Source organism: Streptomyces griseicoloratus, assembly GCF_014534645.1.
Taxonomy (GTDB): Bacteria; Actinomycetota; Actinomycetes; order Streptomycetales; family Streptomycetaceae; genus Streptomyces; species Streptomyces griseicoloratus.
Genome location: NZ_JACVQF010000189.1, coordinates 56,530 through 113,142, shown reverse-complemented (window position 1 = coordinate 113,142; position 56,613 = coordinate 56,530). Strand labels below are relative to the sequence as shown.

The 56,613-nt window shown below is 71.8% G+C and carries 51 protein-coding genes (1 of these 51 only partly in view); 24 read left to right on the top strand and 27 right to left on the bottom strand.

Annotated features, from left to right (window positions below):
- The 5 genes from glmU to H0H10_RS15810 form a co-directional block, all read left to right on the top strand.
- Positions 1-721: the 3' end of a bifunctional UDP-N-acetylglucosamine diphosphorylase/glucosamine-1-phosphate N-acetyltransferase GlmU gene (gene glmU, locus H0H10_RS15830; protein WP_188181594.1), read on the top strand. It extends 728 nt beyond the left edge of the window; 721 of the gene's 1,449 nt are visible here — the last part of the coding sequence; the start codon falls outside the window, past its left edge; its stop codon occupies positions 719-721.
- A gap of 134 nt (positions 722-855) precedes the next feature.
- Positions 856-1,830, top strand: coding sequence for a ribose-phosphate diphosphokinase (locus H0H10_RS15825; protein ID WP_188181593.1), 975 nt, complete (start codon positions 856-858; stop codon positions 1,828-1,830).
- Positions 1,831-2,031: 201 nt separating this feature from the next.
- On the top strand, positions 2,032-2,628 hold the full coding sequence (locus tag H0H10_RS15820) for a 50S ribosomal protein L25/general stress protein Ctc (RefSeq protein WP_188181592.1): 597 nt from the start codon (positions 2,032-2,034) through the stop codon (positions 2,626-2,628).
- An 81-nt stretch (positions 2,629-2,709) separates the two neighbouring features.
- Complete coding sequence (pth, locus tag H0H10_RS15815; protein ID WP_188181591.1) at positions 2,710-3,312, top strand: aminoacyl-tRNA hydrolase; 603 nt, start codon at positions 2,710-2,712, stop codon at positions 3,310-3,312.
- A gap of 65 nt (positions 3,313-3,377) precedes the next feature.
- Complete coding sequence (locus tag H0H10_RS15810; RefSeq protein ID WP_188181590.1) at positions 3,378-3,890, top strand: hypothetical protein; 513 nt, start codon at positions 3,378-3,380, stop codon at positions 3,888-3,890.
- Between the two features lie 78 nt (positions 3,891-3,968).
- Here H0H10_RS15810 and ppc read toward each other — a convergent pair whose 3' ends face one another.
- Complete coding sequence (gene ppc, locus H0H10_RS15805; protein ID WP_188181589.1) at positions 3,969-6,704, bottom strand: phosphoenolpyruvate carboxylase; 2,736 nt, start codon at positions 6,702-6,704, stop codon at positions 3,969-3,971.
- A 288-nt stretch (positions 6,705-6,992) separates the two neighbouring features.
- Between ppc and H0H10_RS15800 the strand changes: the two genes are divergently transcribed.
- Together H0H10_RS15800 and H0H10_RS15795 are read left to right on the top strand one after the other, a co-directional pair.
- Positions 6,993-8,003, top strand: a complete 1,011-nt coding sequence (locus tag H0H10_RS15800) for an acyl-CoA desaturase (RefSeq protein ID WP_188181588.1) — start codon at positions 6,993-6,995, stop codon at positions 8,001-8,003.
- The gene (locus H0H10_RS15795; protein ID WP_188181587.1) at positions 8,000-8,674 is read left to right on the top strand and encodes a TetR/AcrR family transcriptional regulator; all 675 of its coding nucleotides are present in this window, start codon (positions 8,000-8,002) and stop codon (positions 8,672-8,674) included. Before H0H10_RS15800 ends, H0H10_RS15795 begins: the two co-directional genes overlap by 4 nt.
- A gap of 14 nt (positions 8,675-8,688) precedes the next feature.
- Here the strand turns inward: H0H10_RS15795 and H0H10_RS15790 are convergent, their stop codons facing one another.
- Positions 8,689-9,504: a trans-aconitate 2-methyltransferase gene (locus H0H10_RS15790; RefSeq protein WP_188181586.1), complete on the bottom strand. Its 816-nt coding sequence runs from the start codon at positions 9,502-9,504 to the stop codon at positions 8,689-8,691.
- Between the two features lie 121 nt (positions 9,505-9,625).
- On the opposite strand from H0H10_RS15790, the gene tamR reads away from it, so the two are divergent.
- A complete protein-coding gene (tamR, locus tag H0H10_RS15785; protein WP_188181585.1) occupies positions 9,626-10,123 on the top strand; it encodes a MarR family transcriptional regulator TamR in 498 nt (165 codons plus the stop codon).
- A gap of 243 nt (positions 10,124-10,366) precedes the next feature.
- Here tamR and H0H10_RS15780 read toward each other — a convergent pair whose 3' ends face one another.
- Complete coding sequence (locus tag H0H10_RS15780; protein WP_188181584.1) at positions 10,367-11,140, bottom strand: LuxR C-terminal-related transcriptional regulator; 774 nt, start codon at positions 11,138-11,140, stop codon at positions 10,367-10,369.
- 294 nt (positions 11,141-11,434) lie between these two features.
- Here H0H10_RS15780 and H0H10_RS15775 point away from each other — a divergent pair, with 294 nt between their 5' ends.
- A complete protein-coding gene (locus H0H10_RS15775; protein ID WP_188181583.1) occupies positions 11,435-11,893 on the top strand; it encodes a GNAT family N-acetyltransferase in 459 nt (152 codons plus the stop codon).
- A gap of 33 nt (positions 11,894-11,926) precedes the next feature.
- Here the strand turns inward: H0H10_RS15775 and H0H10_RS15770 are convergent, their stop codons facing one another.
- A complete protein-coding gene (locus H0H10_RS15770) occupies positions 11,927-13,099 on the bottom strand; it encodes an FAD-dependent monooxygenase (RefSeq protein ID WP_188181582.1) in 1,173 nt (390 codons plus the stop codon).
- Between the two features lie 136 nt (positions 13,100-13,235).
- On the opposite strand from H0H10_RS15770, the gene H0H10_RS15765 reads away from it, so the two are divergent.
- Positions 13,236-13,808: a TetR/AcrR family transcriptional regulator gene (locus tag H0H10_RS15765; RefSeq protein ID WP_188181581.1), complete on the top strand. Its 573-nt coding sequence runs from the start codon at positions 13,236-13,238 to the stop codon at positions 13,806-13,808.
- A gap of 6 nt (positions 13,809-13,814) precedes the next feature.
- Here the strand turns inward: H0H10_RS15765 and galK are convergent, their stop codons facing one another.
- From galK to galT, 3 genes are read right to left on the bottom strand one after another with little or no spacing between them, the layout of a single operon-like run.
- Positions 13,815-14,978 carry a galactokinase gene (galK, locus tag H0H10_RS15760; protein WP_188181580.1) on the bottom strand — a complete coding sequence of 388 codons (1,164 nt, stop codon included), beginning with the start codon at positions 14,976-14,978 and terminating at the stop codon, positions 13,815-13,817.
- A gap of 28 nt (positions 14,979-15,006) precedes the next feature.
- A complete protein-coding gene (galE, locus tag H0H10_RS15755) occupies positions 15,007-15,969 on the bottom strand; it encodes a UDP-glucose 4-epimerase GalE (protein ID WP_188181579.1) in 963 nt (320 codons plus the stop codon).
- On the bottom strand, positions 15,966-17,027 hold the full coding sequence (gene galT, locus H0H10_RS15750; protein ID WP_188181578.1) for a galactose-1-phosphate uridylyltransferase: 1,062 nt from the start codon (positions 17,025-17,027) through the stop codon (positions 15,966-15,968). Before galT ends, galE begins: the two co-directional genes overlap by 4 nt.
- Before the next feature lie 173 nt (positions 17,028-17,200).
- Between galT and H0H10_RS15745 the strand changes: the two genes are divergently transcribed.
- Positions 17,201-18,880, top strand: a complete 1,680-nt coding sequence (locus H0H10_RS15745) for a sodium:solute symporter family protein (RefSeq protein ID WP_188181577.1) — start codon at positions 17,201-17,203, stop codon at positions 18,878-18,880.
- Between the two features lie 21 nt (positions 18,881-18,901).
- Positions 18,902-19,207, top strand: coding sequence for a hypothetical protein (locus H0H10_RS15740; protein ID WP_188181576.1), 306 nt, complete (start codon positions 18,902-18,904; stop codon positions 19,205-19,207).
- A gap of 411 nt (positions 19,208-19,618) precedes the next feature.
- Here the strand turns inward: H0H10_RS15740 and H0H10_RS15735 are convergent, their stop codons facing one another.
- From H0H10_RS15735 to H0H10_RS15720, 4 genes are all read right to left on the bottom strand, one after another.
- A complete protein-coding gene (locus tag H0H10_RS15735) occupies positions 19,619-20,308 on the bottom strand; it encodes a response regulator transcription factor (RefSeq protein ID WP_188181575.1) in 690 nt (229 codons plus the stop codon).
- 222 nt (positions 20,309-20,530) lie between these two features.
- The gene (locus H0H10_RS15730; RefSeq protein ID WP_188181574.1) at positions 20,531-22,441 is read right to left on the bottom strand and encodes an outer membrane protein assembly factor BamB family protein; all 1,911 of its coding nucleotides are present in this window, start codon (positions 22,439-22,441) and stop codon (positions 20,531-20,533) included.
- A gap of 61 nt (positions 22,442-22,502) precedes the next feature.
- The gene (locus tag H0H10_RS15725; RefSeq protein WP_188181573.1) at positions 22,503-24,257 is read right to left on the bottom strand and encodes an outer membrane protein assembly factor BamB family protein; all 1,755 of its coding nucleotides are present in this window, start codon (positions 24,255-24,257) and stop codon (positions 22,503-22,505) included.
- A gap of 235 nt (positions 24,258-24,492) precedes the next feature.
- Positions 24,493-26,301 (bottom strand): ABC-F family ATP-binding cassette domain-containing protein, encoded by a 1,809-nt coding sequence (locus H0H10_RS15720; protein WP_188181572.1) that lies wholly within the window; start codon positions 26,299-26,301, stop codon positions 24,493-24,495.
- 156 nt (positions 26,302-26,457) lie between these two features.
- On the opposite strand from H0H10_RS15720, the gene H0H10_RS15715 reads away from it, so the two are divergent.
- Entirely contained in the window at positions 26,458-27,054 is a 597-nt protein-coding gene (locus H0H10_RS15715) for a Uma2 family endonuclease (protein ID WP_188181571.1), read from the top strand.
- A gap of 9 nt (positions 27,055-27,063) precedes the next feature.
- Here H0H10_RS15715 and H0H10_RS15710 read toward each other — a convergent pair whose 3' ends face one another.
- From H0H10_RS15710 to rsmI, 5 genes are all read right to left on the bottom strand, one after another.
- The gene (locus tag H0H10_RS15710) at positions 27,064-27,960 is read right to left on the bottom strand and encodes a 4-(cytidine 5'-diphospho)-2-C-methyl-D-erythritol kinase (RefSeq protein ID WP_188181570.1); all 897 of its coding nucleotides are present in this window, start codon (positions 27,958-27,960) and stop codon (positions 27,064-27,066) included.
- Positions 27,961-27,967: 7 nt separating this feature from the next.
- A complete protein-coding gene (gene rsmA / locus H0H10_RS15705; protein WP_188181569.1) occupies positions 27,968-28,828 on the bottom strand; it encodes a 16S rRNA (adenine(1518)-N(6)/adenine(1519)-N(6))-dimethyltransferase RsmA in 861 nt (286 codons plus the stop codon).
- A gap of 166 nt (positions 28,829-28,994) precedes the next feature.
- A complete protein-coding gene (locus H0H10_RS15700; protein ID WP_188181568.1) occupies positions 28,995-29,876 on the bottom strand; it encodes a TatD family hydrolase in 882 nt (293 codons plus the stop codon).
- Between the two features lie 40 nt (positions 29,877-29,916).
- Positions 29,917-30,288, bottom strand: coding sequence for a hypothetical protein (locus tag H0H10_RS15695; protein WP_188181567.1), 372 nt, complete (start codon positions 30,286-30,288; stop codon positions 29,917-29,919).
- A 166-nt stretch (positions 30,289-30,454) separates the two neighbouring features.
- Positions 30,455-31,303: a 16S rRNA (cytidine(1402)-2'-O)-methyltransferase gene (rsmI, locus tag H0H10_RS15690; RefSeq protein WP_188181566.1), complete on the bottom strand. Its 849-nt coding sequence runs from the start codon at positions 31,301-31,303 to the stop codon at positions 30,455-30,457.
- 96 nt (positions 31,304-31,399) lie between these two features.
- Between rsmI and H0H10_RS15685 the strand changes: the two genes are divergently transcribed.
- Positions 31,400-33,142, top strand: coding sequence for a dolichyl-phosphate-mannose--protein mannosyltransferase (locus H0H10_RS15685; RefSeq protein ID WP_188181565.1), 1,743 nt, complete (start codon positions 31,400-31,402; stop codon positions 33,140-33,142).
- Between the two features lie 120 nt (positions 33,143-33,262).
- On the opposite strand, the gene H0H10_RS15680 is transcribed toward H0H10_RS15685, so the two are convergent.
- Positions 33,263-33,640 (bottom strand): hypothetical protein, encoded by a 378-nt coding sequence (locus H0H10_RS15680; protein ID WP_188181564.1) that lies wholly within the window; start codon positions 33,638-33,640, stop codon positions 33,263-33,265.
- 968 nt (positions 33,641-34,608) lie between these two features.
- Here H0H10_RS15680 and H0H10_RS15675 point away from each other — a divergent pair.
- Together H0H10_RS15675 and H0H10_RS15670 are read left to right on the top strand one after the other, a co-directional pair.
- A complete protein-coding gene (locus H0H10_RS15675) occupies positions 34,609-36,240 on the top strand; it encodes a penicillin-binding transpeptidase domain-containing protein (protein ID WP_188181563.1) in 1,632 nt (543 codons plus the stop codon).
- 108 nt (positions 36,241-36,348) lie between these two features.
- Positions 36,349-38,019, top strand: coding sequence for a penicillin-binding transpeptidase domain-containing protein (locus H0H10_RS15670; RefSeq protein WP_188181562.1), 1,671 nt, complete (start codon positions 36,349-36,351; stop codon positions 38,017-38,019).
- Between the two features lie 34 nt (positions 38,020-38,053).
- On the opposite strand, the gene H0H10_RS15665 is transcribed toward H0H10_RS15670, so the two are convergent.
- The gene (locus H0H10_RS15665; protein ID WP_188181561.1) at positions 38,054-38,422 is read right to left on the bottom strand and encodes an SsgA family sporulation/cell division regulator; all 369 of its coding nucleotides are present in this window, start codon (positions 38,420-38,422) and stop codon (positions 38,054-38,056) included.
- Between the two features lie 176 nt (positions 38,423-38,598).
- Here H0H10_RS15665 and H0H10_RS15660 point away from each other — a divergent pair, with 176 nt between their 5' ends.
- The 7 genes from H0H10_RS15660 to H0H10_RS15630 all read left to right on the top strand — a co-directional run bounded on the left by H0H10_RS15660 (position 38,599) and on the right by H0H10_RS15630 (position 44,328).
- Positions 38,599-39,651: an energy-coupling factor ABC transporter permease gene (locus H0H10_RS15660; RefSeq protein ID WP_188181560.1), complete on the top strand. Its 1,053-nt coding sequence runs from the start codon at positions 38,599-38,601 to the stop codon at positions 39,649-39,651.
- Between the two features lies 1 nt (position 39,652).
- Positions 39,653-40,414, top strand: a complete 762-nt coding sequence (gene cbiQ / locus H0H10_RS15655; protein ID WP_188181559.1) for a cobalt ECF transporter T component CbiQ — start codon at positions 39,653-39,655, stop codon at positions 40,412-40,414.
- Entirely contained in the window at positions 40,402-41,160 is a 759-nt protein-coding gene (locus H0H10_RS15650) for an energy-coupling factor ABC transporter ATP-binding protein (protein WP_188181558.1), read from the top strand. Before cbiQ ends, H0H10_RS15650 begins: the two co-directional genes overlap by 13 nt.
- A complete protein-coding gene (locus H0H10_RS15645) occupies positions 41,157-41,636 on the top strand; it encodes a MarR family winged helix-turn-helix transcriptional regulator (RefSeq protein WP_188181557.1) in 480 nt (159 codons plus the stop codon). The genes H0H10_RS15650 and H0H10_RS15645 overlap by 4 nt, the downstream gene beginning before the upstream one ends.
- A gap of 111 nt (positions 41,637-41,747) precedes the next feature.
- Entirely contained in the window at positions 41,748-42,461 is a 714-nt protein-coding gene (locus tag H0H10_RS15640; RefSeq protein WP_188181556.1) for a hypothetical protein, read from the top strand.
- 170 nt (positions 42,462-42,631) lie between these two features.
- Positions 42,632-43,078, top strand: coding sequence for an organic hydroperoxide resistance protein (locus H0H10_RS15635; protein WP_188181555.1), 447 nt, complete (start codon positions 42,632-42,634; stop codon positions 43,076-43,078).
- 74 nt (positions 43,079-43,152) lie between these two features.
- Positions 43,153-44,328, top strand: coding sequence for a serine hydrolase domain-containing protein (locus tag H0H10_RS15630; RefSeq protein ID WP_188181554.1), 1,176 nt, complete (start codon positions 43,153-43,155; stop codon positions 44,326-44,328).
- Between the two features lie 58 nt (positions 44,329-44,386).
- Here the strand turns inward: H0H10_RS15630 and H0H10_RS15625 are convergent, their stop codons facing one another.
- The 5 genes from H0H10_RS15625 to H0H10_RS15605 all read right to left on the bottom strand — a co-directional run bounded on the left by H0H10_RS15625 (position 44,387) and on the right by H0H10_RS15605 (position 49,144).
- Entirely contained in the window at positions 44,387-44,662 is a 276-nt protein-coding gene (locus tag H0H10_RS15625; protein ID WP_188181553.1) for a DUF1876 domain-containing protein, read from the bottom strand.
- A 70-nt stretch (positions 44,663-44,732) separates the two neighbouring features.
- Positions 44,733-45,578 carry an EamA family transporter gene (locus H0H10_RS15620; protein ID WP_188181552.1) on the bottom strand — a complete coding sequence of 282 codons (846 nt, stop codon included), beginning with the start codon at positions 45,576-45,578 and terminating at the stop codon, positions 44,733-44,735.
- The gene (locus tag H0H10_RS15615) at positions 45,575-46,078 is read right to left on the bottom strand and encodes a YbaK/EbsC family protein (RefSeq protein WP_188181551.1); all 504 of its coding nucleotides are present in this window, start codon (positions 46,076-46,078) and stop codon (positions 45,575-45,577) included. Before H0H10_RS15615 ends, H0H10_RS15620 begins: the two co-directional genes overlap by 4 nt.
- 150 nt (positions 46,079-46,228) lie before the next feature.
- Positions 46,229-48,445, bottom strand: a complete 2,217-nt coding sequence (locus tag H0H10_RS15610; protein WP_188181550.1) for an MMPL family transporter — start codon at positions 48,443-48,445, stop codon at positions 46,229-46,231.
- 99 nt (positions 48,446-48,544) lie between these two features.
- Positions 48,545-49,144, bottom strand: coding sequence for a TetR/AcrR family transcriptional regulator (locus H0H10_RS15605; protein ID WP_188181549.1), 600 nt, complete (start codon positions 49,142-49,144; stop codon positions 48,545-48,547).
- A gap of 149 nt (positions 49,145-49,293) precedes the next feature.
- On the opposite strand from H0H10_RS15605, the gene H0H10_RS15600 reads away from it, so the two are divergent.
- Positions 49,294-52,671, top strand: coding sequence for a S41 family peptidase (locus tag H0H10_RS15600; protein ID WP_188181548.1), 3,378 nt, complete (start codon positions 49,294-49,296; stop codon positions 52,669-52,671).
- Between the two features lie 126 nt (positions 52,672-52,797).
- Here the strand turns inward: H0H10_RS15600 and H0H10_RS15595 are convergent, their stop codons facing one another.
- The 4 genes from H0H10_RS15595 to H0H10_RS15580 all read right to left on the bottom strand — a co-directional run bounded on the left by H0H10_RS15595 (position 52,798) and on the right by H0H10_RS15580 (position 56,443).
- Entirely contained in the window at positions 52,798-52,974 is a 177-nt protein-coding gene (locus tag H0H10_RS15595) for a hypothetical protein (RefSeq protein ID WP_188181547.1), read from the bottom strand.
- A gap of 96 nt (positions 52,975-53,070) precedes the next feature.
- Positions 53,071-53,955, bottom strand: coding sequence for an SDR family oxidoreductase (locus H0H10_RS15590; RefSeq protein WP_188181546.1), 885 nt, complete (start codon positions 53,953-53,955; stop codon positions 53,071-53,073).
- Positions 53,952-54,887 carry an alpha/beta fold hydrolase gene (locus H0H10_RS15585; protein ID WP_188181545.1) on the bottom strand — a complete coding sequence of 312 codons (936 nt, stop codon included), beginning with the start codon at positions 54,885-54,887 and terminating at the stop codon, positions 53,952-53,954. The genes H0H10_RS15590 and H0H10_RS15585 overlap by 4 nt, the downstream gene beginning before the upstream one ends.
- Positions 54,884-56,443 (bottom strand): flavin-containing monooxygenase, encoded by a 1,560-nt coding sequence (locus H0H10_RS15580; RefSeq protein WP_223179940.1) that lies wholly within the window; start codon positions 56,441-56,443, stop codon positions 54,884-54,886. The genes H0H10_RS15585 and H0H10_RS15580 overlap by 4 nt, the downstream gene beginning before the upstream one ends.
- Positions 56,444-56,613: the final 170 nt, after the last annotated feature.

The following is a 56,613-nucleotide window of genomic DNA, read 5'->3' as shown; positions in this document are numbered from 1 at the left end:
GGCCCGCCGGATCCTGAACGACCGGCTGCTGACGCGGGCGATGCTGGCCGGCGTGACGGTGGTGGACCCCGCGACGACGTGGGTCGACGTGACCGTGACCTTCGAGCAGGACGTGCTGGTGCAGCCGGGGACGCAGTTGCTGGGTGCCACGCATCTGGCCGAGGGCTGCGAGGTCGGGCCGAACTCGCGGCTCACCGACACCCGCGTGGGTGCCGGGGCGCGCGTCGACAACACGGTGTCCGTCGGGGCCACGGTGGGCCCGCAGGCGAGTGTGGGGCCGTACGCGTATCTGCGGCCGGGTACGCGGCTCGGGCTGAAGGCGAAGGTCGGTACGTACGTCGAGACCAAGAACGCCTCCATCGGCGAGGGCACGAAGGTGCCGCACCTGTCGTACGTGGGTGACGCGACGATCGGCGAGTACTCGAACATCGGTGCCGCGAGTGTGTTCGTGAACTACGACGGCCAGGACAAGCACCACACGACGATCGGCTCCCACTGCCGTACGGGTTCGGACAACATGTTTGTGGCTCCTGTCACGGTCGGGGACGGCGCGTACACCGCCGCCGGCTCGGTGATCACGAAGGACGTGCCGCCCGGTTCGCTGGCCGTGGCCCGTGGTCAGCAGCGGAATATCGAGGGCTGGGTGGCTCGTAAGCGGCCCGGCAGCGCGGCGGCGAAGGCGGCCGAGGCGGCGTCCGGTGCGCCGGGCGGCGAGGACTGACCGGAAACCGGCGCGCCGAACACGGCGTACCGTGATAAGTGCACATCCGCACCCCACCAGCTGAGACGCCTCCCGCACCCAGCCGGGCAGAGCGTTGTGACGCTCAGCTGCGACACCTCTGAGGAGAAAGTGCTGTGACCGGGATCAAGACGACCGGCGAGAAGAAGATGATGTTCTTCTCCGGCCGCGCCCACCCCGAGCTTGCCGAGGAGGTCGCCCACGAGCTGGGTGTCGGGGTCGTCCCGACGAAGGCCTTCGATTTCGCCAACGGCGAGATCTATGTGCGTTACCAGGAGTCGGCGCGTGGTGCCGACTGCTTCCTGATCCAGAGCCACACGGCTCCGATCAACAAGTGGATCATGGAGCAGCTGATCATGATCGACGCGCTGAAGCGTGCGTCGGCCCGCTCCATCACGGTCATCGTGCCGTTCTACGGTTACGCGCGGCAGGACAAGAAGCACCGGGGACGTGAACCGATCTCGGCGCGTCTGATCGCGGATCTGATGAAGACGGCGGGTGCGGACCGGATTCTGGCCGTGGATCTGCACACGGACCAGATCCAGGGCTTCTTCGACGGTCCGGTGGACCACCTGTTCGCGCTGCCGCTGCTGGCGGACTACGTGGGCGCGAAGGTGGACCGGGAGAAGCTGACGGTGGTCTCTCCGGACGCGGGCCGGGTGCGGGTGGCGGACCGCTGGTGCGACCGTCTGGGTGCGCCGCTGGCGATCGTGCACAAGCGGCGTGACAAGGACGTCGCGAACCAGGTGACCGTGCACGAGGTCGTCGGTGATGTGAAGGGCCGGATCTGTGTGCTGGTCGACGACATGATCGACACGGGTGGCACGATCTGTGCGGCGGCGGACGCGCTGTTCGCGCACGGTGCGGAGGACGTCATCGTGACGGCGACGCACGGTGTGCTGTCGGGTCCGGCGGCGGACCGGCTGAAGAACTCGAAGGTGAGCGAGTTCGTGTTCACGAACACGCTGCCGACGCCGAACGAGCTGGAGCTGGACAAGATCACCGTGCTGTCGATCGCGCCGACGATCGCGCGTGCGGTGCGTGAGGTGTTCGAGGACGGTTCGGTGACGAGCCTGTTCGACGAGCAGTAAGGGTTCTGCGCATCCTGATCCTTCGCGGGTCCTGATCGTTTTGGGTACGGCCTCCCCCACCGAGTAGACTGCTGCAGTTGCTCGGCGAGGGAGGCCGTACTCGTTGGTGGGTACGGCGGTCCGTAATCGACGCGCTCTTCGTAGCAGGCCGTTCGTGGCCGGGTGACCACGTCCGTTTCCCGCTTTCTACGAGGAGTGATCATGTCCGAGGTGAAGATCTCCGCCGAGACGCGCACCGAGTTCGGCAAGGGTGCCGCGCGTCGTATCCGCCGTGACAACAAGGTTCCGGGTGTTCTGTACGGGCACGGTTCGGACCCGCTGCACCTGACGTTCCCGGGTCACGAGCTGCTGCTGGCGCTGCGTACGCCGAACGTGCTGATCGCGCTGGACATCGACGGCAAGTCGAACGAGCTGGCGATCCCGAAGGCCGTGCAGCGTGACCCGCTGAAGGGTTTCCTGGAGCACGTGGACCTGCTGCTGGTCAAGCGCGGCGAGAAGGTCCAGGTCGACATCCCGGTCGTCGCCGAGGGTGAGCTGGCCCCGGGTGGTTACCTGCTGGAGCACGTCCTGGACGCGCTGCCGGTCGAGGCCGAGGCCACGCACATCCCGGAGCAGGTGACGGTGTCGGTGGAGGGTCTGGAGGCCGGTGCCTCGATCCACGCCAAGGACATCACGCTGCCGAACGGCGTGTCGCTGGCGGTCGATGAGGACGCGGTGGTTCTCCAGGTGCTGGCCGCGCAGGCCGAGGAGGCCCCGGAGGGCGAGGCCGCCGAGGGTGAAGAGGCCGCCGAGGCCTGAGCCTCCGGCTGACCTGGCTGGTCATCGTTTCGTCGGCCGCTGTTCCCGCGCGGGGCAGCGGCCGACGCGTATGAAGGAGACATGGACGTGACGACGGACGCGGGTGCCCCGTGGCTGATCGCGGGTCTCGGCAATCCGGGGCCGGACTACGCGATGAACCGGCACAACGTGGGTTTCATGGTGGTCGATCTGCTGGCGGAGCGGATCGGGGCGCGGTTCAAGCGGCACGGCAAGGCGCAGGCGCAGGTGCTGGAGGGCCGGATCGGTCCGCCGGGGCCGGCGAACCGGCGGGTGGTGCTGGCGAAGCCGATGTCGTACATGAATGTGTCGGGTGGGCCGGTGACGGCGCTGCGGGACTTCTACAAGGTGCCCGTCGCGAACATCGTCGCGGTCCATGACGAGTTGGACATCGATTACGGCACGCTGCGGCTGAAGCTGGGCGGCGGCGACAACGGGCACAACGGCCTGAAGTCGATCACGAAGGCGCTGGGCTCGGACTACCACCGGGTGCGGTTCGGGATCGGGCGTCCTCCGGGCCGGATGCCGGTGGCGGATTTCGTGCTCAGGGATTTCTCGTCGGCGGAGCGCAAGGAACTGGACTACTTCGTGGACCGGGCGGCGGACGCGGTGGAGTGTCTGGTGATCGAGGGCTTGGAGCGGGCGCAGAGTTCGTACAACTCGTAATCGCCGGTCCGTACAACTCCTGACTTGTCCCTCACGTGAGTTGACCCGGCGCGTTGGTTTGGCCAATGATCCCGGCCATGCCTGCCTCAGCCGCTGCCGCCGTCCGTCCCCGTCGGGCCTCGCGTGTCGCGTTGCGGTTCGGGCGGGTGGCGGTGATGGGGACGGTCGCGGTGCTGATTCTGATCGCCGGTGTGTGGGCGTCGTGGGGGACGGCGCAGCACGTGATGCTGACGAAGGGCCGGGAGCGGGGCACGGTCGAGGTGACGCGGTGCGCCGACGGCAGGTGCACCGGTCCGTACTCGCCGGTGTCGGCGGGGTCGCAGGCGCGGGAGAGCGTCGTCATCGAGGATTCGGTCGCCGTGGCCGAGGGGCGGACGTACACGGTCGTGGTGAAGCCGGGCAGTGACGACGTGGTGCGGTCCGGTCCGGCGGGGGTGCTGTACGCGTGGGTTCCGCTGGGCGGGGCGTTGCTGCTGGCGTCGGTGGTGGTGGCGGGCGGGCTGCGGCTGACGCGGCTCGCGTGGCTGCTGGCCGGGTCGGGGGTGGCGTTGTTGTCGACGGCGTTCGCGGTGGTGTGAGGTCCGGCTCCGGGATGTGACGGTGCCCCCGTGCTCGTGGTGAGCGCGGGGGCACCGTCGTGTGGGTCGCGGGCGGGGTCAGCCGGTGTTGCGCAGGCCGGCGGCGACGCCGTTGACGGTGAGCAGGAGGGCCCGGGCGAGGAGCGGGTCGGGCTGTTCGCCCTTGGCCGCGGCTTCGCGCTGGCGGCCGAGGAGGGCGACCTGGAGGTAGGAGATGGGGTCGAGGTAGGCGTCGCGGATGGCGAAGGTCTGCTTCAGCACGGGCTGGGCGTCGAGCAGTTCCGTCTCGCCGGTGACGTTCAGGACTTCGGCGACGGTGAGTTCGTGCTCGGCCTTGATGGCGTCGAAGACGTGCTTGAGCTCGTCGGGGACGAGGGTGTCGACGTAGTGCTGGGCGATGCGCAGGTCGGTCTTGGCGAGGGTCATCTCGACGTTGGAGATGAAGTTGCGGAAGAAGTGCCACTGCTGGTGCATCTCTTCCAGGACGGTGTCGAGGCCGGCTTCGCGCAGGGCCTTGAGTCCGGAGCCGACGCCGTACCAGCCGGGGACGATCTGGCGGGACTGGGTCCAGCCGAACACCCACGGGATGGCGCGCAGGCCGTCGAGCGAGACGCCCGAGCCGGGGCGGCGGGAGGGCCGGGAGCCGAGGTGCAGATCGGCGAGCTGGTCGACGGGCGTGGAGGCGAGGAAGTAGGCCGGCAGGGCCGGGTCCTCGACGAGCTTGCGGTACGCGGTGTGGGCGGCGTCGGAGACGACGTCCATGGCGGCGTCCCAGCGGGCGAGGGCCTCGTCGGACTGGCGGGGGGCGGTGTGCAGGGCGGACGCCTGGAGGGTGGCGGCGACCGTGAGTTCCAGGTTCTCCCTGGCCAGGGCGGGGATGAGGTACTTGTCGGAGATGACCTCGCCCTGCTCCGTCACCTTGATCTCGCCCTCCAGGGTGCCCCAGGGCTGGGCGAGGATGGCGTCGTGGGTGGGGCCGCCGCCGCGGCCGACGGTGCCGCCGCGGCCGTGGAAGAGGCGCAGCCGGACGCCGTAGCGGTGGGCGACGTCGCGCAGGCGGCGCTGGGCGCGGTGGATCTCCCACTGGCTGGTGGTGATGCCGCCGAACTTGGAGGAGTCGGAGTAGCCGAGCATGACCTCCTGGACGTCGCCGCGCAGGGCGACCAGGCGCCGGTAGGACGGGTCGGAGAGGAGGTCCTCGAGGATGGTGTCCGCGGCCTTCAGCTCGTCCGTCGTCTCCAGCAGCGGGACGATGCCGATCTTGGCCCAGCCGGCGTGCAGGTCGATGAGGCCGGCCTCGCGGGCCAGGACGGTGGCGGCGAAGACGTCGTCGGCGCCCTGGCACATGGAGATGATGTAGGACTCGATGACCTCGGGTCCGAAGACCTCCAGGGCGCGGCGGACGGTCTGGAAGACGCCGAGGGTCTTCTCGCCGGCGGCGTCCACGGGCGCCGGGGTCGGCGCGAGGGGGCGGCGGGACCTGAGTTCCTTGGCGAGGAGCTTGGTGCGGTACTCGCGGGGCATGTCGGCGTAGCGCCAGGATTCCTCGCCGAGGCGGTCGAAGAGCTGGCCGAGGGCGTGGTGGTGGGCGTCGGCGTGTTCGCGGACGTCCATGGTGGCGAGCTGGAGGCCGAAGGCGGCGAGGGTGCGGATGGTGCGGGCGAGGCGGCCGTCGGCGAAGAGGCCGCCGCGGTGTTCGCGCAGGGAGGTCTGCAGCAGGCGCAGGTCGGCGAGGAGCTCGGCGGTGCCGAGGTAGTCGCGGCCGTCCTCGTGGGGGGTGCCCTTGGCGAGGCGCTGCTTGGTGTTCTCCAGCTTCTGCCGGATGCAGGTGGCCTTGAGGCGGTAGGGCTCCTCGGCGTTGAGGCGCTTGTAGCGGGGGCTGATCTCGGGGAGTCGTTCGAGGTCGGCCTGGAGGGAGGTGAGGAGTTCCTCGGTGGCGCCGGTGTAGCGGATGGAGTTGGACAGGAAGCTGCGGAGTTCGTCGATCATCTCCAGGGCGTCGTTGATGCCGTGCTCGTGCTGGAGGATGAGGACGTCCCAGGTGACCTGGGGTGTGACGTTGGGGTTGCCGTCGCGGTCGCCGCCGATCCAGGTGCCGAAGGTGAGGGGGCGGGTCTCGTCGGGGAGCTTGACGCCGGCGCGTTCCAGTTCCGCCGTCAGGTCCTCCAGGACGTCGCCGACGGCGCCGGCGTGGAGTTCGTCGAGGTAGTAGATGGCGTTGCGGGCCTCGTCGGCGGGCTCGGGGCGCACGACGCGGAGTTCGTCGGTCTGCCAGACGAGGTCGATGTTCTCGGCGAGGCGGGTGTCGAGGCGGCGCCGGTCGGACTCGATGACGGGGGTGTCGAGGAGGGCGGCGATGCGGCGCAGCTTGTTGAGGACGGAGCGGCGTGCGGCCTCGGTGGGGTGCGCGGTGAAGACGGGCCGGACGTTGAGGTTGCGGACCGTTTCGCGCAGGTGCTCGGGGTCGGCGTCCTTCAGGCGGTCCGCGGTGCGGGCGAGCAGTCCGCCCTCGGCGGCGCGCCGGGCGCGCAGTTCCCGGCCGCGGTGGACCTGCTCGGTGACGTTGGCCAGGTGGAAGTAGATGGAGAAGGCGCGGACCAGCTTGGCCGCGGTCTGCAGTTCGGTGCCGCGCAACAGCTCGGCAGCGGCCTCGCCGTCCTCTCGGGTGAGTCGGCGTACCTTTTCGACGAGTTCCAGCAGCTCGGGGCCTTCCTGCCGGACGAGGGTCTCCCCGAGGAGATCACCCAGCCGGCGGATGTCGGCGCGCAGCTCGCTGCTGGTCGTCGTGGTGGTCTGGTCGTCGGCACTGCTCACAGGTGCGGCTCCTTGCAGTGTTGAAGCTCGTCTGGGAGGGGACCCGGACGGCGTCTCGCGCGGCGGGCGCCGCATACGGGGCCGGACGTCCGGGAAGAAATCAGAGCGGACCGCGCTGTCCGACCGACTCCCAGGATAGGTGTCCAGGAGGACGCGCAGGCTCACGGGCTCTTGCCGCCGGGCGACGCACTGCCATACTTACGTCGCCGTAGGTTACGGAACCGTAGGAAGTTGTGCACGGTCCGCGACCCGGCGCCGGCCACGACCCTCGACCCCCAGAGGACGCGCATGACCACGAGTTCCGATGTGATTCCTGACGCTCCGAAGGCGCCCGACGGCGCTTCTGTGCCCTCCGCGACGCTGGGCGGTGAGCAGAAGCGTTCGATCGAGCAGATCACGCTGCTGCTGTTCATCACCGTCCCGTTCCTCGCGCTGGTGGCGGCGGTGCCGCTGGCGTGGGGATGGGGCGTGAGCTGGCTCGACCTCGGCCTGCTGGTGTTCTTCTACTTCCTGGGCTGCCACGGCATCACGATCGGTTTCCACCGTCACTTCACCCACGGCTCCTTCAAGGCGAAGCGGCCGCTGAAGATCGCGCTGGCGATCGCGGGATCGATGGCCGTCGAGGGGCCGCTGGTCCGCTGGGTCGCCGACCACCGCAAGCACCACAAGTTCTCCGACGACGAGGGCGACCCGCACTCGCCGTGGCGCTACGGCGAGACGGTCCCGGCGCTGATCAAGGGCCTGTGGTGGGCCCACATCGGCTGGATGTTCGACGAGGAGCAGACCCCGCAGGACAAGTACGCTCCGGATCTGATCAAGGACCGGACGATGCGTGCGATCTCCCGGCAGTTCGTTCTGTGGACGATCGTCTCCCTGGCCCTGCCGCCGCTGATCGGCGGTCTGGTCACGATGTCGTGGTGGGGAGCGTTCACCGCGTTCTTCTGGGGTTCGCTCGTCCGGGTGGCGCTGCTGCACCACGTGACGTGGTCGATCAACTCGATCTGCCATGCGGTGGGCAAGCGTCCGTTCCGGTCGCGTGACCGTTCGGGCAACGTGTGGTGGCTGGCGATCCTGTCCTGCGGTGAGTCCTGGCACAACCTCCACCACGCCGACCCGACGTCGGCGCGGCACGGTGTGATGCGCGGCCAGCTGGACTCCTCGGCGCGGCTGATCCGCTGGTTCGAGCAGCTCGGCTGGGCGTACGACGTGCGGTGGCCGTCACGCTCGCGTATCGATTCCCGCCGCAACCCGGGCGAAGGCGGCTCCCGGCGCCGGAGGGAAACCGTCGAGGCGGCATGATTGACGCCGTGGCGACCGACTCCAGCACCCCCAGCAACGACAAGCCGCGGCGTGCGCGCCGCACCCGGATGACCGGTGCCGAGCGCCGCCAGCAGCTGCTGGAGATCGGTCGCACCCTGTTCGCCGCGAAGGGTTTCGAGGGCACGTCGGTGGAGGAGATCGCGGCGAAGGCCGGGGTGTCCAAGCCGGTGGTGTACGAGCACTTCGGCGGCAAGGAGGGGCTGTACGCGGTGGTGGTGGACCGCGAGATGCGGCGGCTGCTGGACATGGTGACCAGTTCGCTGACCGCCGGCCATCCGCGTGAGCTGTGCGAGCAGGCCGCGTTCGCGCTGCTGGACTACATCGAGGAGTACACGGACGGTTTCCGCATCCTGGTCCGTGACTCCCCGATCCCGCAGTCGACGGGCTCGTTCGCCTCTCTCATCTCGGACATCGCCACCCAGGTGGAGGACATCCTGGGCCGCGAGTTCAAGAGCCGCGGTTTCGACCCGAAGCTGGCTCCGCTGTACGCCCAGGCGCTGGTCGGCATGGTGGCGCTGACCGGCCAGTGGTGGCTGGACGTCCGCAAGCCGAAGAAGGCGGAGGTGGCCGCGCATCTGGTGAACCTGGCGTGGCACGGGCTGGACGGGCTGGAGCAGAAGCCGCGGCTGATAGGGCACCGCAAGAGCTGACGGCGCGCCGGGAGTCATCCCCTCCCGCGGGCCACCGCGAAGACGCGGCGGAAGGGGAACGGCGTGCCGTGCGGTCCGGCAGGATAGGCGGCACGCAGGGCGGCCCGGTACTCGTCGAGGAAGGCGTCCCTGGCCTGCGGGTCGTCGTCGAGCGCGGTGAGCACGGGCCGCAGCCCGGTTCCCTTGACCCAGTCCAGGACCGGGTCCTCGCCGGTGAGCAGATGGACGTACGTCGTCTCCCACACGTCGGCGGTGCAGCCGGCGGCGGTCAGGTGGGCCAGGTAGGCCACGGGGGTGAGGACGGCGTCGTCGTGGCGCAGGGTGCCGGCGAGCCGCGAGCGCCAGCGCGGGGAGTGGGCGAGGTCGCGCATCAGGCGGTGGCTGGGGGCGTCGAAGTTGCCGGGGACCTGGAAGGCGAGGGTGCCGCCGGGGGCGAGTCCCGCGATCCAGCGGGCGAAGAGCTCGACGTGCCCGGGCACCCACTGGAGGGTGGCGTTGCTGACGATCAGGTCGTGCGGTCCGTCGGGCGTCCAGGTGCGGACGTCGGCGTGGACGAAGTCGAGGCGCCCGCCGCCGGGCGTGGGTCCGGCGTGCTCCCGGGCCCGTTCGAGCATGCGGGCGGAGTTGTCGTAGCCGGTGATGCGGGCGGTGGGCCAGCGGTCGGCGAGCAGGGTGGTGACGTTGCCGGGGCCGCAGCCGAGGTCGGCGATGCGGGGCGGGTCGCCGGGCAGGTCCGGGACGCGGGCGAGGAGGTCGGCGAAGGGGCGGGCGCGGTGGCCGGCGTGGCGGAGGTACTGCGCGGGGTCCCAGGCGGGTACAGCGGCGGGCATGGGGCCTCCCAGGGGTGTGGCCGTGCGGGGCGGGTACCCAGCCTCACCCCGCTTGTCTCTTGATGTCAAGACAGTTGACATCAAGAGACTTCATGTCGACACAACCACTACACTGATCGTCATGGAGGACGAGGTCGATCGGCTGGTCGCAGCGTGGCGCCGGGAGCGCCCGGACCTCGACGTGGAACCGCTCGAGGTGCTCAGCCGCGTGAGCAGACTCGCCCGGCACCTGGACCGCGCACGCCGGCTCGCCTTCTCCGAGCACCAGCTGGAGCCCTGGGAGTTCGACGTCCTGACGGCGCTGCGCCGCGCCGGCACCCCCTACCAGCTCTCGCCGGGACAGCTGCTGACCCAGACCCTGGTCACCTCCGGCACGATGACCAACCGTATCGACCGCCTGGCGAAGAAGGGCCTGGTGGAACGCCTGCCCGACCCGAGCGACCGCAGGGGCGTCCTGGTCCGGCTGACGGACGAGGGACGGGACCGCGCCGACCAGGCCCTGGCCGGGCTGCTGGACCAGGAGCGGGCGATCCTCGCCGAGCTGTCCCGCGCCCAGCGCAGCGAACTGGCGGCCCTGCTGCGCCAGCTGACCGCCCCGTTCGACAACATCCCGGGCTGAGCGCCACCCGGACGGGCGGGGCCGCGGACGCGCGGGTCGCGCGGGCGCCCGGCCGCGGCATCCTGCGCGGAGCGGTGACCTGGGCCCCCAGATGCGGCTCGGCCTTCTCGATGCGGCCGAGGACGGAGCCCACCAGCCCCGCGGAGGCCGGCGTCCGCGCCCGGATCGCGTCCGGCTCGGGCGAGGGTCGGCTGGTACGGCTGCATCCTCGTTCTCCGGCGTCGGCGGGCGGCCGCGGGCCGGTCAGGCGCTGTTACTCTCCTCCGGTCCGATCCGCCCGGCGGGCCCGAGGTCCACGGGTCCGACCCCGGCCCGCCGCGCCAGCGCCACGGCGGCGAGGGTGGAGTGGACGCCCAGCTTCCCCAGCACGTTCTGCATGTGGGTCCGCACGGTGTGCGGGGAGAGGTACAGCCGTTCGGCGACGGCCTTGCGCCCCAGCCCGGCGACCATGCACCGCAGCACCTCCCGCTCCCGCGGGGTCAGCGACTCGACCAGCCGCTCGCTCTCGGTGCGGTGCTTGCGGGCGGCCGTCAGCTCGCGCAGCACGCCCGTCAGCAGGGCCGGCGGCAGATGCGTCTCGTCGCGCAGCACGCCGCGGATGACGTTCAGCAGCCGGGACAGGGAACAGTCCTTGGCCACCCATCCCGAGGCACCCGCCTGCAGGGCCAGCGCCGCCCGCCGGGGGTCGTCCTTCTCGGCGAGGACGACGGTCCGCACCCCGGGCTGCGCCGACCGCACGCCCGCGACCAGCGAGATCCCGTCCACGAGGCCGTCCTCGTGGCCGTCGCGCACGGGCACGGCGGGCCGCACACCGGGCACGCTGCCGCCCAGGTCGGCGTCGACGAGCAGCACGTCGTACCGCCGCCCCTCGGCCGCGGCGCGGTCCAGGCAGCGCAGCGCCGCCGGTCCGCTGCCGGCCGCGGAGACGTCGACATCGGGCTCGGCGGCCAGGGCCGCGGCGAGCGACTCGGCGAAGATGCGGTGGTCGTCGACGACCAGGACTCGGATGCGAACCACGAAACCCCCTTCCCCAGGCTCCCAAGGAGCAGGGGATACCCATCGTCGGAAGACGACACCGGTGCGGGTACGACGCCCGAAACCCCCGTGCCCGGCTCTCGGCCCGGTACCCGGGGACGGGTCGCCGCAGCCGCTCGGCCGCCGCCGTGCAGTAACCGCTACCCCCGCCCCGGGCGCCGTACCCGGCTGTCTCGCCCCCTGATCGGCACCGGCCCCCACCGGTGCTGTCCATCAGGGTACGGCCGGGGGCCGGGAGCGGAAGGTTATTTGCAGAACTGACGGACCGGCACGTTTATGGTGAGCCGCATGTTTCGTCTTGTGACAGAAGTGGACAAGGCACGGCGCGATCTGCTGCGCACCCGCCTCCGGGAGACGAACACGGCCGCGTCCCCGGTCCTGCGTTCCCTGCGCGGCACCCCCCACGAACGCGAGTTCCCGTTGCACGTGTGGGTCCTGGACGAGACGGGCGATCTGGCCGGCGGGCTCGTCGGCCACACGTGGGCGACCTGGCTGCACGTGACCTACCTGTGGGTGGACGACCGGCACCGGGGCTCGGGCCTGGGCACGCATCTGCTCACCGCCGCCGAGCGCACGGCCCGGGACGAACGGGGCTGCGCGGCGGCCCGCGTGGAGACCTGGGACTTCCAGGCGCCGGGCTTCTACACGAAGCAGGGCTACGAGGTGGTGTGCGTGATCCCCGACTACCCGCCGGGGATCACGGAGTACACGCTGGTGAAACGACTGTTGGGCTGAGCGGTCGTACCTCTTCGGGCCGGCCGGGTTTCCTCAGGACCGGGCCGTGTCGAGCCGCGGGGGCGTCCACGCGTGGTGGCGCAGGACGGCGTGCTGGGCGATGCGGAACGGGGTCACCCTCATCGCGGCGTTGCGTACGGCGACGGCGAGCGGGTTGGTGAGCTGGTGCCCCATGCGGCCGGCCTGCCGGGCGGCGCGTGCTACGGCCTGGCTGCGGGGGCGGCGCTCGGCGTCGTAGCGGGCGAGGGCCGCCTCGGTCGTGGGCTCGGCGGCGAGCGCGGAGGCCAGGGCGACCGCGTCCTCCAGGGCCTGGCAGGCGCCCTGGCCGAGGTTCGGCGTCATGGCGTGGGCGGCGTCGCCGAGCAGGACGACGCGCCCGGCGGTGTAGGAGGGCAGGGGGACAGCGAGTTCGTTGACGTCGTGGTGCAGGACGTCCTCCGGCCGGGTCGCCTCCAGCAGGGCGGGGATGGGCTCGTGCCAGTCGCCGAACCGGCGGCGCACCGCGCCGAGGCTGTCCTCGTGCCGTACGCCCGGCGCGGTCCGCAGCACCGCGTGCCACTCGGCCCGCCCGTCGGCGAACGCGATGTGCCCGAACTCCGCGCCCCTGCCCCAGGTCAGCTCGAAGTCGGTGCGCAGGTCGACGGGGCGTTCGGTGATGGCGCGCAGCACCGTGGACCCGCTGTAGGCCGGCCCGGGATGGCCGGGGAAGAGGGAGGTGCGCAGGCGGCTGCCGACGCCGTCGGCGGCGACGACGAGGTCGGCGTCGAGGTGGTCGCCTCCCTTCAGGGCGACCCGTGGCCGCGCGGGATCGCCGCGGTCCACGGAGACCGCCTCGGCGCCGACGGCCAGTGACCCGGCCGGGAGGGCGTCGCGCAGTGCCCGGTGGAGCGCGGCGCGCGGGATGCCGACGATCGGCGTCCCCACCGCCCGCTCGACCCAGGCGCCGTCCATCCGCACCAGCCAGCGCCCGTCCGGGGTCCGCGTACCGCCGGTGTACTGGCCGCGGGAGGCCGCCCGCACGGCCGCGCCCACGCCCAGGGCGTCCAGCGCGTGGATGCCGTTGGCGGCGAGCGAGATCCCCGCGCCGGCGTCGGCGAGGACGGGTGCCCGCTCGACGACCGTCACGTCCCAGCCGACACGGCGCAGCCCTACGGCGGCGGCGAGCCCGCCGACACCCCCGCCGACCACGACAGCGTTGCGCCCCATGCCGCTTCCCCCTTCGGTCCAGCCGGTGTTTCTACAGCTGTAGAAAGATCAGGACGGGAGCGATCATAGGGCCCGAGTGGCAGGGGGGGTGCAGGGGGGTGACGGTCCGCGGAGGGGGCCCGGGTAGAAATGGGGGGTGGCTCCCGACCGACGCACCCTCCTCGCCGACGCCGCCCTCACCGTGCTCGCCGACGAGGGCATGCGCGGCCTGACCCATCGCGCCGTGGACCGCGCCGCGGATCTGCCCGACGGCACGACCTCGGCGTACTTCCGCACCCGGCGGGCGCTGCTCACCGCACTGGTCCGCCGTCTGGTCGAGCTGGACCAGACCGAGCTGCGCACGCTCGGCGAGGCGATGCCCGTGCCGCGCACCGCCCCGGAACTCACCGACCGCCTGAGCGAGTTCATCGAGCTGCGCCTGACCGGACCGGGCCGCCGCCGCACTCTGGCCCGTTACACCTGCGCGGTGGAGAGCCTCAACCACCCCGAGCTGCGGGAGATCCTGGCGCCCAGGGACAACGCCGCCCAGGCGACGGTGCGCGCCTTCCTGGCCGCCCGGGGCACCCCGGACGCGCCGGCGCGCACCCGGACGCTGCTGCACTGCGTGGACGGGCTGGTCTTCAACGCCCTGACGCAGGGCGGCGGTGTGCCGCGCGAGGACGTCGCCGGGCTGGTGGCCGGGGCGCTGCGGGGTGCCGCCACGCCCTGACCGGCGTCACCGCACCCGTCGCGCCCCCGCCGAGGGCACCGCCTCGAAGACCCGGGGCGCCGTGAAGCCGGCCGCCGCGAAGGCCTCCTCCACCGACTTGGTGATGGCCGGAACGTCGGATTCCTCGGCCAGCACGATCGCCGAGCCGCCGAAGCCGCCGCCCGTCATCCGGGCGCCCAGGGCGCCCGACGCCAGGGCCGTGTCCACGACCAGGTCCAGCTCCGGGCAGGAGATGCGGAAGTCGTCCCGCAGGGAGGCGTGGCCCTCGACCAGCACCGGCCCGATGGCGCGGGTGTCGCCCGACTCCAGCAGGGCGACGACCCGTTCGACGCGCTCGTCCTCCGTGACGACGTGACGCACGAGGCGGCGCACCTCCTCCTCGTCGCCCAGCCGCTCCAGCGCCGCGTCCAGGTCCGCGTACGGCACGTCCCGCAGGGCGTCCACGCCGAGCAGCGCCGCGCCCTTCTCGCAGCCCGCGCGGCGCTTGCCGTACTCACCCTCGCTGTGGGAGTGCTTGACCTGGGTGTCGACGACCAGCAGGCGCATGCCCTCGGCCGCGAGGTCGAAGGGGATCTGACGCTGGGACAGGTCACGGGTGTCGAGGAACAGGGCGTGGCCGGCCTCGCAGCAGGCGGCGGCCGTCTGGTCCATGATGCCGACGGGGGCGCCGACGTAGACGTTCTCCGCGCGCTGGCACAGGCGGGCCAGCTGCCAGCCGCGCAGGCCCAGCGAGAAGAGGTCGTTCAGGGCCAGGGCGATCACGACCTCCAGGGCCGCCGAGGACGACAGCCCCGCGCCCGACGGAACCGTCGAGGCGAGGTGGACGTCCGCGCCGGTCACCTCGTGACCGGCCTCGCGCAGCGCCCAGACCACGCCCGACGGGTACGCCGTCCAGGACCTGTCCGACTGCGGGGCCAGGTCCGCCACGCGCAGCTCCACGACGTCGGCGCCGATGTCCGCGGAGTGCAGGCGCAGGACGCCGTCCTCGCGCCGGGACACCGCCGCGACCGCGGTGTGCGGCAGGGCGAACGGCATGACGAAGCCGTCGTTGTAGTCGGTGTGTTCGCCGATGAGGTTCACCCTCCCCGGCGCCGCCCACACCCCTTCCGGCTCGGACCCGTACAACTGCGTGAACCGCTCGGCGACAGCCCCAGCGACAGCCTCGCTCATGCCCTGACCCCTGACTCTTCCGTACGTTCTACTTCGCGCGGTTCTGCGCGAACTCCCACGCGTCCGCGACGATCCCCGCGAGGTCCGCGCGGGACGGGTTCCAGCCAAGCTTCTCGCGGGCGGTGTCGGCGGAGGCCACCAGGACCGCCGGGTCGCCGCCCCGGCGCGGGGCGACCACTTCCGGGATCGGGTGGCCGGTGACCCGGCGGACCGTCTCGACGACCTCGCGGACGGAGAAGCCGTTGCCGTTGCCCAGGTTGCAGATGAGGTGCTCGCCCGGGGCCGCCGCGTCCAGGGCCAGCAGATGGGCCTCGGCCAGGTCGGCGACGTGGATGTAGTCGCGGACGCAGGTGCCGTCCGGGGTCGGGTAGTCGTCGCCGAAGACGGAGATGGCGTCCCGCCTGCCCTGCGCGACCTGGAGCACCAGCGGGATCAGGTGCGACTCGGGGTCGTGGCGCTCGCCGTACTCCCCGTAGGCACCGGCCACGTTGAAGTAGCGCAGGGACACGGCACCCAGCCCGTGGGCCGCCGCCTCACCGCTGATCATGTGGTCGACGGCGAGCTTGGAGGCGCCGTAGGGGTTGGTCGGGGCGGTCGGCGCCGACTCGACGATCGGGACCTGCTCGGGCTCCCCGTAGGTCGCCGCCGTGGAGGAGAACACGAGCTTGCGCACGCCCGCCGAGCGCATGGCCTGAAGCAGGGCCATGGTGCCGCCGACGTTGTTGTCCCAGTACTTCTCGGGCTTGACGACCGACTCGCCGACCTGCGAGAACGCGGCGAAGTGCAGCACCGCGTCGTACGAGGAGTCCAGCCATTTGGCGGCGTCGCGGATGTCGCCCTCGATGAAGGAAGCACCGGCCGGCACCCCCTCGCGGAAGCCCGTCGAGAGGTTGTCGAGGACGACGACCTCGTGGCCGGCCTCCAGCAGGTGCTGGGCCACCACGCTGCCGACATAGCCCGCGCCGCCGGTGACCAGGTACTTCCCACTCATGAACTCGCTACCTCTCGCAGTCGCTCGGCCGCGCGCTCCGGCGGCACGTCGTTGATGAACACGTTCATGCCGGACTCGGAACCCGCGAGGAACTTCAGCTTGCCTGACGTACGGCGAATGGTGAAAAGCTCGAGGTGGAGCGCGAAGTCGTCGCGGGTGACTCCGTCGAACTCCTCCAGCGCACCGAACGGCGCCTGGTGCCAGGCCGCGATGTACGGCGTCGGAGGCTCACCTTCACCGAAGATCCGGTCGAAGCGCCTCAAGAGTTCCAGATAGACCTTGGGGAACTCTGTGCGGGCCGCCTCGTCGAGTCCGAGCAGATCGGGCACGCGCCGCTTGGGGTAGAGGTGCACCTCGTACGGCCAGTGGGCGGCGTACGGCACGAAGGCGGCCCAGTGTTCACCCTCCAGGACGACCCGCTCGCCGGCCAGTTCCCGCTCCAGGACGGCGTCGAACAGGTTCTCCCCGCCGGTCGCCTCTTTGTGTGCGGCCACTTGGCGCAGCATCAGCGCGGTGCGCGGCGTGGTGAAGGGGTAGGCGTAGATCTGCCCGTGCGGATGACCGAGCGTCACGCCGATCTCGGGGCCGCGGTTCTCGAAGCAGAACACCTGTTCAACGGAGGGCAGATGCGACAGCTCCGACGTGCGGTCCGTCCAGGCGTCCAGCACCAGGCGGGCCTGCTCCTCGCCGAGGTCGGCGAAGGAGGCGGTGTGGTCGGGGGTGAAGCAGACGACCTCGCAGCGGCCGGAGTCGCCGGCCAGCGAGGGGAAACGATTCTCGAAGACCACCACGTCGTACGAGGAGTCCGGGATCTCGCTCAGCCGGTCGCCCTGCGAGGGGCACAGGGGGCACTCGTCGGCGGGCGGGTGGTAGGTGCGGCCCTGGCGGTGGGAGGCGACGGCGACCGAGTCGCCGAGCAGGGGGTCGCGGCGGATCTCGGAGGTGGTGACGGTCCGCTCCAGCGGCCGGCGGTCCACGGCGTCCCGCACGGTGCCGTCGCTCAGGTCGTAGTAGATGAGCTCGCGACCGTCGGCCAGCCGGGTCGAGGTCTTCTTCACTGCCGCACTCCTCTGCACCCAAGTCACTCAACACAATCAAACATAACACATCACAACCGACCAGCCCGCGGCGCATCACAATCAAACAAAGAACATCACCAAAACTGTTCAAATCCTGAACGCGGAGGCGTAGGTTCCGCTCCGGATCAGTTCGCGCAACGAAGCGAGTGCTCATGCAAACCCCCACATACCTAGCCGCGGAGCTTCGACTCCCCACCAACTGGCTCGACTACGTGATCCTCGGGATCTACTTCGTCGTGGTCCTGGGCATCGGCTTCGCCGCACGCCGTTCGGTCAAGACCAGCCTGGACTTCTTCCTGTCCGGCCGCTCCCTGCCCGCCTGGGTGACCGGTCTGGCCTTCATCGCCGCCAACCTGGGCGCCACCGAGATCCTGGGCATGGCCGCCAACAGCGCGCAGTACGGCGTCTACACGACCCACTGGTACTGGATCGGCGCCATCCCGGCGATGGTCTTCCTCGGCCTGGTGATGATGCCGTTCTACTACGGCTCACGGGTCCGCTCGGTCCCCGAGTTCCTCCTGCTCCGCTTCGACAAAGCGGCCCATCTGCTCAGTTCGATCCTGTTCGCCTTCGCCGCCATCCTGATCGCCGGCGTGAACCTCTACGCGCTCGCGATCGTCGTCGAGGCCCTGCTCGGCTGGCCGGAGTGGGTGGCCATCGTGGTCGCCGGCTTCTTCGTCCTGGCCTACATCACCCTCGGCGGCCTGTCCTCGGCGATCTACAACGAGGTCCTGCAGTTCTTCGTGATCCTGGCGGCCCTCATCCCGATCACCGTCCTGGGCCTGAAGAAGGTCGGCGGCTGGGGCGGCCTGTCGGACTCCCTCACCGAGACCCACGGCGCCGACTTCATGACGTCATGGGGCGGCACCGGCATCGGCAGCGACAACCCCCTCGGCGCCAACTGGCTCACGATCGTCCTCGGCCTCGGCTTCGTCCTCTCCTTCGGCTACTGGACGACCAACTTCGCCGAGGTGCAGCGCGCCCTGTCCGCGAAGAACCTCTCGGCGGCCCAGCGCACCCCGCTCATCGCCGCGTTCCCGAAGATCTTCATCGTCTTCCTGGTGATGATCCCGGGCCTGGTCGCCGCCGTCCTCGTACCGAAGATCGGCACCCCCGGCTCGGACCTGCAGTACAACGACGCCATCCCCTACCTCATGCAGCAGCTGCTGCCCAACGGTGTGCTCGGCATCGCGGTGACGGGCCTGCTGGCCGCCTTCATGGCGGGCATGGCGGCGAACGTGTCGTCCTTCAACACGGTCTTCACCAACGACATCTGGGCGAAGTACGTGGTAAAGGGCCGCGAGGACGGCTACTACGTGAGGTTCGGCCGCCTGATCACCGCGATCGGCGTCCTCGCCTCCATCGGGACGGCGTTCCTGGCGTCGTCCTTCTCGAACATCATGAGCTACCTCCAGACGCTGTTCTCCTTCTTCAACGTGCCGATGTTCGTGGTCTTCATCATCGGCATGTTCTGGAAGCGGGCGTCCATGAAGTCCGGCTTCTGGGGCCTGGTCGCGGGCACCACCGCCGCGATGGTCAACTACTTCGTCATCTACAAGCAGGGCCTCATCGACATCCCCTCCGACCAGGGCGCCAACTTCGTCTCGGCGATCGCGGGCTTCGTGGCCGGCGCGGTGGTCATGGTCGCCGTGTCCCTGTTCACCAAGCCCAAGCCGGCCGACGAACTCCAGGGCCTGGTCTACGGCACCGTCTCCCCCGGCATGGCCGAGCCGCCCGCCGCGGGCGACGACGCGTGGTACCGCAAGCCGGCGCTGCTGGGCTGGGGTGCGGTCGTGCTGGCCGCCGTCTGCTACATCCCGTTCTCGTTCTGATCGCGGGAGGATTGAGAGAGCATGTCCGATTCCTACTCCGACAAGGACGTCCAGCGGGAGGTCTCCGAGCTGGAGACCAAGTCCGCCACGGCCGCGCGTCTGTTCGACATCCGACGGATCATCGGTGGGCTGTTCGTGGTCTACGGCGTCATCGTGACGATCGCGGGCTTCGTGGCGTCCGACGACGACATCGACAAGGCACAGGGGGTGAACATCAACCTGTGGACCGGGCTGGGAATGCTGCTGCTGGGGTTGTTCTTCCTGGCCTGGCTGAAACTGCGCCCGACGGCTCCGCCGCCACCGCCGGTGGACGAGCCGCACGAGTGACGGTCGCCTGACCGGCGCGGGTGCGGGCCGGGCGCCAACAGGTTGCCGTCCCGGTCACACGGCGCGGCACCCGGCGTCGGCGCGGGCCGGGGGTGGGTCGCGCGGCCCGGCGCTACCGGGGTGCCGCTGCGCCCACCCGTGCCGCCCCAGCGGCACGACTGCCCGCAGCTACGACGGCGCGGTCGCCCGCGCCTGTACGGACTCGCAGTCGCCTACGGCGGGAAGGGGACGTGTCGGGGGGTGTCCGCCCGCAGCGGTTGGCGCGTCAACGCCAGCCAGCTGGTCACCAACCGATTCCGCGCCGTTCCGAGGACGGACACCCCCCGGCGCGGCCCCGACCCACAACCGAACAGACCGCGCTACGCGCACCCCCACCGAAGAAGCACAGGCCGCCGCAGGCACCCGCAGGTGTCACGGCTCAACCGCCGGTGGCACCCCCGCGCCCGCCCGCTCCAGCAACCCCGTCCGAGCCGCCAGCGCAGCCGCCTCCAGCCGGGACCCGACCCCCAGCTTCATCAGCACCCGCTGCACATGCGTCCGGGCCGTGGACGGCGCGATGCCCATGCCCGCCGCGATCAGCCGGGTGTCCTCGCCGTCGGCCACCCGCACCAGCACCTCCACCTCCCTCGGCGTGAGCATCTGCATCAGCCGCTGCCCCTCGTCATCGGGCTGCGCAGCCGGATTCAGCAGCTCACCGAAGGCCCCCTGCAACAACGCCGGCGCCACCGCCGCCTCCCCCGCCCGCGCCTTCATGATCGCCCGCTCGACACCCTCTATGCGCTCGTCGTGCCGGACATACCCCGAGGCCCCCGCCGCAAAGGCCGCCGCGATACCGCGCGGACTCGGCACCGGCCCCAGCACCAGCACCGCCACCTGCGGCCGCTCCCGCTTGATCCGCACCACCGGGTCGAAGATCCCCGCCTCGGCCGGCGTCGCCGTGCCCAGCAGACACACCTCCGGCGCCCTGCTGATCACCAGCTCCGCCGCGCCCGCGGCGGGCGCCGTCGCGGCCAGCACCCGGTGTCCCCGCAACTTCAGTGCCGAGGCCAGCGCCTCGGCGAGCAATCGGTGGTCGTCGACCACCATGAGCCGCACTCCCATCGAGCAACCCCCCAGTCACCCCGGTACCCCCGGCACGGACAGCGGCAGCCCCCTCCCGACTCCCCCCACCCGCCCTTCATTCCCCGGGAAGTTACACGCTTGTTCGACATTGCGCTGCCCCTACCGGTGATAACTGCCCCGGATCGCCGAAGTTCCTCGCAATACGGCCCCGTCCCTGCCGGGGACGGGGCCGTGAACGCCGCGGGACTCGAACAGAACCGATCAGCCGCTCGTACCGAACGCGACCGCCAGGTACTCCTTCTCGTCGGCGCTGCTCAGCTCACTCGCGTACACCTGCGACATGTACAGGTGCCCCTGCGAGTACAGGATCTCGGCGTACTCCGGCAGCATGCTGGTCTCCACGTCCCGGACCGTCTCGGTCGCCGGGTTCTCCAGCAGCGTCGTCTGCTTGAACGACCCGCCGTCGATGCTCACGATCTGGCCGCCCTTGTCGTACGGCGGCCGCTTGTACGCCAGCACGTTGCTGCCGTCCATGCGCAGCGGAGTGATCGTGTAGCCGTCGCCGGCGTCGGCCCGCTGCCCGGTCTGCTTGCCGGTGGCGAGGTCGAACGCGACGACCTCGTTGGTCCGGCTGTAGCCCTCGCCGCCGCCCTCGTGCTCCTCGGTCGGGATGTACAGCCGGTCGCCGCCGACCGCGAGCCCCGAGCACTGCTCGATCTTCGTGATCGTGTCGCAGCGGGCCGCGAACTGCTCGCCCGGCGCCGAGATGCGGGTGCGCAGCTCGCCGGTCTTGTTGTCGATGGAGAAGAAGTCCGAGATGCCGCTGCCGTCACCGGCGGAGTCGCCGACGTCGGCGGCCACGACCAGCGGGTTGGTCGACACGATGCCGGCGTACTCGATGCCCTTGGCCATCTTGTACTCCGAGATCACCTTCCCGCTCTTCGGGTCGATGGTCTGGATGTGCAGCTCACGCGCGTCGTACGAACCGCACTTGCGGACCGCGACGAGCTTCTCGCCGCCGCCGTAGCCCGCGTCGTAGCAGGAGTCGGTCGTCTTCGGGGACCACAGGACGTTGCCCTTGGCGACGTCCCAGGCCACACCGCCGCTGGTGCTGCCGGCGGCGACGGTGCCCCCGCTGATCGTGACGTTGTCGAAGGAGATCAGCTGGTCACCGGACTTGCCGGTCTTCGTCCACACCTTCTTGCCCGCGTCGAGGTCGATCAGCGCGACCTGGCTGCAGCCGTGCGAGGGCTCGGCCTTGGTCGGCATGTCGGGCTGGTAGACGACGACGGCCTTGTCGTCCTCGGTGACGTGCTTGCTCGCGGTGCACACCGGGCCGTCCAGCTTGATCGTCCACAGCTTGCTGCCCTTGTCGGGGTCGTAGCCGACGATCTCGGCGATGCCGCTCTTGGCGTACACCTTGTCGGTGAGCCAGGAGCCGGAGACGACGACACTGCTGTCGTCCTTGCTCACCGGCGGTGACGGGACCTGGAAGAGGACCTTGGCGGAGGGGTCGGCGGGAACCTTCTCCTCGCCGCCGGACGACGTGCCGCCGGTGCCGCCCTTGTCGTCCTTGCCGCCCTTGCCACCGGTGCCGCCGCTGGAGCTCGCGGTGTCGTCCTTGCCGCCGTCGTCACCGGAGGAGGCGTACCAGACACCGCCGCCGATGATGAGCGCGATCGCCACGACGGCCGCCACGATGATCGCCACCTGCGCGTTGATCTTGCGCCCGCCACCGCCGGACCCGCCCGACTGGGCCTGCATCGGCACGGTGGCCTGCGGATAGCCGTACCCGGGCTGTCCGGGCTGTCCGGGCTGGCCGTACGGGGGCGTCGCCGGCTGGCCGTAGGGCCCCGGCTGCTGCGGCTGCCCGTAGGGACCGGGCGGCTGCTGGCCGGGGTAGCCGTACCCCGGCTGGGGCGGCTGCGGAGCCTGCGGGTAGCCGTACCCGGGCTGCGGCGCACCGGCCGGCGGGGCCGGCGGCGCCTGCGGAGCCGGAGGCGTCTGGGGTGCCTGCGGTGGCTGCGGCGCCTGGGGGTAGCCGTACCCCGGCTGCGGGGACTTGCCCAGGTTCGGCCCGCCCTCGCCGGGCGCGGGCTGGGGCGGGGTCGGCGGGCCGAACCCTCCCCCCTGCGGCGGCTGGTTGGGCGGCGGGGGCGGCGGCTGGGTCATGACGTGAGTACCTCGAAGAGCGGAGACGACGAATGCGACGGGGACGACCGGACGGAGAAGATCACTTGCCGTAGGCGAGCATCAACTTCTCCTTCGTGTCGTCGTTGCCGGTCAGGCGGGTGGTGGAGATGTAGAAGCGCCCGTCGACCCAGTCGATCGCCTTGGAGTAGAAGCCGTTCTCGATGTCCGCGGCGCCCTGCGGGTTCTGCAGCAGCTTGGCCGGCCGGTGGCTGCTGCCGCCCGTCGGGATCGACACGACCTGGCCGCCGGCGTCGTACGACGGCTGCACGTACGCGATGAGCTGGTCGCCCTCGACCTTCATCGGCATCATCGACTCCGCCGCCGGGGACTTCACCCGCCACTTCTCCTTGCCGTTGGCGAGGTTGACCGCGACGATCTCGTTGGCGCCGGTGGTCGCCTCGGTCGGCAGGTAGAGCGTGTCGCCGGCGACGGCGACGCCCGAGCAGCCCTGAAGGTCGCGTTCGAGGATGGCCCAGCCGCACTCGGGGGCGAAGTCCTCGTCGAAGGCGACCTGCGAGCGGAACTTGCCGCCGGCGGTGAAGGTGGAGATGTTCCAGGCCTTCTTGTCCTCGTTGGTGCTGTAGACGACGACGGGGTCGACGGAGTAGGTCCTCGCGACCCGCCAGCCCTTGTCGAACTTCTGGGTCCACAGGACCTTGCCGGTCCTGGGGTCGAGCCCCTGCACCTCGTCGTGCTCGTTGTTGCCGCCGGCGCCGCAGGAGGCGACCTGGAGCAGCCCCTTGCCGCCGGCGAACCCGGCCGGGAAGCAGGCGTCGCCGTACCGCTTCTTGTCGTACAGCTTCTTGCCGCTGGTGACGTCGTAGGCCGTGCCGGACTGGGAGCGGCCGACCATGAGCGTGGTGCCGCTGACGGTCAGTTCGATGGAGAGGGTGGAGTCGAACAGCTCGCCGTCCTCGACCTTCTGCGTCCAGCCCTTCGCGCCGGTGTCGAGGTCGATCTCCTGGAGCTGGTTGCACTCGGCGCGGTCGCTGAAGCCGCTCATGTAGGCGACGACGATCTTGTCGTCGGCGGTCTTCTCCGGGGTGACCGCGCAGATCTTCTGCGGGAAGGCGATGGGGTCCCAGGCGGGCTTGCCGTCGGCGACGCCGTAGGCGAAGAGCTGCTTGTACGCCGCCTTCACCGCGGTCTTGCCGGTGATCCACATGCCGGGGGCGTCGGCGCCGGAACCGGGCGCGTCGGGCGCCTCCTTGTACCAGAGCACCTTGGACTCGCCCGCCTGGCGGCCCTCGTTGAGGTCGTCGGGGTCCTCGCCGCCGTCGCCGCTGCCGTCACCGGGGTTGACCGGGGCGCCGGAGACGGAGGGCTTGGCGTCGTCGCTCTTCCCGGCGACCGGCTTCTTGTTCTTGCCGTCGTCGCCGCCGGTGACCGCCCACACGCTGCCGCCGATGACGAGCAGCGCCGCCACCGCGGCGCCGACGGCGAGGGCGGGCTTGCCCTTGAAGGGGTTGCGGGACCCGGAGCCGCCGGGCGGCGGGGTGCCGGGGCCGCCGGGGAACTGGGGCTGCGGGTAGCCGTAGCCGGGCTGCTGACCGTACGGGCCCGGCTGCTGGGGCTGGGCGTACGGGCCGGAGTTGTACGGTCCCGGCTGTGCGTACGGCCCCGGCGGCTGCTGCGGATAGCCGTACCCCGGCTGCGGCGCGCCGGACGGCGGGGTCTGCGGCGGGCCCTGCGGGGGCGGCGGGGTCTGCGGGGCTCCGAAGCCACCGCCCGGCGGTGGATCCTGCGGTGCTCCGAAGCCACCGGGCTGCGGCGGCTGGTTGGGCGGCTGAGTCATCAGCGCGTTCCCCCTTACTCACTGATTTTTAGCCACGCCCTGAGGTACGCGCTGGTCTCAGAGTCGTCCTCAGGCAGTCACTCAGACAGTTCTCAGACGGCCCTTTGTATCACCCGTGGCCGACATGGCACCGGGCCGCATCCGCCCCTGTTCCCAAGGGAGGACCGGCCCGTGATGCCACTGTTACGCGCCTTCACGCCCCCTTCACGCGACGCGCGCCCCGCGCTCGCAGGGGTCAGGCGTCCTCCGCGAGTTCCAGCCAGCGCATCTCCAGTTCCTCGCGCTGCCCGGTCAGCTCCCGCAGTTCGGCGTCCAGTTCCGCCACCTTCGCGAAGTCGGTGGCGTTCTCGGCGATCTGTGCGTGCAGCTTGGTCTCCTTCTCGGAGATCTTGTCCAACTGCCGTTCGATCTTCTGGAGTTCCTTCTTGGCGGCCCGCTGGTCGGCGGCGCTCTTCTCGGTCGCCTCCGCGGCCGGCCTGGCCGCCGGGACGTTCGCCGCCGCGGCCTCCTCCATCTTCCGGCGCCGCTCCAGGTACTCGTCGATGCCGCGCGGCAGCATCCGCAGCGTGCCGTCGCCGAGCAGGGCGAACACCCGGTCGGTGGTCCGCTCGATGAAGAACCGGTCGTGGGAGATGACGATCATCGAGCCGGGCCAGCCGTCGAGCAGGTCCTCCAGCTGGGTCAGGGTCTCGATGTCGAGGTCGTTGGTGGGCTCGTCGAGGAAGAGGACGTTGGGCTCGTCCATCAGCAGCCGCAGGAGCTGCAGCCGGCGGCGCTCACCGCCCGACAGGTCCCCGACCGGCGTCCACTGCTTCTCCTTGCCGAAGCCGAACGTCTCGCACAGCTGCCCGGCGGTCATCTCGCGGCCCTTGCCGAGGTCGACGCGCTCCCGGACCCGCTGCACGGCCTCCAGCACCCGCCAGTCGGGGTCGAGTTCGGCGACCTCCTGGGACAGGTAGGCCAGCTTGACGGTCCTGCCGACGCGCACGTGCCCGCCGGCCGGCTGCCGCTCGCCCTCGCTGTACGCGGCCTCGGCGAGGGCGCGCAGCAGGGAGGTCTTGCCGGCGCCGTTGACACCGACGAGGCCGATGCGGTCGCCCGGCCCGAGCTGCCAGGTGACGTGCTTGAGCAGCACCTTGGGACCGGCCTGGATGCTCACGTCCTCCAGGTCGAACACGGTCTTGCCGAGCCGCGAGGAGGCGAACTTCATCAGCTCGCTGCTGTCCCGGGGCGGGGGCACGTCCGCGATCAGCTCGTTGGCGGCCTCGACCCGGAAGCGCGGCTTGGAGGTGCGGGCGGGCGCGCCGCGCCGCAGCCAGGCCAGCTCCTTGCGGATCAGGTTCTGCCGCTTGGCCTCCTCGCTGGCGGCGATGCGCTCGCGCTCGGCGCGGGCGAAGACGTAGTCGGAGTAGCCGCCCTCGTACTCGTGGACGTCACCGCGCTGCACGTCCCACATGCGGGTGCAGACCTGGTCGAGGAACCAGCGGTCGTGGGTGACGCAGACCAGCGCGGAGCGGCGCTCGCGCAGGTGCCGGGCGAGCCAGGCGATGCCCTCGACGTCGAGGTGGTTGGTCGGCTCGTCGAGGACGATCAGGTCCTGCTCGTCGATGAGCAGCTTGGCGAGCGCGATGCGGCGCCGCTCGCCGCCGGAGAGCGGTCCGATGACGGTGTCGAGGCCCTGCGGGAACCCGGGCAGGTCCAGCCCGCCGAACAGTCCGGTCAGCACGTCCCGGATCTTGGCGTTGCCCGCCCACTCGTGGTCGGCCATGTCCCGGATGACCTCGTGGCGGACGGTGGCCCCGGGGTCGAGGGAGTCGTGCTGGGTGAGCACGCCGAGCCGCAGCCCGCCGGAGTGGGTGACCCGGCCGGTGTCGGCCTCCTCCAGCTTGGCGAGCATCCGGATCAGCGTGGTCTTGCCGTCGCCGTTCCGCCCGACGACGCCGATCCGGTCCCCTTCGGAGACGCCGAGCGACACGCCGTCGAGGAGGGCACGGGTGCCGTACACCTTGCTGACGTTCTCGACATTGACCAGGTTGACGGCCATTTCTCTCCTGCCTGGGGGATCGATCAGCCTTCAAGCGTAGGCGTTCCGGGGAACGGAGCGGCACGCGCGGGGGACGTCACTCTTTGTGATGACCTGATCGGGATCCGGCGGCTACCGTGGAGGGCAGGCAGCAGGATCCCGTCCATGGGAGGAACCATGACCGCCGAGTCCGTAGAGCACCGCTGTCATCACTGGCCGGTGCCGCCCGTGGACGGCTACACCGTGGACGACCTGTCCACCCTGCCGGATCTCCCGCCGCACACCGAGTTGATCGACGGGAGCCTGGTTTTCGTGAGTCCGCAGCGGGATTTCCACAGCATCGTGATCGACCTGCTGGTCAACGGCCTTCGCCGAACCGCACCCAGCGGATTCAGGGTGCGGCGGGAGATGACCGTCGTCCTCGACCGACGCAATGGCCCAGAGCCCGACGTGAGCGTCGTCCGCACGGACGCGATCACCGGACCGGACCGGACCAGCTACCAGGCGGCGGACGTGCTCCTCGCCGTCGAGGTCGTCTCCCCCGACTCCGAGTCCCGTGACCGCACGACCAAGCCTCAGAAGTACGCGGCGGCCGGCATCCCGAACTTCTGGCGCGTCGAGCAGGGCGGAACGAGCGGCAGGCCCATCATCCACGTCTACGAACTCGACCCGCTCACCAAGGCCTACATCCACATGGGCATGCACCGTGACCGGATCAAGGTCGACAAGCCGTACTCCGTCGACATCGACCTGACCGCCATCGACGAACTCTGACCCGGCCCCTCAGACCACCGTCGCCCCCGCCGCCGGCCCCTGAGCCGTCCGCACCGTCGCGCAGGTTCCCGACGCCCGCAGCACCCCGGCGATGTCGGACGCCGACTTCGCGTCCGAGGCGAGGAACGCCGTCGTCGGGCCCGAACCCGAGACCAGCGCGGCCAGCGCACCCGCCGCCCGGCCCGCAGCGAGGGTGTCCGTCAGTTCGGGAAAGAGGGAGAGCGCCGCCGGCTGGAGGTCGTTGGTGACCGCGACGGCGAGCGCGTCGGCGTCGCCCTTCGCCAGGGCATCCAGCACCGCCTGGTCGGCGACCGGCTCGGGGATGTCCCGGCCCTTGGCCAGCCGGTCGAGCTCGCGGTAGACCGCCGGGGTGGACAGCCCCCGCCCGGCCGTGGCGAACACCCAGTGGAAGGTGCCGCCCACCTCCAGCTCCGTCAGCTTCTCACCCCGCCCGGTGCCGAGCGCGGCCCCGCCGACCAGGCTGAACGGCACGTCGCTGCCCAGCTCGGCGCAGATCGCCAGCAGCTCGTCGCGGGAGGCTCCCGTGCCCCACAGCGCGTCGCAGGCCACCAGCGCGCCCGCGGCATCCGCGCTGCCGCCCGCCATGCCTCCGGCGACCGGGATGTCCTTGGTGATGTGCAGGTGGACGTCGGCCTCACGGCCGTAGCGCTCGGCGAGGGCCAGCGCGGCGCGGGCCGCGAGGTTGGTGCGGTCCAGCGGCACCTGGCCGGCGTCCGGGCCCTCGCAGGTGATGCGCAGGCCCTGCGACGAGGGGGTCGCGGTGATCTCGTCGTACAGGCCGACGGCGAGGAAGACGTTGGCCAGGTCGTGGAAGCCGTCCGCGCGGGCGGCGCCCACGGCGAGCTGCACGTTGACCTTGGCGGGGACGCGGACCGTCACGCTCACTTGCTCGTCACTCCTTGTGTTCGGCGATACGCGCGAACTCTTCCACGGTCAGGGCCTCGCCACGCGCCTGCGGTGACACTCCGGCCGCGACGAGGGCCGCCTCGGCCCTGGCCGCGGAGCCCGCCCAGCCGGCGAGGGCGGCCCGCAGGGTCTTGCGGCGCTGGGCGAAGGCGGCGTCGACGACGGCGAAGACCTCGGCCTTCGACGCCGTCGTCTTCAGCGGCTCGGTCCGCCGGACGAGGGACACCAGTCCGCTGTCGACGTTCGGCGCGGGCCAGAAGACGTTGCGGCCGATGGCGCCGGCCCGCTTCACCTCGGCGTACCAGTTGGCCTTCACCGAGGGGACGCCGTACACCTTCGAGCCCGGACCGGCGGCGAGGCGGTCGGCGACCTCCGCCTGGACCATGACGAGGGTGCGCTCGATGCTCGGGAAGGTGTCGAGCATGTGCAGGAGGACCGGCACGGCGACGTTGTAGGGGAGGTTGGCGACCAGCGCGGTCGGGGCGGGGCCCGGCAGCTCGGTCACGTGCATCGCGTCGGAGTGGACCAGCGCGAACCGGTCGGCGCGCTCCGGCATGCGGGCCGCCACGGTGGCGGGCAGGGCCCCGGCGAGGACGTCGTCGATCTCGACCGCGGTGACCCGGTCGGCGACCTCCAGCAGGGCCAGGGTGAGCGAGCCGAGACCCGGTCCCACCTCGACCACCACGTCGTCGGGGCGTACCTCGGCGGTGCGGACGATACGGCGGACCGTGTTCGCGTCGATCACGAAGTTCTGGCCGCGCTGCTTGGTGGGGCGTACGCCGAGGGCCGTCGCGAGTTCGCGGACGTCGGCGGGGCCCAGAAGGGCGTCGGGGGTGGGGCTGCTCACCCCGCAAGGGTAGCCGGGGCGCATCCGTGCGGCCGTGCCCCGCAGTGCACGTCTCGCACGGCGCTCTGCGCACGCCGGCACTCTCCAGGGTCCGCTCGGGCCCGGAAACCGGCGGAGCGGTCGTCACCGTCCAAGGCGACGCGGCTGCACTTCGCGACGTGCCGGGTCAGTAGCCGAAGGCGCGGGCGGTGTTCGCCGCGAGGGCCGTGGCCAGGGTGTCCTCGTCGACGCCCCGCACGGCGGCCATCGCGCGCACGGTGACGGGCACCAGGTACGGGGCGTTGGGCCGGCCGCGGTAGGGCGCCGGTGTCAGGAACGGTGCGTCGGTCTCCACCAGGACCAGCTCCGGCGGGGCCACGGCGAGGGCGTCGCGCAGGTTCTGGGCGTTCTTGAAGGTGACGTTGCCGGCGAAGGACATGTAGTACCCGGCGCGGGCGCAGATCTCCGCCATCTCCGCGTCGCCGGAGTAGCAGTGGAAGACGGTGCGCTCGGGGGCGCCCTCCTCCTTGAGGATGCGCAGGACGTCGGCGTGGGCGTCGCGGTCGTGGATGACGAGGGCCTTGCCGTGCCGCTTGGCGATCTCGATGTGGGCGCGGAAGGACCGCTCCTGGGCCTCCATGCCCTCCGGCCCGGTGCGGAAGTGGTCGAGGCCGGTCTCGCCGACGCCCTTGACCTGCGGGAGGGCGGCCAGCCGGTCGATCTCGGCGAGGGCCTCGTCCAGCCCGGCGTCCCCGCCCGGCTCGCGCGCGCCCTGCCGGGACCAGCCGTCGGGGTCCCCGAGGACGATCCGCGGGGCCTCGTTGGGGTGCAGGGCGACGGTCGCGTGGACGTTGTCGAACGCCGCCGCCGTCTCGGCCGCCCAGCGGGAGCCCTTGATGTCGCAGCCGACCTGGACGACCGTCGTGACCCCGACCGACGCGGCCTTGGCGAGGCCCTCCTCCACGGTGCCCGCCTGCATGTCGAGGTGGGTGTGGGAGTCGGCGACCGGGACCCGGAGGGGTTCCGGGAGCGGCGGGGCGGCGTTCTTGTCGGACGCGTTCGAAGGCATGCCCCGATCCTACGAAAGGTCCCGCGGGCACCCGGAAGGGTCAGCTCGCCCCGCGGTGGAGGTGGAGGGCGTGCAGGAGGCCGGAGAGGTGGTGCCGCGGGGAGCGCTGCCGGGGGATCTCCGCGGCGGGCGCCCGGTGCTGCCCCGTCGCCGGGCCGCGTGCCGAGGCGACCCGCCCGGGCCGCATGATCCGTACGACGTGGCCGTCGCAGTTGGCGCAGGCGGGCCGGCTCAGCGGGGAGGGCACGATCCGGCCGTCCGCCACGTAGCGCACGAACTCGTGGCCGTCGGCGTCCCGGTGGTGCTCTATCTCGTACGACTGCTCCCAGCCGTGCCCGCAGCGCATGCAGGCGAAGGAGTACGACTCGTGGACGACGGCGGTGGTCCCGGTGACCCTGGTGTTCTCACCCATGCCGGCTCCTGACGTCAGCTGTTCCGCTGGAGGGGGCGGGTTCGTGCCCCTGGACCCAGTGGACTCCTCGGCGGGGCCGGGCGCAGCGGACCTGCCGAGGAGTTGGAGCCGATTTGTACTGCCCTTGGTCCGGGGGCCCGTTCCGGGGCCCCGGGTCAAGGAACGGTCAGGCGCCCGCGTGCTTGGCCGCCACCACCGCGTCGAACACGTCCCGCTTGGGGACGCCCGCCTCGGCGGCCACCGCGGCGATCGCCTCCTTGCGCCGCTCCCCGGCCTCCTCGCGCACCCGCACCCGGCGCACCAGCTCCTCGGGGCCGATCTCCTCGGGGCCCTTGTCCGGGGCGCCCTCGACGACGACGGTGATCTCCCCGCGCACGCCCTCGGCCGCCCACGCGGCCAGCTCGCCCAGCGGGCCGCGCCTGACCTCCTCGTAGGTCTTGGTCAGCTCCCGGCACACGGCGGCCCGCCGCCCGTCGCCGAACACCTCGGCCATGGCGGCGAGGGTGTCGTCGAGCCGGTGCGGGGCCTCGAAGTAGACGAGGGTCCGGCGCTCCTCGGCGACCTCCTTCAGCCGGGAGAGCCGTTCGCCGGCCTTGCGCGGCAGGAAGCCCTCGAAGCAGAACCGGTCGACCGGCAGCCCGGACACGGCGAGCGCGGTGAGCACGGCGGACGGGCCGGGCACCGCGGTGACCCGCACGTCCCGCTCGACGGCGGCGGCGACCAGCCGGTAGCCGGGGTCGGACACCGACGGCATGCCCGCGTCGGTCACCAGCAGCACGCGCGCGCCGCCCACCAGCTCCTCGACCAGTTCCGGCGTGCGGGCGGACTCGTTGCCCTCGAAGTACGACACGACGCGCCCCTTGGGCGTCACGCCGAGCGCCTGGGTCAGCCGGCGCAGCCGCCGGGTGTCCTCGGCCGCGACGACGTCGGCTCCGGCCAGCTCCTCGGCGAGCCGGGGCGGGGCGTCCTGGACGTCGCCGATGGGGGTGCCCGCCAGTACAAGGGTTCCAGTCACGTCCCCATCCTCCCAGGGGTGGACGGACGGGGACGCATCCGGACCGGTCCGGGCCATGCGCGGGACGCGCACAGAACGGTTCCCTACGATGGCGCGGTGACCAGTACCGCGTCCTCCACGGACATCCGGCAGGACCAGGCCCCGAACGACCGGCGGACCCCCTGGCAGCAGCGGCTGCACCGCTTCGGCCACACGGCGGGGCCCGCGAGCGACGTCCGCGACCGGCTGGTGCCGCCGTACACGCGGCCCGGACCGCGGCTGTGGGCCTTCTTCGGCCTGCGGGGGCCGGTCGCCGACCGCGTCGTTCGCTGGTCGGGCTGGGGCGGCCCGCTGCTGGTGACGCTGCTGGCCGGGGTGCTGCGGTTCTGGAACCTGGGCAGCCCGAAGGCGGTGATATTCGACGAGACGTACTACGCCAAGGACGCGTGGGCGCTGATCCACCGCGGGTTCGAGGTCAACTGGGACAAGAACGCCAACGACCTGATCCTGAACTCCGGCGGGGACGTCCCGATCCCGACGGACGCGGCGTACGTCGTCCATCCGCCGGTCGGCAAGGCCGTGATCGGGCTCGGCGAGCTGGTCTTCGGGTTCGACCCGTTCGGCTGGCGGTTCATGACGGCGCTGCTCGGCACGCTGTCGGTGCTGCTGCTGTGCCGGATCGGACGCCGGCTGTTCCGGTCGACCTTCCTGGGCTGTCTGGCGGGCGCGCTGATGGCGCTGGACGGGCTGCACTTCGTGATGAGCCGCACCGCGCTGCTGGACAGCGTGCTGATGTTCTTCGTGCTGGCCGCGTTCGGCGCCCTGGTCGTCGACCGGGACCGGGCGCGCGCGAAACTCGCCGCGGCGCTGCCGGTGGACGCCGACGGCCTGGTCCGCCCGGACGCGCGCGTCGCCGAGACGACCCGCCTCGGCTGGCGTCCCTGGCGGATCGTGGCGGGGCTGATGCTGGGCCTGGCCATCGCCACCAAGTGGAACGGCCTGTACATCACGGCGGCCTTCTGCGTGATGGCGGTGCTGTGGGACGTGGGCTCCCGCCGGGTCGCGGGCGCCCGCCGCCCGTACCGGGCGGTGCTGCGGCACGACCTGGGCTGGGCGTTCCTGTCGACGGTGCCGGTCGCGGTCTTCACCTACGTCGTGTCGTGGATCGGCTGGATCCTCTCCCCCACCGACGGCAGCGGCGGCTACTACCGCAACTGGGCCGCTACGGACGGCAGGGACAGCGCCTGGTCCTGGCTGTTCCCGGACTGGTGGCGCAGCCTGTGGCACTACGAGACGCAGGTGTACGAGTTCCACACCAACCTCACGTCGCCGCACACCTACCAGTCCAACCCGTGGAGCTGGATCGTCCTGGGCCGCCCGGTGTCCTACTTCTACGAGTCACCGGCGCCGGGCACGGACGGCTGCCCGGCCGACGCGGGCGAGAAGTGCGCCCGCGAGGTGCTGGCGCTGGGCACGCCGCTGCTGTGGTGGGTGGGCTGCTTCGCCCTGCTGTACGTGCTGTGGCGCTGGGCCTTCCGCCGGGACTGGCGGGCGGGCGCGATCGCGTGCGGCCTGGCGGCCGGCTATCTGCCGTGGTTCCTGTACCAGGAGCGCACGATCTTCCTCTTCTACGCCGTCGTCTTCCTGCCGTTCCTGTGCCTGGCGGTGGCGATGCTGCTGGGGGCGATCGTGGGGCGGGCCGGCTCCAGTGACGCCCGGCGTGTGGCGGGGGCGACGGGCGCGGGTGTGCTGGTGCTGCTGATCGCCTGGAACTTCATCTACTTCTGGCCGATCTACACCGGCACGGCGATCCCGATCGACGACTGGCGGTCGCGGATGTGGCTGGACACATGGGTTTAAGGGGATCAAAGCGGGGCGGCCGTCGGCCCGGTCCCGACACGGTTGAATACCGGAGCAAGAAAGGTCCGGGGCCTGCCTTCGCAGACCCCGGACATCCGACGCAGGGCTCCGCTACCTGCTCTACTCCTCGATGCAGGTCCTGTCGTAGTTCCGCTCGTAGGCGCTGGTGTAGGCCGCCACGTATCTCGAGTTCGTCTGCTTCGGCGCAAAGGACTGGCGGTGGAGGCAGTCTTCGCCGTCCTTGCTCCCGGCCAGCCGTCCGTCCAGGTTGCCCTGCTGCTGAGGTGTGAGTGTCCTCGTCGGTGTCGGCGTCGGGGTAGGAGCGGGAGGCTGATCGGGGCGCCGATCCGCGGGAGTGGGGGTGGGCTGGTTCGGGGCCTGTGGAGCGGACGCCACCGAGGTGTCCGAGTCCTGCGACATGGCCGTGGCGGGGAGCGCCAGGGCCGCGGCCGCGATGAAGGGGCTCGCCACTAGTGCGATGGTTCGCTTCGGGCGCATGGCTATCTTCTTCCTTCGAGACTGGTACGTGCAGACGGTGACTCGCCCCAGTCGGAGCGTCAGGTGTGAGGCTGCGGACCGGGACCGGTACCTGCACAGCAGCGCGATGCGCTGGGTACCATTCGGGCCGGTGGATTCCGGCCTCTGGCGCCGACTTCTCTGCTCACTGCTGCAGCTGTAGCGCCTGTGATTTCGACCGTAGCGAGCCATCCGAGAGATGTCTATTTGTGCCTGATGGGCCTTTTGGGCAACTAACGGCCGCGGCGCGTGACGCTGCGCCGCGAGGCGCGACGGTGACCTGGTGTCAGCCAGAGGTGGTCGGGTGGCGGCATGTGCGGGGAAGGTGCCGGTCAGCTCCCGCACGAGCATGTGGGCACCCACCCCCCTGGGGCTGCCACAACCTCCGCATCCCCGATGGGATCGTTTTCGACCCCGCATGCTCGGATCGCACTGTCCGGCGCTGCATCAAGTGCCGTATCGCGTCCGAGACGTTCGCCTCGCCGGCTGCCATCGCCCGCCCCGACACCAGTTGCTGACGACGGAGCAGTTCCGGAACAGTGCTGAGGGCCCGTCCCCACTCCGGAGGGGCAGACTCCCAAGGGCCCTGTTGCGGCCGGGAGTTACAGGCAAGGGGACGACAGGACGGGTGAGCGTTGGTGAACCTGTGCCGCAGGGCCGGTCCTTGAGCAGCGGCAGGCGTCGGCCGAGCACCCACGTCAGCCGGGAGAGCATCGCCGTCCCGGAGTTTGGACACCCGGTCCGGTGAGGAGTTCAGACCAGCTGAGGCCTGAGAGGGAACGTCCCGGTCTGTCCGTCGACCCGGGCCAGCCGGCTGATCTCCGTTCGGCCAACAAACGGAAACGGCCGTGCCGCGTGTCGGTCCGTGCGCTTAGAGTGAGCCGACGATCGGCCTTTCTGAACACGTTCAGAAGACGTGCGGAAGGGCCCCACGGGGAGGGGACGGCCCAATGGGCAAGGGGGTGAAGGCCGCCGTCATAGGCGGCGTTTTCGCCGTGATGGTGGGCGGAGCGGGGTACGGCGCCTACAACATCGTGTCGGCGCTGGACGGCGGCAGCTCGGGGACGGCCGGCTCGGCGCCGAAGAGCGGACCGCCCAGCGGTGACGAGGTCGAGGAGACGACGGAGAAGTTCTTCTCGGCCTGGGAGAAGGGTCAGGCGGCGACGGCGGCGTCGTACACGAACAACGACGCGGCGGCCGAGACCCTGCTGACGGCCTACGGCGAGGCCGCCCACATCACCGGTGTGAAGATCACACCCGGCACGGCGAGCGGCGTCACCGTGCCGTTCACCGTCAGCGCGAAGGTGTCCTTCGAGGGGAAGACCAAGCCGCTGACGTACAAGAGCCGGCTGACGGTGGTGCGCGGGGAGACGACCGGGCGGGCGCTGGTCGACTGGCGGCCGTCCGTCGTCCACCCCGAGCTCAAGCAGCCGGACGACACGCTGGTCACGGAGGAGTCGGCGAGCCCGCCGATCGAGGCCGTGGACCGCAACGGCACGGTGCTGACCAAGGAGAAGTACCCCTCGCTCGGCCCGGTCCTGGACACGCTGCGCCAGAAGTACGGCGACAAGGCGGGCGGCACCCCCGGCGTCGAGCTGGTGGTCCGCCACGCGGCCCGGGAGACCGCCGACACCCCGCTGCTGACGCTGGCCGAGGGCGAGCCCGGCAAGCTGCGCACGACGCTGAGCGCGAGCGTGCAGGCGGCGGCCGAGCGGGCGGTCGAGCGGTACGGCGAGTCGTCGGTGGTGGCGGTCAAGCCGAGCACCGGCGAGGTGCTGGCCGTGGCGAACAACCGCGCCGACGGCTTCAACGCGGCCTTCCAGGGCCGGGTCGCCCCCGGCTCCACGATGAAGATCATCACCGCCGCGATGCTCATCGACAACGGCGTGACCTCGATGAACGGCCCGGCGCCCTGCCCGGACACCGCCACCTGGCAGAGCCAGACCTTCAAGAACCTGACGGGCCTCGAGCCCAACGAGAGCGCCACGCTCGCCGACACCTTCATGCGGTCCTGCAACACCGGCTTCATCAAGCTCGTCGACGAGGAGCCGCTCACGGACGCCTCGCTGACGGCGGAGGCCGAGGAGCGGTTCGGACTCGGCCGGGACGACTGGCAGACCGGCATCGTCTCCTTCGACGGCAAGGTCCCCGCGTCCGGCGGCCCGGACCGCGCCGCCAACGCCATCGGCCAGGGCCAGGTCCAGATGAACCCGCTGAACATGGCCTCGGTGACGGCGACCGCCATCACCGGCACCTTCCGCCAGCCCTATCTGGTCTCGCCGGACCTGGACGGCCGGCAGCTGGCCACCGCCAAGGGGCTGCCGCAGAGCACCGCCGCCCAGCTCAAGCAGATGATGCGGCTCACCGCCAGGCAGGGCACCGCCCAGGAGGCCATGTCCGGGCTCGGCGGCGACATCGGCGCGAAGACCGGCTCGGCCGAGGTCGACGGGCAGGCCACGTCCAACAGCTGGTTCACCGGTTTCCGGAACGACGTCGCGGCGGCGGCCATGACCGAGGAGGGCGGCCACGGCGGTGACGCGGCCGGCCCGATCGTGGCGGACGTCCTGCGGGCGGGCGGCTGAACCACCCGGCCGGACGGGACCCTAGGGTGGTCGCCGTCGTTGGAAGCGTGAGGCAACGAGGGCATCGGGGGCCGAAGGCCCTGGGGAACCGCGGAGGAACAGGACGCAGTGGGCACAAGAAGGGCCGTCGCCGGGCGGCGGAAGACGAGACCCGCCGTGATCGGCGGCGTGGCCGCCGTGGTCGTCGTGGGCGCCGGACTCGGCGCCTACGCGCTGTACGGCGGCGGAGCGGCCGCCGAGGACACGGCGCGTACGACGTCCGCGGCCGGGGAGAAGGTGAAGACCGGCCCCCTCTCGGCGGCCGAGGTCGAGTCCGCGGCGCAGCGGTTCCTGACGGCCTGGCAGCAGGGCCGGATCGACGAGGCGGCCGACGCCACCGACGACGCCGGCGCCGCGAAGCCCCTGCTCACCGGCTACACCAAGGACGCCCGGATCAAGGACGTCACCCTCACCCCGGGCACCCCGTCCGGCGCGAAGGTGCCGTTCTCCGTCAAGGCGACCGTGGCCTTCGAGGACACGAGCAAGCCGCTGGCCTACGACGGCGCGCTGACCGTCGTACGCCGGGCCGGCGACGGCGAACCCCGCGTCGACTGGAAGCCTTCCGTCGTCCACCCCGAGCTGCGGGACGGCGACAAGCTGGTCACCGGGGAGTCCGGGACGCCGCCGGTGAAGGCGCTGGACCGGGACGGCGGGGAGATCACGGCCGCGAAGTACCCGTCCCTGGGCACCGTCCTGGACGGGCTGCGGGAGAAGTACGGCAAGAAGGCCGGCGGCACGGCGGGCATCGAGCTGCGCGTGGTGCGCGGCAAGGAGTCCAAGGCGGCCAAGGTGTCCGACAAGACCCTGCTGGAGCTGAGCGAGGGCACGCCCGGCACCGTGAAGACCACCCTGGACCCGGCTCTGCAGTCCGCCGCCGAGAAGGAGGTGGCCGGCAAGGAGCGGGCCTCGGTCGTCCTGCTGCGCGCCTCCACGGGCGAGATCCTCGCGGTCGCCAACGGCAGCCACGGCTTCAACACGGCCTTCCAGGGCTCCCTCGCCCCCGGTTCCACGATGAAGGTCATCACGTCCTCGCTGCTGATCGAGAAGGGCCTGGCGTCGATCGACAAGCAGCATCCGTGCCCCAAGTACTTCACCTACGGCGGCTGGAAGTTCCAGAACGACGACAAGTTCGAGATAAAGGACGGCACCTTCCGGGCGAGCTTCGCCCGCTCCTGCAACACGGCCTTCATCAGCCAGGCGCCGAAGCTGAAGAACGACGACCTGACCAAGCAGGCCCAGCAGGTGTTCGGGCTGTCGATGAACAACTGGGCGATCGGCGTGCCGTCCTTCGACGGCGCGGTGCCGGTGCAGAGCGCGGCGCCGATGGCCGCCTCGCTCATCGGGCAGGGCGGAGTGCGGATGAACCCGCTCAACATGGCGTCCGTGTCGGCGACGGTCCGTACGGGCACCTTCCACCAGCCGTACCTGGTCGCCCCGTCGGTGGACGGGCGCAAGCTCGCCACCGCCTCCCGCACGATGTCCGCGTCCACGCTGACGCAACTGCGCGAGCTGATGTCCTACACGGCGGCGTACGGCACGGCGGCGGAGGCGATGTCCGGGGTGGGCGGCGACGTCGGCGCGAAGACCGGGTCCGCGGAGGTCGACGGCCAGAAGAAGCCCAACGGCTGGTTCACCGCGTACCGGGGCGATCTGGCCGCGGCGGGCGTGGTGCAGGCGGCCGGGCACGGCGGTGACACCGCCGGACCGATCGTGGCGTCGCTGCTGAAGGCCGGCGGCTGACCGGCAAGAGCGGCCGCTCGGTGCGGCCCTCCGCTCAGTGCGGCACCGGCTCCGCGGCCGCCGCGTACGTCAGCCGCAGGAACCGCATCAGGGTCTTGGTCTCGAACTGGACCACCGAGCAGCCCTGCGGGGAGTGGAACTCCACCACGGCCTGGACCCGGCCGCAGGGCCACACCCGCACCGCGCCGGTCCCGGTGGGCACCCGCAGGCCCTGTTCCAGCAGGGCCCGGGAGAAGGTCCACTCCCGGGACCCGGGCCCCGGCCCGGGCAGCCCGACCCGCACCATCCGGGGGCTGTCGTCGGGGTCGTACCGCAACACGACCGGTACGGCTCCGACCTCCTCGTCCGGGCGGTCCGTGTCGGTGAGGATGTGGGCTCGTGCGTACTGTTCGACTACGGACATCGGATGGCCCCTTACGCCGTGCCACCTATGTGAAAGCTGTACGTCCGCCCCCACTCCAATGTCGCACATTTTCCGGATCGCGCCTTTTGGGAAGGGGGCGCCCGCCATCTCACATGTGAGATACAACGGGCGCTCGCTCTTGCAAGCCGTTCGCAACAAGCCACTATCATCGAACGGTGCACGTACCTGACGGATTCATCGACGCCCCGACCTCCGCCGTGACCGGAGTCGTCGCCGCGGGCGCCATCGCGGTGAGCCTGCGCGGCGCGCGCCGGGAGCTCGACGAGCGGACGGCGCCCCTTGCGGGCCTGGTCGCGGCGTTCATCTTCGCGGTGCAGATGCTGAACTTCCCCGTCGCCGCCGGGACCAGCGGACATCTCCTCGGCGGTGCGCTCGCCGCGATACTCGTGGGCCCCTACACAGGGGTCCTGTGCGTCTCCGTCGTCCTGCTCATGCAGGGCATCCTCTTCGCGGACGGCGGCCTGACCGCCCTCGGCGTGAACATCACCGACATGGCGATCGTCACGACGGTCGTCGCCTACGCCCTCTTCCGGGGCCTGGTGAAGGTCCTGCCGCGCACGCGCCGGTCGGTCACCGTCGCCTCCTTCGTCGCCGCGCTCGTCTCCGTCCCGGCCGCCGCCCTCGCCTTCACGCTGCTGTACTGGATCGGCGGCACCACCGACGTCTCCATCGGCAAGGTCGCCACCGCCATGGTGGGCGTGCACCTCCTCATCGGCATCGGCGAGGCCGCGATCACCGCGCTGACCGTCGGCGCCGTCATCGCCGTGCGCCCGGACCTGGTGTACGGCGCCCGCGGGCTGACGCAGCGGCTCAAGCTGCGCGTGAACGGCGAACTCGTCGACGCGCCGCAGGCCGAGCCGGCCGCCGCGCCCGCCGCCCGCTCGCACCGCAAGGTGTGGATCACCGGCCTCGTCACCTCCCTCGTCCTCGCCGGCTTCGTCAGCTTCTACGCCTCCGCCGACCCGGACGGCCTGGAGAAGGTCGCCGCGGACAAGGGCATCGACAAGAAGACCGAGGAGCACGCCGCCGCCGACTCCCCGCTCGCCGACTACGGCGTCGAGGACATCACCGACGCGCGCCTGTCCGGCGGCCTCGCGGGCGTGATCGGCGTCGGCGTCACGGTCGTCGCGGGCAGCGCCGTGTTCTGGGCGGTGCGCAGGCGGCACAGCGACGACACGTCCCCGACGAACACGAACACGACCGTCTGACATGGGCGCCGGACACGCGCACAGGCTCTACCGGCACGGGCACTCCCCCGTGCACGCCCTGCCGCCGCACACCAAGCTCGCCGCCACGTTCGCCTTCGTGGTCGTCGTGGTGTCGACCCCGCGGGAGGCGATGTGGGCCTTCGGCCTGTACGCCGTCCTGCTCGCGGTGGTGGCGGGCGCGGCCCGCGTCCCGGCGGGCTTCCTGCTCAGGCGCCTGCTGATCGAGGTGCCGTTCGTCGCCTTCGCCGTACTCATGCCGTTCGTGGCGGAGGGCGAACAGGTCGACGTGCTCGGCATGTCGCTGAGCGTGAGCGGACTGTGGGGCGCCTGGAACGTGCTGGCCAAGGGCACCCTGGGCGTCGCCGCCTCCGTCCTGCTGGCCTCCACCACCGAGCTGCGCGAACTGCTGCTCGGCCTGCAGCGGCTCCGGCTCCCCTCGCTGCTGGTGCAGATCGCCTCGTTCATGATCCGGTACGGGGACGTGATCACGGACGAGATGCGGCGCATGCGGATCGCGCGGGAGTCGCGCGGCTTCGAGGCCCGAGGCGTCCGTCACTGGGGCGTGCTCGCCAAGTCCGCGGGTGCCCTGTTCATCCGCTCCTACGAGCGCGGCGAGCGCGTCCACCTCGCCATGGTCAGCCGCGGATACGCCGGTTCCATGCCGGTCATCGACGAGGTGACCGCCTCCCGGGCCCAGTGGTCGTACGCCCTGGCCCTCCCTTGCACCGCCCTAGTCGTCTGTCTGCTGGGATGGACCCTGTGACTGCTTCCCTGGAGGTCTCCGGCCTCGCCTTCGCCTACCCCGACGGGCACCAGGCCCTGTTCGGCGTCGACTTCTCGATCGCGCGCGGCGAGCGGGTCGCCCTGCTCGGTCCGAACGGCGCCGGCAAGACCACCCTGGTCCTGCACCTCAACGGCATCCTGACCGGCGGCACCGGCACGGTCACGGTGGCCGGGCTGCCCGTGGACAGGCGGAACATGGCGGAGATCCGGCGCCGGGTCGGCATCGTCTTCCAGGACCCCGACGACCAGCTCTTCATGCCGACCGTGCGCGAGGACGTGGCGTTCGGACCGGCGGCGGCCGGGCTGAAGGGCGCGGAGCTGGAGGAGCGCGTGGACCGGGCGCTCGCCCTGGTCGGCATGGGCGAGTTCAAGGACCGGCCCCCGCACCACCTCTCCTTCGGCCAGCGGCGCCGGGTGGCGGTGGCGACCGTCCTCGCCATGGAGCCGGAGATCCTGGTCCTGGACGAGCCCTCCTCCAACCTCGACCCGGCCTCCCGCCGCGAGCTCGCCGACATCCTGCGCTCCCTGGACGTCACGGTCCTCATGGTCACCCACGACCTGCCCTACGCCCTGGAGCTGTGCCCCCGCTCCCTGATCCTCAGCGAGGGCGTGATCGCGGCGGACGGCCCGACCGCCGGCCTGCTCTCCGACGAGGAGCTGATGCGCGCCCACCGGCTGGAGCTGCCCTTCGGCTTCGATCCGCGCTCCGCGACAATGGGCGCGTGACGAACGAGGAGAGCGCCGAGACCGCCGGGACCGAGGGTTCGCTGCTGCTCGACGACCAGCTGTGCTTCGCGCTGTACGCGGCGCAGCGCGCGGTGACGGCCGCCTACCGGCCGCTCCTCGACGACCTGGGGCTCACCTACCCCCAGTACCTGGTGCTGCTGGTGCTGTGGGAGCGCGGCGAGACGACGGTCAAGGGCCTGGCCACGGCACTGCGGCTCGACTACGGCACGGTCTCCCCGCTGCTGAAGCGGCTGGAGGCGGCCGGTCTGCTGCGGCGTGAGCGGTCGGCCCGGGACGAGCGGTCGGTGCTCGTGGCGGTCACCGGGCGCGGCGAGGAACTGCGCGAACGCGCGGCCCGGGTGCCGGGCGCGCTGCTCTCGGCGACGGGGCTGGGCGGGCCGGAGGTCGCGCGGCTGCGCGAGGAGCTGTGGCGGCTGGCGGAACGGGCGGGGGCGGCGGCGGACGAGGCGCGCTGACTTTTTCTGCCCGCTTGGTTCCGGGCTTCTTGGAGCCTTGGGCACGTGGCCGTCACGCCCGGGTCACGCCCTCGTGGTGACGCTGAGGGGGTTGCAACGAAAGGAGCGACCATGCGTCCCAAGCGCTACCTCGCACTGCTCGGCGTGCCGCTCGGCGCCTCGTTCATGCTCTACCCGGTCGGCTCGGCCCAGGCGGCGGAGGCCTCGCCATCGGTTGCGCCCAGCCAGGCATGTCGGGCGCTCGCCCTTGGGCCCCCCACGCCCTCCGGCAACGCCGTGGGCAACATCACGGCCAACGGATTCGACGGCGCGGAACAAGTCCGGGTCATAGCGGATGGGCAAGTGATCGCGACCGCATCCGCAGTCGCCGGAGCAGTCGCCGTCAACGGCATCACTCTGTCGGCTCGGAGCTACACCGTCGAGGGCTTGACCTCCCAACGCGCTGCCACCTGCCCTGGTCCGGGACCGGCAACGCCCACGCCGACGGGACCCGCGACGGACCCGGCCGCGCCGGCCGGCGCCGCTGCCGTACGGGCCGAAGGGCGCAGGGACGGGTTGGCCGACGGTCTGGCCGGCTGCCGCCTGGGCCGCGTCGTGACCGACGCGCAGGAAGACGAGGAAGGCCCCAGGAACGAGGAGTACTTCGCCGGTTACGCGGCCGGCAAGGCGGAAGCCCTGAACCGCGCCGCCTGCCTCAACAGGCCGGCCACCCCGCCTGGTCAGACCCCCGGCCAGACCCCGGGCCAGGTCACGCCCGGCCAGACCCCGGGCCAGACCCCGCCCGGCCAGAACCCTAACCGGCCCGGCCGTGGAGGCGGCCGCTGACGGCACGGCGAGTGAGCCGAATCGCATGACGCCCACCCACGGCGGGGGCGGTGGTACGACCACCGCCCCCGTCGTCGGTGTTCGCACCCCCTGACGGCGAAGCCGAACCTACCGGCCAGTACCTTGTGCACGATGAATTTGCGCGCACCTGCTTCCGGGAGAGGCCGGCCATGACCGACAGCACCGCCGTCGACACCCGCCCGACGAAGATCATGTACGTCGCCGAAGCCACCGCCCACGGCGGCCGGGACGGCTACGTCACCAGCCAGGACGGCCACCTGGACCTGAAGGTCGCCATGCCCCCGGCGCTCGGCGGCGACGGCGCCGGCACCAACCCGGAGCAGCTGTTCGCGGCCGGTTTCAGCTCCTGCTTCCACAACGCGCTGATCCTCGTCGGCAACCGCGCCGGCTACGACCTGACCGGCTCCACGGTCGCCGCGAAGGTCGGCATCGGACCCAACCGGCACCGCGGCTACGGCCTCGCGGTCGCCCTCAGCGTCTCCCTCCCGGTCCTGGACCCGGAGGTGGCGGCCCAGCTCGTGGACGCGGCCCACGAGGTGTGCCCGTACTCGAACGCCACCCGCGGCAACATCGATGTAACGATCGTGCTCGGCTGACGCCGCACAGGAATCGCAGGCGCGGGGCGACTGTTGCAGCCACTGTCGCAGGCGAGTCGGAGGAGAGTACGGACGTGGACGTGCACGGCACAGTGGCCGAGGGCTTCGAGCCGGTCAGGGACGCGTTCGTCCGGAACTTCACGGCGCTCGGGGACCGGGGCGCGGCGGTCGCCGTCTACCGGGACGGACGCAAGGTCGTCGACCTGTGGGGCGGTACGAAGGACGTCGACGGCACGGACGGCGCCGAGCCGTGGCGCCGGGGCACCGCGCAGGTCGTGCGCTCGGCGACCAAGGGCGTCGCCGCCGCCGTACCGCTGCTGCTGCACCAGCGCGGGGAGCTGGACCTGGACGCGCCGGTGGGCGAGTACTGGCCCGAGTTCAAGGCGCACGGTAAGGAGCGGGTGCTCGTCCGGCATGTTCTGAACCACCGGGCCGGGCTCCCGGTGCTCGACCGTCCGCTCACCCCACAGGAGGCCCTGGACCCGCTGCGGGGCCCGGAGGCCGTCGCCGCCCAGGCGCCGGTGTGGGAGCCCGGTACCGACCACGGCTACCACGCGCTGACGTACGGCTGGCTGGTCGACGAGCTGGTGCGCCGGGTCACCGGCGGCCGGAGCACGGGCGAGTGGATCGCCTCCGAGATCGCCGGGCCGCTGGGCCTGGAGCTGTGGCTGGGTCTGCCGGCCGCGGAGGAGGCGGCGGGGCGCGCGGGCCGGGTGGGCCGCGTCGACGACCCCGAGCCGTCCGGCGGCCTGCGGCTGCGCCCCAAGCGCTCGGTCACCGAGGCGTACGAGGATCCCGGCTCCCTCACCCGCCGTGCCTTCGCCGCGATCACCCCGTTCCCCGACCAGAACGACCCGGCGTACCGCGCGGCGGCCCTCCCCGCCACCAACGGCATCGCGACCGCCGACGGACTGGCCCGCTTCTACGCGGCACTGATCGGCGAGGTCGACGGGGTGCGGCTGTTCGACCCGGCCACGGTGGAGCGGGCCCGCGCGCAGGAGTCGGCGGGAGCCGACCGCGTCCTCGTCGTGAACACCCGTTTCGGCCTCGGGTACATGCTGGACGGCAGCGCGTCCCCGTTCCTGTCCCCCGGCTCCTTCGGCCACCCGGGCCGCGGCGGCGCCCTCGGCTTCGCCGACCCGGAGACGGGCGTCGCGTTCGGTTACGTCACCAACGGCTTCCGCAGGACCGTGACGGCGGACCCGCGGGCGCAGGCGCTGGTGCGGGCGGTGCGGACGTCGCTCGGGTAGGGCCCGCCCGGCGGACGGGCCCTGCCGTCACAGGGTCGCGGGGTGCCGCCCCGCTGCTTCAGACGTGGATCGGGTGGGACCTACGCCCCGACGCCTCGTCGATCTCACCGTGCGCCTTGTCGAGCAGCCGCATCGCGAGCTCGTTCAGCGCGCGTGCCCCGGCGACCTCCTCGCCGACCCGCGGCTGCCGGGCGTCGGAGTGGTGCCGGGTGGCGTGCCCGTGGGCCCGCACCTCGCTGCCGTCCGGCAGGCGGAGCAGCGCCGCCGCTTTGGTGTGCTGGTCGTCCTCCATGAACTCCAGCTCCACGTGCCATCCCACTGTGGTGTGCATCATGACGATCACCTCCGGAACACCTGCTTCCAGGGTGCTCCTGGACGGCGCCGAACGCACCCACTGCGGCCCCTCATCCCGCGTACAGCATCAGCCCGATCCCGACGGCCAGGAGCCCGGCGGCCGCGATCCGGGGCGCGCCGAACCGCTCCTTGAAGAACAGCGCGCCGATCGCGGCGCCGACGAGGACCGAGGACTCGCGCAGCGCGGCGATCGGGGCGAGCGCGGCCCGGGTCTGCGCCCACAGCACCAGCGCGTAGGCGGTCACCGACAGGGCCGCGCCGAGCAGTCCCAGTCCGGCGTGCGGTCGCAGCACCGCCCACGCCTCGCCGCGCCGGCGCCACAGGAAGTACGCGGGCAGGACCGTGCCCTGGACGGCCATCAGCCAGGCGATGTAGCCGAGGGAGGACCCGGAGGCCCGTACGCCCAGTCCGTCGACGACGGTGTACGCCGCGATGGTCGCCCCGGTCGCCAGCGCCGCGCCGATCGCCGCCCAGTCCGGCCGCCGCCCGCGCAGCCCCCACAGGGCGACGCCGGTCAGCCCCGCGCAGGACAGCAGGATGCCCGCGGCCGCCCGGCCGTTCGGCACCTCGTGCGCGAAGACGGCGGCGAGGACGGTCACCAGCAGGGGCGCGCTGCCGCGCGCGATCGGATACGCCTGCCCGAAGTCGCCCAGCCGGAAGGACCGCATCAGCAGCGCGTAGTAGGCGATATGGACGGCGGCGGAGACCAGGAGGTACGGCCACGCCCCCGCCGCCGGGAACGCGGTGAACGGCGCCAGCGCGAGCCCGATCAGCAGCCCGCCGCCCGAGATCAGCGCGAACCCGGTCAGCTTGTCCGTGATCCGGTGGGCGATGGCGTTCCAGCTCGCGTGCGTGAGCGCGGCGAGCAGGACGGCGCCGGTGACCAGAGGGGTCACTCGGAGCGCTCGCGCACGTCCACGAGGGTGGCGCCGGCGGTGGCGACGAGCTCCTTGGGCTCCATCGGGAAGACGGCGTGCGGGTTGCCGGCGGCGGCCCAGACGACGTCGTGCGCGAGCAGGGAGCGGTCGGCGAGCACACGGGTGCGGGTGCGGTGCCCGAAGGGCGGCACGCCGCCGATGGCGTACCCGGTCGTCTCCCGTACGACGTCGGCCTTGGCCCGGGTGACCTTCTCGGCGCCGAGTTCCTCGCGGACCCGCTCCACGTCGACGCGGGAGGCGCCGTCCATGAGGACCAGCACGGGGACGCCGTCCGCCGCGAAGATCAGCGACTTGCAGATCTGGCTCAGCTCGCACCCGATCGCGGCGGCGGCCTCGGCGGCGGTGCGGGTGGCCTCCGGGAAGCGCCGGATGCGGGCGTTCAGGTCCCCGAGGCCCAGCTCCCGGAGGGCCTCGGCGAAACGGGGGTGGGCGTCGGAGGTGCCGTCAGTCGTCGTCATGGGCGGCACCGTAGCGGTGCGTGCGGCATACACGCGACCGGGTTTGCCGTGTCCGGAGTGTCCGGAGTGTCCGGAACGCGGGAAGCCGGTGAGGGCCGCCCCGTCCCCACGGAGCCCTCACCGGCCGGTCCGCCGCTCGGGAGCGGTGCGTCAGACGCGCACCAGCTCCCGCTTCTCGTCGGGGTCGTCCTGGGCCCGCAGGCCCTCGCCCTCGACGTCCACGTTGGGCAGGGCGCGGTCCAGCCACTTCGGCAGCCACCAGGCCCTCTTGCCGAGCAGGGCGAGGACGGCCGGGACGATGGCCATGCGGACGACGAACGCGTCGAAGAAGACGGCGATCGCCAGGCCGAAGCCGATCATCTTGACCATGGACTCGCTGGAGCCGATGAAGCCCGCGAAGACCGCCATCATGATCACCGCGGCGGCGGTGACGACCCTGGCGCCGTGCTTGAAGCCGGTCACCACGGCCTGGCTCGGCGACTCGCCGTGGACGTACGCCTCCCGCATCCGGGTGACCAGGAAGACCTCGTAGTCCATCGCCAGGCCGAAGACGACGCCCACCATGAAGATCGGCATCATCGACATGACCGGGCCGGTCTCCTCGACGCCCATCAGGCCGGACAGCCAGCCCCACTGGAAGACCGCGACCACGGCGCCCAGGGCCGCCAGCACGCTCAGCAGGAAGCCGAGGGCCGCCTTCAGCGGGACCAGGATCGAGCGGAAGACCACGATCAGCAGCAGGAACGCCAGGCCGACCACCAGCACCAGGTACGGGATCAGCGCGTCGTTGAGCTTCTGGCTGACGTCGATGTTCATGGCCGTGGAGCCGGTGACCAGGACCTCCGCGCCGGTGTCCGACTTCACGTCGGCGCCCGCGTCACGGATGGCGTGCACCAGGTCCTCGGTCTGGACGGACGACGGCTTGGAGTCCGGGATCACGGTGATCGTCGCGGTGTCACCGGCCTTGTTGGGGGCCGGCGGAGTGACCGCCACGACGCCCTTCAGGCCCTTGATCTTGTCGGTGACCTCGGTGAACGCGGACTGCGGGTCGTCGCTGCCCTTGGCGTCGGTGACGACCATCAGCGGGCCGTTGAAGCCGGGGCCGAAGCCTTCGGAGAGCAGGTCGTAGGCCCGGCGCTGCGTGGTGGAGGTCGGCTGCGAGCCGTCGTCGGGCAGGCCCAGTTCGAGGGAGGCCGCGGGGACCGCCGCCGCGCCGAGGCCGACGACGCCGAGGAGCAGGACGGCCACCGGGCGGCGCACGACGAAGCTCGCCCAGCGGGTGCCCAGGTTGGCCTTGGCCGGCTTGCCTTCGCCGTTCTTCGCGGCGCGGGCGCCGCCCAGCAGCTTGCTCTTCTCGCCGGCCGGCTTGACCCTGCGGCCCGCGTAACCGAGCAGCGCGGGGATCATCGTCAGGGCGATCAGGACCGCGATGACGACCGTGCCGGCCGCCGCGACGCCCATCTTTGTCAGCATCGGGATGTTGACGACCGCCAGGCCCACCAGGGCGATGACGACGGTCAGGCCGGCGAAGACCACGGCGGAACCGGCGGTGCCGACGGCCCGGCCGGCGGCCTCCTCGCGTTCGCGGCCCTCGGCCAGCTCGGCGCGGTAGCGGGAGACGATGAACAGGGCGTAGTCGATGCCGACCGCGAGGCCGATCATCATCGCCAGGATCGAGGTGGTGGAGCCCAGCTCCAGCGCACTGGCCAGGGCGGCGATCGTGGAGACGCCGATGCCGACGCCGATCAGGGCGGTGAGCAGCGGCAGTCCGGCCGCCACCAGGGAGCCGAAGGTGATGACGAGGACGACGGCGGCGACCGCGATGCCGATGATCTCCGTGGCGCCGGTCTCCGGGACCGCCTGGAGCGCGTCACCGCCGATCTCGACGGTCAGCCCGGCGTCGCGCGCCTGCTGCGCGGCGTCCTCCAGGGCGTGCTTGGTGGACTCCTCCAGCTCCATGCCGGAGACGTCGTAGCGCACGGACGCGTACGCGATCGTGCCGTCCTTGCTGACGGCGTTGCCCGTGTACGGGTCGGCGACGGAGGCGACCTCGGAGCCGTCGGCCAGTTCGCCGACGGTCTTCTCGACGGTCGCCTTGTGGGCGGCGTCCGTCATCTTCTCGCCGTCCGGCGCCTTGAAGACGACCCGCGCGGTCGCGCCGTCGGCGCTCTGGCCGGGGAAGCGCTCTTCCAGCAGGTCGAAGGCCTTCTGCGCCTCCGTACCGGGGATGGAGAAGGACGAGTTGCCGGCGGGCGGGGCGCCGGCCGCGCCGACGCCGGCGAGGGTCAGCAGCGCGACCCAGATCAGGGCGACGAAATGCCGTCGCCGGAAGGCGAGCCGGCCGAGTTTGTAGAGGAACGTGGCCACGGAGGCGTACTCCCGGTCAGGTCGTGGGGTATTCAGGGCAGGGGTGATCAGCCCGACGACGTGAGCGGTGACGTCAGGTAAGGGACTGGCTGGGGACTGTCAGGAGGTGGAGACGCCGAGGGCGGGGAGGATCACGGCGTCGATGTACGAGATGAGGAAGGCCCGGGTCGGTGGCTGGTCGTCCAGCAGCGTGCGGGTGGCGAAACCGCCGACCATCATGTGCACGAGGAAGTCCAGCGCCGGACAGTCGGCTCTGATCTCGCCTCGGTCGATGGCCCGTTGCAGCACGCGCCGGAACTCCGCCATCTCGGGTTCGATGAGCTGCTCCCGGAACGCCTGGCGCAGATCCGGGTTCTGGTGCAGCGCCATGGCCACACCCCGCATCAGCGCCGAGTTCTGTTCCATGGTGCAGTCGTCCTCGCGGGCCAGCAGGGCGTGCAGGTCACCGCGGAGCGACCCGGTGTCGACGTCGCCGATCTCGCCGGGCTTGCCGTGCCGGATGGCCTTGACGACCAGCTCGGCCTTGCCGCCCCACTGGCGGTAGAGCGTCGCCTTGCTGGACCGGGTGCGGCCGGCCACGGCGTCCATGGTCAGTGCGTCGTAGCCGACTTCCCGGAGCAGGTCGAGCACGGCCTCGTACAGCTCGGCCTCGCGCTCGGGAGTGATCCGACTCCGGCGCGCCGTTGCGACCTCGGCCATCTCCCTCTCACCTCTCCGTTCAGAACGACACCGTTTCGTACAGGTCGAATGTACCGCAGGCGGCTAGCGAAACGAAACGGTTTCGTTCGTGTTCTGGGTCACGGTTGTCAGCTCGCCATAAGTTGCCGGTGCCCGCCCGGCGGAAAAGCATGGGATGGGTGAGCTATCTGCGCTTTCCGCATCTCCATGGCGACCGACTCTGCTTCGTGGCCGAGGACGACCTCTGGCTCGCGCCCCTGGACGGCCCGGGCCGCGCCTGGCGGCTCACCGTCGACCGCACCAAGACCGGCCACCCGCGCTTCTCCCCCGACGGCCGGCACATCGCGTACACCAGCTGGCGCAGTCTGGTGCCGGAGGTCCACCTGGCGCCGGTGGACGGCGGCCCGGGACGGCAGCTCACCCACTGGGGCAGCCTCGACGCGCGGGTCTGCGGCTGGGCGCCGCCCGACCACGACACGGACGCCGCCATCCTCGCCGTCTCCTCGCACGGCGAGCCCTTCTCCCATCTGACCTGGGCCTACAAGATCGCCCCCGACGGCGACCCCGGCCGCAAACTGCCCTGGGGGCCGGTCGCCGACCTCCAGGTCGCCGACGTCGACGGGGAGCGCAGGACCCTCCTGCTCACCGGCACCCCGCCGCACGAGCCGGCCTCCTGGAAGCGCTACCGGGGCGGCGCCACGGGCCGGCTGTGGCTGCACGGGCAACGGCTGCTCGCCGGCATCGACGGGCACCTGGACTGCCCGATGTTCGTCGGCGGCCGGGTCGCCTTCCTCTCCGACCACGAGGGCGTCGGCAACCTCTACTCGTGCGCGTACGACGGCTCCGACCTGCGCCGCCACACCGACCACGACGCCTTCTACGCCCGGCACGCGGCCAGCGACGGCACGCGGGTGGTGTACCAGTGCGCGGGCGAGCTGTGGATCGTCGACGACCTCGCGCCCGACTCGGTGCCGCGCCGGCTCGACGTGCGGCTGAGCGGTCCCCGCGCCGGGCGGCGTCCCTACCAGGTGCCCGCCGCACAGAACGTGGGCGGCCTCTCCGTCGACGAGACCGGACGCGCCAGCGCCGTCGTCGTACGCGACAGCCTGTACTGGCTCACCCACCGCGACGGCCCGGCCCGCACCATCGCCGACACCCCGGGCGTACGGGTACGGCTGCCGGAGATGCTGGGGGCGAGCGGACGGATCGCGTACGTGACCGACGCCGAGGGCGAGGACGCCGTCGAGATCGCCCACCTGCCCCGCGCGATCGGCGGCCGCGCGCCCCGGCGGCTGGCCTCCGGGAGGCTGGGCCGGGTGCTGGAGCTGGTCTCGGATCCCCAGGGGCAGCGGCTGGCCGTCGCCTCGCACGACGGGCGGCTGCTGCTGCTCGACGTCTCGGACGAGACCGAGGTCGCCGAGGCGCTGGAGGCGGTGGGCACGGCGGAGGCGGCGGACGCGGCCGCGGAGACGGCTGCGGAGGCCCCCGCGGAGACCGGTGACGGCGGTGACGGCGGTGTGCCGGACGGCGGTGGCGTCACCGAGCTGATCCGGTCGGTCAACGGGCCCGTGCGGGACCTCGCCTTCTCCCCGGACGGGGCCTGGCTGACCTGGGCGCACCCGGGGATCGGGCGGTCGCTGCGGCAGATCAAGATGGCCCGGATCAACGGACAGGAGGGCCCGCTCGTCATCGACGTCACCGACGGCCGCTTCGAGGACGAGAACCCGGTGTTCACCCGCGACGGCCGCTATCTCGCCTTCCTGTCCTGGCGCGGCTTCGACCCGGTGTACGACGTGCACACCGGCGACCTGTCCTTCCCGCTGGGCTGCCGCCCTTACCTGGTGCCGCTGTCGTCGGCGACCCCCTCCCCCTTCGCGCTGAACCCGGAGGGCCGCCCGGCGGCCGGCGGGCTGGACCCGGTCGAGGAGGAGCCCGGCGAGGCCGGGGCGGTGACCGTCGAGATCGAGGGCCTGGAGAACCGGGTGACGCCGTTCCCGGTCACCGCCTCCAAGTACTCGGCGCTGCACCCCGTCGCGGGCGGCGGCCTGGTCTGGCTGCGCTGGCCGATCTCGGGGGCGCTGGGCGAGACCTTCGCCAACCCGGACGACCCGAGCGAGCGGCCCACGCTGGAGCACTTCAACCTCGCCAAGGCGAAGAAGTCCGAACTGGTCGGCCACCTCGACTGGTTCCGGGTCAGCGGCGACGGCACCCGGCTGGTCGTGCTCGACGAGGGCGACCTGCGCGCGGTGCCGGCCACGGAGACGGGCGACGCCGACTCGACCACCTGGATCGACCTGCGCCGCATCCTGCACCAGGTCGACCCGGCCGCCGAGTGGCGCCAGGCCTACGCGGAGGCCGGCCGGCTGATCCGCGACTACTTCTGGGACCCGGGCCTGAGCGGCATCGACTGGGGCGGGGTGCTGGCCCAGTACCGCCCGCTGGTCGAACAGGTCGCCTCGCCGGACGAGTTCGCCGACCTGCTCCGCGAGGTCCTGGGCGAGCTGGGGACCTCGCACGCCTACGTCGTCGCCGCCCGCCGCAACGAGGGCCCGGCGCACTACCAGCGCTGGCAGGGCCTGCTCGGCGCCAACTTCGTCTGCCGGGACGGCCGGTGGGTGGTCAAGCGCATCCTGCCCGGCGACTCCTCCGACTCCAGGGCCCGCTCCCCGCTGGCCGGCACGGGCATCCGCGAGGGCGCGGTGCTCACCCACGTCGACGGCCGCCCGGTGGACCCGGCGGCCGGGCCGTACCCGCTGCTGGCGGGCGCGGGCGGTACGACCGTGGAGCTGACCTTCGCGCCGGCGGAGGGCGCGGGGCTGCCCCGCAGGATCGCCGTGGTCCCGCTCATCGACGAGCGGCCCCTGCGCTACCAGGACTGGGTGACCAAGCGCCGTGAGGTGGTGCGGGAGTTGAGCGGCGGACGCTGCGGCTATCTGCACATCCCCGACATGGGCGGCTCCGGCTGGGCGCAGTTCAACCGCGACCTGCGCATGGAGATGTCCCGGCCCGCGCTGATCGTGGACGTGCGCGGCAACGCGGGCGGGCACATCAGCGAACTGGTCATCGAGAAGCTGACGCGCACCATTCTCGGCTGGGACCTGACGCGCAACGCACAGCCGGTGTCGTACACCTCCAACGCCCCGCGGGGGCCGGTGGTGGCGGTCGCGGACGAGGCGACGTCCTCCGACGGCGACATGATCACGGCGGCGTTCAAGCTGCTGAAGCTGGGCCCGGTGGTCGGGCAGCGCACCTGGGGCGGGGTGGTCGGCATGACCGGCCGGCACCGCCTCGGCGACGGCACGGTGATCACGGTGCCGATGAACGCGGCCTGGTTCGACGCCTACGGCTGGTCGGTCGAGAACCACGGCGTGACGCCCGACGTGGACGTGCTGCGCACCCCGCTGGACTGGGCCGAGGGCCGCTACCCGGTGCTGAGCGAGGCGGTCCGGCTGGCGGTGGAGCTGCTGGAGACCAACCCGCCGGCCACGCCGCCCGACTACCGGAACGTACCGGACCGTTCCCGGCCCGCGCTGCCGCCCAGGCCCTGACGGGCCGTGAGCACCGCGCGAGCCGTGCGGTGCTCACGGCCCGCGCGATGCTCACGGCCCGTGCGGTGCGGGCACGCGAAAGGGGCGCCCTCGTGGGGGCGCCCCTTCCGTTCGGCGGTGGCCGCGTCAGGCGTCGTAGTCCTGGCTGTGGCGGTCCTCCGCCTCACGGCGCGAGGGATCCATCTCGTCGTCGTCGCGGCGGCGGTTGCGGCCCTGCATCTGGCCCTTGGCCTGCTCCGCCCGCTGCTTGCCCTGCTGCTGCATGCGCTCGGCCTTGTCCTGGAACTGGTCCTTGATACCCATGTGGGTTCACTCCCGTGGTGGGTGAGATCGGTGCCTGGTCGGTGAGTTGACCCGGCTCGATCAGATTCACACGGGCGGTGACCGTGCGCATGTCGATCAGTGACGGTGTGTAGTGCGGTGCTGTTCGTCGGCCGCGCCGCCCGCGCCGACCAGCCCCGTGCGCATCCCGTCGAGCCGGTCCGCGAACCGGCGCATCTCGCGCTGCCCGACGGTCCCGATGACGGCCGGCAGATAGCCGCGCACGCCCTGCATGCCGCGCAGCCACCACTGCCCGTACACGTGACCCGCCCGCCGCTCGATGCCCTCCACGAGCCGGTCGACGGCCGGGCCCAGCGGGTAGGTCTTGTTCGACGGCCACGGCAGCCGCTGCCTGAGCTCCCGCATCACGTCGTCCTGGTCGGCGCCGCGCACCATGTCGGTGTCGGTCCACGACAGGTAGCCGACGCCGACCTTCACGCCCCGGTGGCCGACCTCGGCGCGCAGGCTGTGCGCGAACGCCTCCACACCGGACTTGGAGGCGCAGTAGGCGGTCATCATCGGCGCGGGCGTGATCGCGGCCAGTGACGCGATCTGCAGCAGGTAGCCGCGGCTCCTCGTCAGCGCCGGCAGGAAGGCGCGGGCCGTCACCGCCGACCCGACGAGGTTGACCTCGATCACCCGCCGCCAGGACTCCGGGTCGGAGTCGACGAAGGGACCGCCGGTGGCGACGCCCGCGTTGGCGACCACGATGTCGACCTTGCCGAACCGTTCCTCCACCTCCCGCGCGACCCGGGCCATGGCCTCGTGGTCGGTGACGTCGGCGTGCCAGTGCTCGCTGTCGCTGTGCAGCCGGGCGGAGACCTCCTTGAGCGCGTCCGGCTCCAGGCCGACCAGCGCCACCTTCACGCCGCGCGCGGAGAGCTTGCGGGCCAGCAACTCCCCGACGCCGCGGGCCGCTCCGGTGACGACGGCGACCCTGCCCTCCAGATTCACCCTGCTCATGCGCTCTCCTCGACGTGTGCGGCGGGTATGTGGGTGCTTGCGAGCGTGCGTATCTTCCCGGTGACCAGCTCCGGCGCCTCCACCGGCGTCATGTGGCCGAGTCCGGGCAGCTCGGTGAGGCCGAGGCAGTGCGGCAGCGCGCCGGCCAGCGCGCGGGCGTGCACGGGCGGGGTCAGCCGGTCGGCCGTGCCCACGACCACCTCCACCGGCATCGTCAACTCCCGTATGCCGCAGTCCAGGTCGAGCAGGTCCAGCACCTGCGACCAGGCATGGCGCACCTTGCGCGGGCAGGCGTGCACGACGCGGGCGCAGGCCTCGACCATGTGCGGGTCCGAACCGGCGCCCATCGTGCCGTACTTGAGGATCCTGCGCGCCAGAGGCGAGACCGGCCCGAGCGGCGCCCGGGAGCCGAGGATGCGCCGGGTCAGCCAGGTCCGCAGCCGGCCTTCCCGCAGCGGCACCACGGTCGCGGAGGCCACCAGCCGCGAACTGCCGGTGCTGCACAGCAGGACGGCCGCCGCGTGTTCGCGCAACGCGGGCCGGGCGGCGGCCGCCATCACCGTCATCCCGCCCATGGAGTGCCCGGCGATCACGGCCTGTTCACCAGGGGCGAGGGTGGCCTTCAGTACGGCTTGGAGGTCGTCGGCGAGGGCCTCGGTGCTGCATGCCGGGCTCGCCGGGCTGCGGCCGTGGCCGCGCTGGTCGTAGGCGATGACCCGGTGGTCGGCGGCCAGGGCGCGGATCTGCGCCGCCCAGAAGGCGGTGGAGCAGGCCCAGCCGTGGGCGAGGACGACCGCGGGCGCGGCCGGGTCGCCGAGGGGGCCGTGCAGCTCGACGTGCAGCCGGGCTCCGTCGGCGGAGACGGCGGTGAGTTCGCGGGCGGGGGCGGGCGGGGCGTACGGCCCGGAGGCGACGTGCGTGAGGCGGCTCACGCGACCGCCTCCGCGTTCTCCCCGGCGGTCTGCTCGGTGGTCTCTCCGGTGGCGGTGGCGGTTCCCCGTCCGGACGGTGGCCGCAGCACCTCGTACTCGGCCAGGTTCACGCGCCGCGTGGCGCGCCGGAACTCGGCCGTCGTCCCGGGCCAGATGGTGGTGTTGCGGCCGCTCGCGTCGAGGTACCAGCTGGTGCAGCCGCCGGTGTTCCACACCGTGCGCTTCATGCGTTCCTGCACCCGGTGGTTCCAGCCCTGCACGGCGGCGGGGCGGGCGTCGAGGGCGACCCGGCCGCCGAGGACGTCCAGCTGGCGCAGGTAGTCGGCCATGTAGTTCAGCTGGGACTCGATCATCAGGATCATGGAGGAGTTCCCGAGGCCGGTGTTGGGCCCGATGATCGTCATCCAGTTCGGGAAGCCGGCCGCCGAGGCGCCGCGCAGGGCCTCCATCCCGCCCTTCCAGGTCTCGGCGAGGGTGCGCCCGTCCGCGCCGACGACCCGCTCGGCGATGGGCATGTCGGTGACGTGGAAGCCCGTGCCGAAGATGATCACGTCGGCCTCGGCCTCGCTGCCGTCGGCGGCGACGAGGACCGGGCCGCGCACCTCGCTGAGCCCGCTCGCGACGACGTCCACGTTGGGCCGGGCGAGCGCCGGGTAGTAGTCGCTCGACAGCAGGATCCGCTTGCAGCCGATACGGTAGTCGGGGGTCAGCTTGGCGCGCAGGGCCGGGTCCTTGATGGCGCGGGCCATGTTGCGCTTGGCGATCTGCTCGACGAAGCCCAGCTCGTTGGGGTGCTTGGTGAACGCCTGCACCTGCAGCTCCCGGATGCCCCACAGCAGTCCGCGGCGCAGCTGGGTGGTGACCGGCAGCGCCCGGTGCAGGGCGCGCTCGGCGCCGCTGATGGCCCGGTCCATGCGGGGCATCACCCAGGCCGGGGTGCGCTGGAACAGCGTCAGCCGCGACACCTGCGGCTGGATGGACGGCACGATCTGGATGGCGGACGCGCCGGTGCCGATCATGGCGACGCGCTTGCCGGTGAGGTCGTGGTCGTGGTCCCAGCGGGCCGAGTGGAAGACCTTGCCGGGGAAGGTGTCCAGGCCCGGGATGTCCGGAATCCTGGGGTCGGACAGCGGTCCGGTGGCGGAGACGACGAAGTCGGCGGACAGGTCGCCGCTCGCGGTCTCGATGTCCCAGCACAGCCGCTCGGCGTCCCAGGCCATCCGCTTCACCTCCGAGTCGAAGCGGATGTGGGGACGCAGCCCGAAGGTGTCGGCGACGTGCTCCAGGTAGGCGCGGATGTGCCGCTGCCCGGAGAAGGTGCGCGGCCAGTCGGGGTTGGGCGCGAAGGAGAAGGAGTACAGGTGGGACGGCACGTCGCAGGCGCACCCGGGGTAGCTGTTGTCCCGCCAGGTGCCGCCGACGCTGCCGGCCCGTTCCAGGACGACGAAGTCGGTGATCCCCTCGCGGCGCAGCCGCACGGCGGCTCCGAGACCGCCGAACCCGGACCCGACCACCGCCACCCGCACGTGTTCTCGAACCTGCTCGTGCTCGGCCATCGAAGAAGCCTCCACGCATCGCCTAGAACTCTGCCAGTGAACACTGGCGCAATGGGGAGAGTAGAGCAGCTCCGTACTCATGGGTAGGGGTCGGCGCCAGGAAAGTTACCGACGGTACGACATAGGCTTCCGGCGTGGCAGAAAGCGCTTCGGACCCTGAACGTGACGAC

What these genes read in the sequence shown, in the direction of transcription:
- H0H10_RS15590 (WP_188181546.1), bottom strand. Translation starts at nt 53,955, where the DNA reads ATGAGCAGGGTGAATCTGGAGGGCAGGGTCGCCGTCGTCACCGGAGCG.
- H0H10_RS15740 (WP_188181576.1), top strand. Translation starts at nt 18,902, where the DNA reads ATGTCCGATTCCTACTCCGACAAGGACGTCCAGCGGGAGGTCTCCGAG.
- H0H10_RS15605 (WP_188181549.1), bottom strand. Translation starts at nt 49,144, where the DNA reads ATGGCCGAGGTCGCAACGGCGCGCCGGAGTCGGATCACTCCCGAGCGC.
- H0H10_RS15650 (WP_188181558.1), top strand. Translation starts at nt 40,402, where the DNA reads ATGGACCCTGTGACTGCTTCCCTGGAGGTCTCCGGCCTCGCCTTCGCC.
- H0H10_RS15700 (WP_188181568.1), bottom strand. Translation starts at nt 29,876, where the DNA reads ATGCCTTCGAACGCGTCCGACAAGAACGCCGCCCCGCCGCTCCCGGAA.
- H0H10_RS15615 (WP_188181551.1), bottom strand. Translation starts at nt 46,078, where the DNA reads ATGACGACGACTGACGGCACCTCCGACGCCCACCCCCGTTTCGCCGAG.
- H0H10_RS15770 (WP_188181582.1), bottom strand. Translation starts at nt 13,099, where the DNA reads ATGGGGCGCAACGCTGTCGTGGTCGGCGGGGGTGTCGGCGGGCTCGCC.
- H0H10_RS15680 (WP_188181564.1), bottom strand. Translation starts at nt 33,640, where the DNA reads ATGCGCCCGAAGCGAACCATCGCACTAGTGGCGAGCCCCTTCATCGCG.
- tamR (WP_188181585.1), top strand. Translation starts at nt 9,626, where the DNA reads ATGGAGGACGAGGTCGATCGGCTGGTCGCAGCGTGGCGCCGGGAGCGC.
- pth (WP_188181591.1), top strand. Translation starts at nt 2,710, where the DNA reads ATGGACGTGACGACGGACGCGGGTGCCCCGTGGCTGATCGCGGGTCTC.
- H0H10_RS15595 (WP_188181547.1), bottom strand. Translation starts at nt 52,974, where the DNA reads ATGGGTATCAAGGACCAGTTCCAGGACAAGGCCGAGCGCATGCAGCAG.
- H0H10_RS15730 (WP_188181574.1), bottom strand. Translation starts at nt 22,441, where the DNA reads ATGACCCAGCCGCCGCCCCCGCCGCCCAACCAGCCGCCGCAGGGGGGA.
- H0H10_RS15725 (WP_188181573.1), bottom strand. Translation starts at nt 24,257, where the DNA reads ATGACTCAGCCGCCCAACCAGCCGCCGCAGCCCGGTGGCTTCGGAGCA.
- H0H10_RS15695 (WP_188181567.1), bottom strand. Translation starts at nt 30,288, where the DNA reads ATGGGTGAGAACACCAGGGTCACCGGGACCACCGCCGTCGTCCACGAG.
- H0H10_RS15790 (WP_188181586.1), bottom strand. Translation starts at nt 9,504, where the DNA reads ATGCCCGCCGCTGTACCCGCCTGGGACCCCGCGCAGTACCTCCGCCAC.
- H0H10_RS15675 (WP_188181563.1), top strand. Translation starts at nt 34,609, where the DNA reads ATGGGCAAGGGGGTGAAGGCCGCCGTCATAGGCGGCGTTTTCGCCGTG.
- H0H10_RS15775 (WP_188181583.1), top strand. Translation starts at nt 11,435, where the DNA reads ATGGTGAGCCGCATGTTTCGTCTTGTGACAGAAGTGGACAAGGCACGG.
- H0H10_RS15735 (WP_188181575.1), bottom strand. Translation starts at nt 20,308, where the DNA reads ATGGGAGTGCGGCTCATGGTGGTCGACGACCACCGATTGCTCGCCGAG.
- H0H10_RS15625 (WP_188181553.1), bottom strand. Translation starts at nt 44,662, where the DNA reads ATGATGCACACCACAGTGGGATGGCACGTGGAGCTGGAGTTCATGGAG.
- H0H10_RS15795 (WP_188181587.1), top strand. Translation starts at nt 8,000, where the DNA reads ATGATTGACGCCGTGGCGACCGACTCCAGCACCCCCAGCAACGACAAG.
- H0H10_RS15715 (WP_188181571.1), top strand. Translation starts at nt 26,458, where the DNA reads ATGACCGCCGAGTCCGTAGAGCACCGCTGTCATCACTGGCCGGTGCCG.
- galE (WP_188181579.1), bottom strand. Translation starts at nt 15,969, where the DNA reads ATGAGTGGGAAGTACCTGGTCACCGGCGGCGCGGGCTATGTCGGCAGC.
- galK (WP_188181580.1), bottom strand. Translation starts at nt 14,978, where the DNA reads ATGAGCGAGGCTGTCGCTGGGGCTGTCGCCGAGCGGTTCACGCAGTTG.
- H0H10_RS15745 (WP_188181577.1), top strand. Translation starts at nt 17,201, where the DNA reads ATGCAAACCCCCACATACCTAGCCGCGGAGCTTCGACTCCCCACCAAC.
- H0H10_RS15600 (WP_188181548.1), top strand. Translation starts at nt 49,294, where the DNA reads ATGGGATGGGTGAGCTATCTGCGCTTTCCGCATCTCCATGGCGACCGA.
- cbiQ (WP_188181559.1), top strand. Translation starts at nt 39,653, where the DNA reads ATGGGCGCCGGACACGCGCACAGGCTCTACCGGCACGGGCACTCCCCC.
- H0H10_RS15800 (WP_188181588.1), top strand. Translation starts at nt 6,993, where the DNA reads ATGACCACGAGTTCCGATGTGATTCCTGACGCTCCGAAGGCGCCCGAC.
- H0H10_RS15580 (WP_223179940.1), bottom strand. Translation starts at nt 56,443, where the DNA reads ATGGCCGAGCACGAGCAGGTTCGAGAACACGTGCGGGTGGCGGTGGTC.
- H0H10_RS15820 (WP_188181592.1), top strand. Translation starts at nt 2,032, where the DNA reads ATGTCCGAGGTGAAGATCTCCGCCGAGACGCGCACCGAGTTCGGCAAG.
- H0H10_RS15810 (WP_188181590.1), top strand. Translation starts at nt 3,378, where the DNA reads ATGATCCCGGCCATGCCTGCCTCAGCCGCTGCCGCCGTCCGTCCCCGT.
- H0H10_RS15640 (WP_188181556.1), top strand. Translation starts at nt 41,748, where the DNA reads ATGCGTCCCAAGCGCTACCTCGCACTGCTCGGCGTGCCGCTCGGCGCC.
- H0H10_RS15635 (WP_188181555.1), top strand. Translation starts at nt 42,632, where the DNA reads ATGACCGACAGCACCGCCGTCGACACCCGCCCGACGAAGATCATGTAC.
- H0H10_RS15665 (WP_188181561.1), bottom strand. Translation starts at nt 38,422, where the DNA reads ATGTCCGTAGTCGAACAGTACGCACGAGCCCACATCCTCACCGACACG.
- H0H10_RS15720 (WP_188181572.1), bottom strand. Translation starts at nt 26,301, where the DNA reads ATGGCCGTCAACCTGGTCAATGTCGAGAACGTCAGCAAGGTGTACGGC.